The organism is Thalassolituus sp. UBA675 (assembly GCF_002297765.1).
Classification (GTDB): Bacteria; Pseudomonadota; Gammaproteobacteria; order Pseudomonadales; family Oceanobacteraceae; genus Thalassolituus.
Map to the genome: position 1 here is coordinate 1 of NZ_DBNJ01000022.1, position 57,135 is coordinate 57,135.

At 52.4% G+C, this 57,135-nt stretch carries 61 protein-coding genes, 1 tRNA gene and 1 pseudogene (1 of these 63 only partly in view); 29 read left to right on the plus strand and 34 right to left on the minus strand.

All coding sequences use genetic code 11. The annotated features are described in order from the left end of the window. Positions 1–103: 103 nt before the first annotated feature. Positions 104–1,510, minus strand: coding sequence for a glutamate--ammonia ligase (gene glnA / locus B3007_RS08870; protein ID WP_297531472.1), 1,407 nt, complete (start codon positions 1,508–1,510; stop codon positions 104–106). Between the two features lie 458 nt (positions 1,511–1,968). On the opposite strand from glnA, the gene typA reads away from it, so the two are divergent. Continuing rightward, positions 1,969–3,783, plus strand: coding sequence for a translational GTPase TypA (gene typA / locus B3007_RS08875; RefSeq protein WP_301387676.1), 1,815 nt, complete (start codon positions 1,969–1,971; stop codon positions 3,781–3,783). Between the two features lie 241 nt (positions 3,784–4,024). Here typA and B3007_RS08880 read toward each other — a convergent pair whose 3' ends face one another. The 4 genes from B3007_RS08880 to B3007_RS08895 all read right to left on the minus strand — a co-directional run bounded on the left by B3007_RS08880 (position 4,025) and on the right by B3007_RS08895 (position 8,679). Next, the gene (locus tag B3007_RS08880) at positions 4,025–5,287 is read right to left on the minus strand and encodes a malic enzyme-like NAD(P)-binding protein (RefSeq protein WP_297531466.1); all 1,263 of its coding nucleotides are present in this window, start codon (positions 5,285–5,287) and stop codon (positions 4,025–4,027) included. A 158-nt stretch (positions 5,288–5,445) separates the two neighbouring features. After that, entirely contained in the window at positions 5,446–6,786 is a 1,341-nt protein-coding gene (locus B3007_RS08885) for a HAMP domain-containing histidine kinase (protein WP_076514267.1), read from the minus strand. 52 nt (positions 6,787–6,838) lie between these two features. Next, the gene (locus B3007_RS08890; protein ID WP_273091850.1) at positions 6,839–7,531 is read right to left on the minus strand and encodes a response regulator; all 693 of its coding nucleotides are present in this window, start codon (positions 7,529–7,531) and stop codon (positions 6,839–6,841) included. Between the two features lie 128 nt (positions 7,532–7,659). Continuing rightward, the gene (locus tag B3007_RS08895) at positions 7,660–8,679 is read right to left on the minus strand and encodes an AI-2E family transporter (protein WP_301376790.1); all 1,020 of its coding nucleotides are present in this window, start codon (positions 8,677–8,679) and stop codon (positions 7,660–7,662) included. A gap of 107 nt (positions 8,680–8,786) precedes the next feature. Here B3007_RS08895 and B3007_RS08900 point away from each other — a divergent pair. From B3007_RS08900 to B3007_RS08915, 4 genes and pseudogenes are all read left to right on the plus strand, one after another. Then, a tRNA-Leu gene (locus B3007_RS08900) sits at positions 8,787–8,871 on the plus strand. A 236-nt stretch (positions 8,872–9,107) separates the two neighbouring features. Continuing rightward, positions 9,108–10,487 carry a hypothetical protein gene (locus tag B3007_RS08905; protein WP_301377237.1) on the plus strand — a complete coding sequence of 460 codons (1,380 nt, stop codon included), beginning with the start codon at positions 9,108–9,110 and terminating at the stop codon, positions 10,485–10,487. A 181-nt stretch (positions 10,488–10,668) separates the two neighbouring features. Beyond that, the gene (locus B3007_RS08910; protein ID WP_301377236.1) at positions 10,669–11,775 is read left to right on the plus strand and encodes a hypothetical protein; all 1,107 of its coding nucleotides are present in this window, start codon (positions 10,669–10,671) and stop codon (positions 11,773–11,775) included. A gap of 61 nt (positions 11,776–11,836) precedes the next feature. After that, positions 11,837–12,076 (plus strand): annotated as a pseudogene (locus B3007_RS08915) (RebB family R body protein); the annotation flags it as partial. A 628-nt stretch (positions 12,077–12,704) separates the two neighbouring features. On the opposite strand, the gene B3007_RS08920 reads toward B3007_RS08915, so the two are convergent. Further along, the gene (locus B3007_RS08920) at positions 12,705–13,127 is read right to left on the minus strand and encodes a hypothetical protein (RefSeq protein ID WP_076514270.1); all 423 of its coding nucleotides are present in this window, start codon (positions 13,125–13,127) and stop codon (positions 12,705–12,707) included. Positions 13,128–13,280: 153 nt separating this feature from the next. Here B3007_RS08920 and B3007_RS08925 point away from each other — a divergent pair, with 153 nt between their 5' ends. Genes B3007_RS08925 through B3007_RS08950 form a run of 6 tightly spaced genes read left to right on the plus strand, consistent with a single transcriptional unit; the run spans position 13,281 to position 15,871 of the window. After that, the gene (locus tag B3007_RS08925) at positions 13,281–13,523 is read left to right on the plus strand and encodes a CopG family ribbon-helix-helix protein (protein WP_273087009.1); all 243 of its coding nucleotides are present in this window, start codon (positions 13,281–13,283) and stop codon (positions 13,521–13,523) included. Positions 13,524–13,531: 8 nt separating this feature from the next. Further along, a complete protein-coding gene (locus tag B3007_RS08930) occupies positions 13,532–13,822 on the plus strand; it encodes a type II toxin-antitoxin system RelE/ParE family toxin (RefSeq protein ID WP_076514272.1) in 291 nt (96 codons plus the stop codon). A gap of 7 nt (positions 13,823–13,829) precedes the next feature. Next, positions 13,830–14,171 (plus strand): CidA/LrgA family protein, encoded by a 342-nt coding sequence (locus B3007_RS08935; protein WP_301377234.1) that lies wholly within the window; start codon positions 13,830–13,832, stop codon positions 14,169–14,171. Further along, the gene (locus tag B3007_RS08940; RefSeq protein WP_301377232.1) at positions 14,161–14,847 is read left to right on the plus strand and encodes an LrgB family protein; all 687 of its coding nucleotides are present in this window, start codon (positions 14,161–14,163) and stop codon (positions 14,845–14,847) included. The genes B3007_RS08935 and B3007_RS08940 overlap by 11 nt, the downstream gene beginning before the upstream one ends. A gap of 26 nt (positions 14,848–14,873) precedes the next feature. After that, positions 14,874–15,152 (plus strand): hypothetical protein, encoded by a 279-nt coding sequence (locus B3007_RS08945; protein ID WP_297531449.1) that lies wholly within the window; start codon positions 14,874–14,876, stop codon positions 15,150–15,152. A 2-nt stretch (positions 15,153–15,154) separates the two neighbouring features. Next, positions 15,155–15,871, plus strand: coding sequence for a pseudouridine synthase (locus tag B3007_RS08950; protein WP_273087020.1), 717 nt, complete (start codon positions 15,155–15,157; stop codon positions 15,869–15,871). A gap of 46 nt (positions 15,872–15,917) precedes the next feature. On the opposite strand, the gene B3007_RS08955 is transcribed toward B3007_RS08950, so the two are convergent. The 4 genes from B3007_RS08955 to nudE form a co-directional block, all read right to left on the minus strand. After that, positions 15,918–16,475: a hypothetical protein gene (locus tag B3007_RS08955; protein WP_273087022.1), complete on the minus strand. Its 558-nt coding sequence runs from the start codon at positions 16,473–16,475 to the stop codon at positions 15,918–15,920. 139 nt (positions 16,476–16,614) lie between these two features. After that, positions 16,615–17,964, minus strand: a complete 1,350-nt coding sequence (locus tag B3007_RS08960; protein WP_301377230.1) for an MATE family efflux transporter — start codon at positions 17,962–17,964, stop codon at positions 16,615–16,617. A gap of 76 nt (positions 17,965–18,040) precedes the next feature. Beyond that, positions 18,041–18,544: a hypothetical protein gene (locus B3007_RS08965; RefSeq protein WP_301377228.1), complete on the minus strand. Its 504-nt coding sequence runs from the start codon at positions 18,542–18,544 to the stop codon at positions 18,041–18,043. Positions 18,545–18,566: 22 nt separating this feature from the next. Then, on the minus strand, positions 18,567–19,130 hold the full coding sequence (nudE, locus tag B3007_RS08970; protein WP_301377227.1) for an ADP compounds hydrolase NudE: 564 nt from the start codon (positions 19,128–19,130) through the stop codon (positions 18,567–18,569). Positions 19,131–19,180: 50 nt separating this feature from the next. Between nudE and yrfG the strand changes: the two genes are divergently transcribed. From yrfG to gshA, 7 genes are all read left to right on the plus strand, one after another. After that, positions 19,181–19,837, plus strand: coding sequence for a GMP/IMP nucleotidase (yrfG, locus tag B3007_RS08975; RefSeq protein ID WP_068434814.1), 657 nt, complete (start codon positions 19,181–19,183; stop codon positions 19,835–19,837). Positions 19,838–19,995: 158 nt separating this feature from the next. Then, the gene (gene hslR / locus B3007_RS08980; RefSeq protein WP_076514283.1) at positions 19,996–20,394 is read left to right on the plus strand and encodes a ribosome-associated heat shock protein Hsp15; all 399 of its coding nucleotides are present in this window, start codon (positions 19,996–19,998) and stop codon (positions 20,392–20,394) included. A gap of 3 nt (positions 20,395–20,397) precedes the next feature. Continuing rightward, on the plus strand, positions 20,398–21,255 hold the full coding sequence (gene hslO, locus B3007_RS08985; RefSeq protein WP_301377224.1) for an Hsp33 family molecular chaperone HslO: 858 nt from the start codon (positions 20,398–20,400) through the stop codon (positions 21,253–21,255). A 207-nt stretch (positions 21,256–21,462) separates the two neighbouring features. Beyond that, positions 21,463–22,995 (plus strand): phosphoenolpyruvate carboxykinase, encoded by a 1,533-nt coding sequence (locus tag B3007_RS08990; protein WP_301377222.1) that lies wholly within the window; start codon positions 21,463–21,465, stop codon positions 22,993–22,995. A 129-nt stretch (positions 22,996–23,124) separates the two neighbouring features. Beyond that, positions 23,125–25,449 carry a Tex family protein gene (locus B3007_RS08995; RefSeq protein ID WP_348655060.1) on the plus strand — a complete coding sequence of 775 codons (2,325 nt, stop codon included), beginning with the start codon at positions 23,125–23,127 and terminating at the stop codon, positions 25,447–25,449. A gap of 81 nt (positions 25,450–25,530) precedes the next feature. After that, positions 25,531–27,672 (plus strand): TonB-dependent receptor plug domain-containing protein, encoded by a 2,142-nt coding sequence (locus B3007_RS09000; RefSeq protein ID WP_301377221.1) that lies wholly within the window; start codon positions 25,531–25,533, stop codon positions 27,670–27,672. A 144-nt stretch (positions 27,673–27,816) separates the two neighbouring features. After that, entirely contained in the window at positions 27,817–29,382 is a 1,566-nt protein-coding gene (gene gshA / locus B3007_RS09005; RefSeq protein WP_301377219.1) for a glutamate--cysteine ligase, read from the plus strand. A gap of 43 nt (positions 29,383–29,425) precedes the next feature. Here the strand turns inward: gshA and B3007_RS09010 are convergent, their stop codons facing one another. After that, positions 29,426–29,830 carry a flagellar basal body-associated FliL family protein gene (locus B3007_RS09010; RefSeq protein WP_068435799.1) on the minus strand — a complete coding sequence of 135 codons (405 nt, stop codon included), beginning with the start codon at positions 29,828–29,830 and terminating at the stop codon, positions 29,426–29,428. Positions 29,831–29,943: 113 nt separating this feature from the next. Between B3007_RS09010 and B3007_RS09015 the strand changes: the two genes are divergently transcribed. The 3 genes from B3007_RS09015 to B3007_RS09025 all read left to right on the plus strand — a co-directional run bounded on the left by B3007_RS09015 (position 29,944) and on the right by B3007_RS09025 (position 32,102). Next, positions 29,944–30,471, plus strand: a complete 528-nt coding sequence (locus B3007_RS09015; RefSeq protein ID WP_297531425.1) for a disulfide bond formation protein B — start codon at positions 29,944–29,946, stop codon at positions 30,469–30,471. A 124-nt stretch (positions 30,472–30,595) separates the two neighbouring features. Continuing rightward, entirely contained in the window at positions 30,596–31,069 is a 474-nt protein-coding gene (gene rsd / locus B3007_RS09020) for a sigma D regulator (RefSeq protein ID WP_068435795.1), read from the plus strand. A 76-nt stretch (positions 31,070–31,145) separates the two neighbouring features. Then, complete coding sequence (locus B3007_RS09025) at positions 31,146–32,102, plus strand: WD40 repeat domain-containing protein (RefSeq protein WP_068435793.1); 957 nt, start codon at positions 31,146–31,148, stop codon at positions 32,100–32,102. Positions 32,103–32,105: 3 nt separating this feature from the next. Here the strand turns inward: B3007_RS09025 and B3007_RS09030 are convergent, their stop codons facing one another. Continuing rightward, on the minus strand, positions 32,106–32,531 hold the full coding sequence (locus tag B3007_RS09030) for a DUF4124 domain-containing protein (RefSeq protein WP_068435791.1): 426 nt from the start codon (positions 32,529–32,531) through the stop codon (positions 32,106–32,108). A gap of 117 nt (positions 32,532–32,648) precedes the next feature. Between B3007_RS09030 and B3007_RS09035 the strand changes: the two genes are divergently transcribed. After that, on the plus strand, positions 32,649–33,377 hold the full coding sequence (locus B3007_RS09035) for a ParA family protein (protein ID WP_297531420.1): 729 nt from the start codon (positions 32,649–32,651) through the stop codon (positions 33,375–33,377). Positions 33,378–33,379: 2 nt separating this feature from the next. Here B3007_RS09035 and B3007_RS09040 read toward each other — a convergent pair whose 3' ends face one another. The 3 genes from B3007_RS09040 to B3007_RS09050 form a co-directional block, all read right to left on the minus strand. After that, entirely contained in the window at positions 33,380–33,571 is a 192-nt protein-coding gene (locus B3007_RS09040) for a hypothetical protein (RefSeq protein WP_297531418.1), read from the minus strand. A 92-nt stretch (positions 33,572–33,663) separates the two neighbouring features. Beyond that, positions 33,664–34,098: a hypothetical protein gene (locus B3007_RS09045; protein WP_297531417.1), complete on the minus strand. Its 435-nt coding sequence runs from the start codon at positions 34,096–34,098 to the stop codon at positions 33,664–33,666. Between the two features lie 35 nt (positions 34,099–34,133). Further along, on the minus strand, positions 34,134–34,601 hold the full coding sequence (locus B3007_RS09050; RefSeq protein WP_297531415.1) for a TIGR02444 family protein: 468 nt from the start codon (positions 34,599–34,601) through the stop codon (positions 34,134–34,136). 27 nt (positions 34,602–34,628) lie between these two features. Between B3007_RS09050 and B3007_RS09055 the strand changes: the two genes are divergently transcribed. Then, a complete protein-coding gene (locus tag B3007_RS09055) occupies positions 34,629–36,524 on the plus strand; it encodes an ATP-binding cassette domain-containing protein (RefSeq protein ID WP_301377214.1) in 1,896 nt (631 codons plus the stop codon). 16 nt (positions 36,525–36,540) lie between these two features. Here B3007_RS09055 and B3007_RS09060 read toward each other — a convergent pair whose 3' ends face one another. The 4 genes from B3007_RS09060 to B3007_RS09075 all read right to left on the minus strand — a co-directional run bounded on the left by B3007_RS09060 (position 36,541) and on the right by B3007_RS09075 (position 39,818). Beyond that, positions 36,541–38,358, minus strand: coding sequence for an ATP-binding response regulator (locus B3007_RS09060; protein WP_301377212.1), 1,818 nt, complete (start codon positions 38,356–38,358; stop codon positions 36,541–36,543). Next, positions 38,355–38,981 (minus strand): response regulator, encoded by a 627-nt coding sequence (locus B3007_RS09065; protein WP_301377210.1) that lies wholly within the window; start codon positions 38,979–38,981, stop codon positions 38,355–38,357. Before B3007_RS09065 ends, B3007_RS09060 begins: the two co-directional genes overlap by 4 nt. A gap of 165 nt (positions 38,982–39,146) precedes the next feature. Then, positions 39,147–39,572 carry a hotdog fold thioesterase gene (locus tag B3007_RS09070; protein ID WP_068435805.1) on the minus strand — a complete coding sequence of 142 codons (426 nt, stop codon included), beginning with the start codon at positions 39,570–39,572 and terminating at the stop codon, positions 39,147–39,149. Positions 39,573–39,599: 27 nt separating this feature from the next. Further along, positions 39,600–39,818 (minus strand): hypothetical protein, encoded by a 219-nt coding sequence (locus B3007_RS09075; RefSeq protein WP_297531405.1) that lies wholly within the window; start codon positions 39,816–39,818, stop codon positions 39,600–39,602. Here B3007_RS09075 and B3007_RS09080 point away from each other — a divergent pair. Next, positions 39,806–40,024, plus strand: a complete 219-nt coding sequence (locus B3007_RS09080; RefSeq protein WP_301377207.1) for a hypothetical protein — start codon at positions 39,806–39,808, stop codon at positions 40,022–40,024. The genes B3007_RS09075 and B3007_RS09080 overlap by 13 nt on opposite strands. Positions 40,025–40,034: 10 nt before the next feature. Here B3007_RS09080 and B3007_RS09085 read toward each other — a convergent pair whose 3' ends face one another. The 4 genes from B3007_RS09085 to B3007_RS09100 form a co-directional block, all read right to left on the minus strand. Next, positions 40,035–40,910, minus strand: a complete 876-nt coding sequence (locus tag B3007_RS09085) for a hypothetical protein (RefSeq protein ID WP_301377205.1) — start codon at positions 40,908–40,910, stop codon at positions 40,035–40,037. 39 nt (positions 40,911–40,949) lie between these two features. Beyond that, positions 40,950–41,237 (minus strand): PA4642 family protein, encoded by a 288-nt coding sequence (locus B3007_RS09090; protein WP_297531399.1) that lies wholly within the window; start codon positions 41,235–41,237, stop codon positions 40,950–40,952. A gap of 139 nt (positions 41,238–41,376) precedes the next feature. Beyond that, positions 41,377–42,087, minus strand: coding sequence for a tRNA (guanosine(46)-N7)-methyltransferase TrmB (trmB, locus tag B3007_RS09095; RefSeq protein ID WP_297531397.1), 711 nt, complete (start codon positions 42,085–42,087; stop codon positions 41,377–41,379). A gap of 5 nt (positions 42,088–42,092) precedes the next feature. Beyond that, complete coding sequence (locus B3007_RS09100) at positions 42,093–42,470, minus strand: DUF423 domain-containing protein (protein WP_245820033.1); 378 nt, start codon at positions 42,468–42,470, stop codon at positions 42,093–42,095. Positions 42,471–42,733: 263 nt separating this feature from the next. Here B3007_RS09100 and B3007_RS09105 point away from each other — a divergent pair, with 263 nt between their 5' ends. The 5 genes from B3007_RS09105 (at position 42,734) to B3007_RS09125 (ending at position 47,397) form a co-directional block, all read left to right on the plus strand. Continuing rightward, the gene (locus B3007_RS09105) at positions 42,734–42,859 is read left to right on the plus strand and encodes a hypothetical protein (RefSeq protein ID WP_297531395.1); all 126 of its coding nucleotides are present in this window, start codon (positions 42,734–42,736) and stop codon (positions 42,857–42,859) included. A gap of 81 nt (positions 42,860–42,940) precedes the next feature. After that, a complete protein-coding gene (locus B3007_RS09110; protein WP_301377239.1) occupies positions 42,941–43,456 on the plus strand; it encodes an Ig-like domain-containing protein in 516 nt (171 codons plus the stop codon). A 417-nt stretch (positions 43,457–43,873) separates the two neighbouring features. After that, positions 43,874–45,352 (plus strand): 4-hydroxy-3-polyprenylbenzoate decarboxylase, encoded by a 1,479-nt coding sequence (gene ubiD, locus B3007_RS09115; RefSeq protein WP_273089631.1) that lies wholly within the window; start codon positions 43,874–43,876, stop codon positions 45,350–45,352. Continuing rightward, a complete protein-coding gene (locus B3007_RS09120; RefSeq protein ID WP_068436910.1) occupies positions 45,349–46,431 on the plus strand; it encodes a 2Fe-2S iron-sulfur cluster-binding protein in 1,083 nt (360 codons plus the stop codon). The genes ubiD and B3007_RS09120 overlap by 4 nt, the downstream gene beginning before the upstream one ends. A gap of 138 nt (positions 46,432–46,569) precedes the next feature. After that, positions 46,570–47,397, plus strand: a complete 828-nt coding sequence (locus B3007_RS09125; protein ID WP_068436927.1) for a mechanosensitive ion channel family protein — start codon at positions 46,570–46,572, stop codon at positions 47,395–47,397. Between the two features lie 55 nt (positions 47,398–47,452). Here the strand turns inward: B3007_RS09125 and B3007_RS09130 are convergent, their stop codons facing one another. The 11 genes from B3007_RS09130 to B3007_RS09180 form a co-directional block, all read right to left on the minus strand. After that, on the minus strand, positions 47,453–49,363 hold the full coding sequence (locus B3007_RS09130; protein ID WP_301377201.1) for a putative bifunctional diguanylate cyclase/phosphodiesterase: 1,911 nt from the start codon (positions 49,361–49,363) through the stop codon (positions 47,453–47,455). After that, positions 49,360–49,959, minus strand: a complete 600-nt coding sequence (locus tag B3007_RS09135) for a heme NO-binding domain-containing protein (protein WP_297531385.1) — start codon at positions 49,957–49,959, stop codon at positions 49,360–49,362. The genes B3007_RS09130 and B3007_RS09135 overlap by 4 nt, the downstream gene beginning before the upstream one ends. Positions 49,960–50,140: 181 nt before the next feature. Further along, complete coding sequence (locus tag B3007_RS09140; protein ID WP_297531383.1) at positions 50,141–50,581, minus strand: hypothetical protein; 441 nt, start codon at positions 50,579–50,581, stop codon at positions 50,141–50,143. A gap of 1 nt (position 50,582) precedes the next feature. Then, on the minus strand, positions 50,583–51,134 hold the full coding sequence (locus tag B3007_RS09145) for a flavodoxin (protein WP_301377198.1): 552 nt from the start codon (positions 51,132–51,134) through the stop codon (positions 50,583–50,585). Between the two features lie 142 nt (positions 51,135–51,276). After that, entirely contained in the window at positions 51,277–51,723 is a 447-nt protein-coding gene (locus tag B3007_RS09150) for a hypothetical protein (RefSeq protein ID WP_076514317.1), read from the minus strand. Between the two features lie 84 nt (positions 51,724–51,807). Beyond that, positions 51,808–52,983: a heme biosynthesis protein HemY gene (locus B3007_RS09155; protein ID WP_297531378.1), complete on the minus strand. Its 1,176-nt coding sequence runs from the start codon at positions 52,981–52,983 to the stop codon at positions 51,808–51,810. Continuing rightward, complete coding sequence (locus tag B3007_RS09160) at positions 52,980–54,086, minus strand: uroporphyrinogen-III C-methyltransferase (RefSeq protein ID WP_301377196.1); 1,107 nt, start codon at positions 54,084–54,086, stop codon at positions 52,980–52,982. The genes B3007_RS09155 and B3007_RS09160 overlap by 4 nt, the downstream gene beginning before the upstream one ends. Before the next feature lie 39 nt (positions 54,087–54,125). Beyond that, positions 54,126–54,902: a uroporphyrinogen-III synthase gene (locus B3007_RS09165; RefSeq protein ID WP_301377194.1), complete on the minus strand. Its 777-nt coding sequence runs from the start codon at positions 54,900–54,902 to the stop codon at positions 54,126–54,128. Continuing rightward, positions 54,889–55,830, minus strand: coding sequence for a hydroxymethylbilane synthase (gene hemC, locus B3007_RS09170; RefSeq protein WP_068436896.1), 942 nt, complete (start codon positions 55,828–55,830; stop codon positions 54,889–54,891). Before hemC ends, B3007_RS09165 begins: the two co-directional genes overlap by 14 nt. A gap of 76 nt (positions 55,831–55,906) precedes the next feature. Continuing rightward, complete coding sequence (locus B3007_RS09175) at positions 55,907–56,623, minus strand: LytR/AlgR family response regulator transcription factor (protein ID WP_301377192.1); 717 nt, start codon at positions 56,621–56,623, stop codon at positions 55,907–55,909. After that, positions 56,620–57,135, minus strand: the 3' portion of a protein-coding gene (locus tag B3007_RS09180; RefSeq protein ID WP_301377191.1) for a sensor histidine kinase. The gene runs 534 nt beyond the window's last position; only the last 516 of its 1,050 coding nucleotides appear in the window; its start codon lies off the right edge, out of view; it ends in the stop codon at positions 56,620–56,622. Before B3007_RS09180 ends, B3007_RS09175 begins: the two co-directional genes overlap by 4 nt.

Consider the following 57,135-nt stretch of genomic DNA (forward strand, 5'->3'; position numbering starts at 1 on the left):
CGGGTCCATCTCATTTCCTACAAACACCCGCGAAATCGTATTTTCTACAGGCACAAAAAAGGGCCGCCGAAGCGACCCTCTTTCAACTCAGATAATCCGAAGATTACACAGAGTAGTACATGTCGAACTCTACTGGGTGAGTAGTGTGTTCTACACGGTGAACTTCTTCCATCTTCAGCTCGATGTAAGCTTCGATCATGTCTTCGGTGAACACGCCACCAGCAGTCAGGAAGTCTTTATCAGCTTCGAGGCTTTCCAGAGCTTCACGCAGTGAGCCACAAACCTGTGGAATCTGAGCAGCTTCTTCAGCTGGCAGGTCGTACAGGTCTTTGTCAGCTGCATCGCCAGGGTGGATCTTGTTCTTAACACCGTCCAGGCCAGCCATCAGCATAGCTGCGAACGCCAGGTATGGGTTAGCCGTTGGATCTGGGAAGCGAGCTTCAATACGCTTACCTTTAGGGCTTGCAACGTATGGGATACGGATAGAAGCAGAGCGGTTACGGGCAGAGTATGCCAGCATTACTGGAGCTTCAAAGCCTGGGATCAGACGCTTGTAAGAGTTAGTAGACGGGTTGGTAAACGCGTTCAGTGCTTTAGCGTGCTTGATGATACCGCCGATGTAGAACAGGGCAGTTTCAGACAGGCCAGCATAGCCGTCACCAGCGAACATGTTTTCGCCGTCTTTCCAGAAAGACTGGTGTACGTGCATACCAGAACCGTTATCGCCAACAACTGGCTTAGGCATGAAGGTAGCAGTTTTGCCGTAAGCAGCTGCAACGTTGTGTACAACGTACTTCAGCATCTGAACTTCGTCAGCTTTCTTAACCAGAGTGTTGAACTTAACGCCGATTTCGTTCTGACCAGCGTTTGCCACTTCGTGGTGGTGTACTTCTACGTCCTGACCGATTGCGATCAGTGTGTTACACATAGCAGCACGGATGTCGTGCAGGCTATCAACTGGTGGTACTGGGAAGTAACCGCCTTTAACACGTGGACGGTGGCCCAGGTTGCCGCCTTCTACTTTAGAAGCAGTTGCCCATGCGCCTTCGTCAGAGTTGATTTTGTAGAAGTTGCCCTGCATGTCAGAGCCCCAGGTTACGTCATCAAAGATGAAGAATTCTGGCTCTGGACCGAAGAATGCAGTGTCACCAAGACCAGTAGACTGCAGGTAAGCTTCAGCGCGCTTAGCAACAGAACGTGGGTCACGCTCGTAACCTTGCATAGTTGAAGGCTCGATGATGTCACAACGCAGGATCAGAGTAGCGTCTTCAGTGAACGGATCCATGTACGCAGTTTCGTCATCTGGCATCAGGATCATGTCAGATTCGTTGATGCCCTTCCAACCAGAAATAGAAGAACCATCGAACATCTGGCCAGTTTCGAAGAATTCTTCGTCAACATAAGAAGCCGGAATAGTAACGTGCTGTTCTTTACCCTTGGTGTCAGTGAAGCGCAGGTCTACCCACGTCACTTCATTCTCTTTGATCAGGTTCAGAGTGTTCTCTGACATTGTCTTTCTCCAGATGCTGGTTCTATTAAGTTCGGGGCTCGCCCCGGATTCCATGCTCACTGTTAGAGCAAGTAGTGTGCCATTTTGGACATCACTGCAAACCCACTACTTACGGGCTAGACCGGAATGTCGCACACTCTGAATGCACCTCTATGAATCACACATCTGGCAATGTGCACTATTTTGATGCAATTATTTCCTTCCATCGGTGTGCGATTTCAGGCCCGCACAGTATATGTTCACAGCCCCCCTGCCGTATATGCTCTTTGGTGCAAATCCACGCCTTTTTTATCCTGCCTTCTGGCGTACCGAAACCTCTTGTGTATTCCTGCGACACGGCATGAAAGAAATATCCCAGCTGTAATGTGTTTCAGGTATACTCCGCGCTCAAATTTTAACCTGCTCCTGACTCTGCTGACGCAGTGCCATCAGGGCTCACAATTCTGAAGGCTACTGTTGTGATTGAGAATCTCAGAAACATCGCCATCATCGCCCACGTTGACCACGGTAAAACTACTCTGGTCGACAAGCTCTTAGAGCAGTCCGGTACTCTGGACCGCAATCAGGGCGGTGAGCGCGTGATGGACTCCAACGATCAGGAGAAAGAACGCGGTATTACCATTCTGGCGAAGAACACCGCCATTAAATGGAACGACTACCGTATTAACATCGTCGACACCCCTGGACACGCCGACTTCGGTGGCGAAGTAGAACGTGTTATGTCGATGGTTGACTCAGTGTGTCTGCTGGTAGACGCGGTTGATGGCCCTATGCCTCAGACCCGTTTCGTAACTCAGAAAGCATTCGAGCGCGGCCTGCGTCCTATCGTTGTTATCAACAAAATTGACCGTCCGGGTGCACGTCCTGACTGGGTAATGGACGAAATCTTCGACCTGTTCGACCGCCTCGGCGCGACCGAAGAACAGCTCGATTTCCCTGTGATTTACGCTTCCGCCCTGAACGGTATTGCTGGCGATGATCCTGACAACATGGCTGACGACATGACGCCACTGTTCCAGATGATCGTTGACCACGTTGAAGCTCCAAAAGTTGAGCTCGATGGCCCGTTCCAGATGCAGGTTTCTGCACTCGACTACGACAGCTTCGTGGGCGTTATCGGTGTTGGCCGCATCACTCGCGGTAAGCTGAAGCCGGGTACTGACATCCAGCTGATCACTGCGGAAGGCAACACCCGCAAAGGTCGCATCCAGCAGGTAAAAGGCTTCCACGGCCTGAACCGTGTCGACGTTAATGAAGCTGCGGCCGGTGACATCGTTTGTATCTCGGGTATCGACGGCCTGAACATTTCTGACACCCTGTGTGCTGTCGGCAATGTTGAAGCTCTTCCGCCACTGACGGTTGATGAGCCTACCGTAAGCATGACCTTCCAGGTGAACGACTCGCCATTTGCTGGTAAAGAAGGTAAGTACGTTACCTCGCGTAATATTAAAGACCGTCTTGAACAGGAACTGATCCACAACGTGGCTCTGCGTGTTGAAGAAGGTGACAGCCCGGAGAAATTCAAAGTCTCTGGCCGTGGTGAACTGCACCTGTCGGTACTGATTGAAACCATGCGTCGCGAAGGCTTCGAAATGGCCATCGGTAAGCCGGAAGTGGTTCAGAAAGAAGTCGACGGTGAGCTGCAGGAGCCATACGAGCAGGTTGTTATCGACATCGAAGACGAGCACCAGGGTTCCATTATGGAAGAAATGGGCAACCGTCGCGCTGAAATGACCAACATGGTTCCTGATGGCAAAGGCCGTACGCGTCTTGAGTTCATCATGCCAGCACGTGGTCTGATCGGTTTCCGTAACCAGTTCCTGACCATGACGTCCGGTTCAGGCATCCTGACCAACGTGTTTGACCATTACGGTCCGGTTCAGACCGGTCTGGGCTCTACCCGCCACAACGGCGTACTGGTTTCTATGGTTGCTGGTAAGGTTCTGGGTTATGCCCTCTTCACTCTGCAGGAACGTGGTCGTCTGTTCGTATCACCAGCGACTGAAGTGTACGAAGGCATGATCGTGGGTCTGCACAGCCGTGATAATGACCTCGTGGTTAACCCAACCAAAGCAAAGCAGCTGACCAACGTCCGTGCATCCGGTACCGATGAAGCGATCAACCTGACACCACCAGTGAAACACACCCTGGAGCAGGCACTGGAATTCATCGAAGACGACGAACTGGTAGAGGTGACTCCTACCAGCATCCGTCTGCGTAAGAAACTGCTGACCGAAAACGAACGTAAGCGCGCCAAGCCTAAGAAGAGCTGATAGCAACGACGTTTGAATAAAAAAGCCCGGCCGAGAAATCTGCCGGGCTTTTTATTTGCTATCTGGTAGCGATTTATTTGGGATAAGAAATACGCGCGACCAGAATGACGTCTATCTCGCGCAAGCTTCGCGTTGCGCTCCTACAGTATTCCAGCCCCTGCCCGGCTGTGCTGAACAGGCGGGAGTCAGACACAAAAAAGGCCGCGAATAGCGGCCTTTTTATTACTCACTGAAATTCAGATCAGATGTCTGAAATAGACTTCAGTGGGTAGTTTGCTGGCAGTGGGCCATCAGCCGCACCAGTATCAATCGCAGCCTGTGCAACTGCAGTCGACACAACACCCAGCAGACGGCTATCAACCGCTTTAGGGATGATGTACTCAGGGCCGAATTCCAGAGAATCCAGACCGTATGCATCCAGAACTTCCTGAGTCACTGGCTCTTTCGCCAGACCCGCCAGCGCTTTAGCAGCAGCCAGCTTCATTTCTTCGTTGATGCGACGAGCACGTACGTCCAGAGCACCACGGAAGATGAATGGGAAGCCAAGTACGTTGTTTACCTGGTTCGGGAAGTCAGAACGACCCGTCGCCATGATGGCGTCGTCACGTGCTGCTGCTACTTCTTCAGGCATAATTTCTGGGACAGGGTTCGCACAAGCGAAGATGATTGGGTTAGCCGCCATCGTCTTGATCTGCTCACCAGTCACCATGTTAGGACCAGACAGACCGAGGAAGATGTCAGAACCGTTCAGAGCGTCGTCAACAGTGCGCTTGTCAGTGTCGATAGCGAAGCCAGCTTTGTACTGGTTCAGGTCGTCACGGCCAGAGTGAATCACGCCTTTACGGTCACACATAAAGATGTTTTCTGGCTTCATGCCTGCCAGGATCAGCAGCTTGGAGCAAGAGATTGCTGCCGCGCCTGCACCCAGTACAGTCATTTTAACGTCAGCGATGTCTTTACCAACGATTTCCAGAGCGTTCAGTACACCAGCAACCGTTACGATCGCAGTACCGTGCTGGTCGTCATGGAATACAGGGATTTCACACTGCTCGATCAGAGTACGTTCGATTTCAAAGCACTCAGGGGCTTTGATGTCTTCGAGGTTGATACCACCGAAAGTATTAGCAATACGACGAACTGTATCGATGAAGGCCTGTGGGCTTTCAGATTCAACTTCAATGTCGATTGAATCTACACCGGCAAAACGCTTGAACAGCAGGCTCTTACCTTCCATAACTGGCTTAGACGCCAACGGGCCGAGGTTACCCAGACCAAGAATGGCAGAACCGTCAGTGATTACTGCAACCAGGTTGCCTTTGGCGGTATAGCGGTAAGCGTTTTCAGGATCAGCAGCGATTTCTTTCACAGGCTCAGCCACACCCGGGCTGTATGCCAATGACAGGTCGCGTGAGGTTTGTGCTGGCGTGGTCAGCTCAACGCTGATCTTACCCGGCTTTGGAAACTCGTGGTAATCCAATGCCGCTTGTTTGAAATCTTCTGACATAGTCGGTGTCCAGTTTCGTCGCTGTTTGTGTAATTTCGCCTCTTACACCGCTTCTTCCGGAGGTGCTGGGGCAAAAGGGCCGTATTTAATACCAAAAACAGCTGGGAAACTCCAGAAGAAAAGGGGGAATCTGGATGATTTATGAACATTTCATGATGTCAGGCGGATTTTTTATCAGATACCGGCATAGAAAGCGTTACCCGCAGGCCCGGCGACTGGTTTTCGGCGACTACTGTGCCATTGTGTAGCTCGGTGATGCGACTCACCAGAGCAAGGCCGATACCATAGCCACCAGAGGCGTGATCACGGGCAGAGTCCACCTGCGCAAACGCATCGAAAATACGTGACAACTCTTCTTCCGGAACACCGGGGCCAGAATCACGCACGGACAAAGCCACGACTCCGCTGCGCTCGTGACAGCGGATGACTAACTCACCTCCTTCAGGCGAGAAACGGATGGCGTTGCGCAGAATATTATCGAAGGCCCGCTCAACCAGCAGCCAGTCCCAGTCAGCCTTGATGGGTTTTGAATCGATGTCACAGCGGATGCTCAGCTTATGGTCGTTACTCTCGATTTCAGCATCATCCAGCCACTCCTGTAAGCGCTCCTGCACAATGTCTTCTTCGCGCAGCAACTCTGCCTGATCCTGTTGTTGCAGACGTGCCAGATCAAGCATTTGACCGATCAGGTTATCTACCTGACCGACAGCGCGTTCAATACGATCATGCTCTGCGATCAATTTACTGCCTTCGTCTTTTTTGCGGGCAATCGCTAAAGCAATCTGAAGGCGGGTTAGTGGCGAGCGGAGTTCATGTGATACATCGCGAAGCAATTGCTGATGACTATGCAGCAGGCGCTGCAAAGCATCCGCCATATCGATGACTTCCTGTGTCAGTGCACCGATTTCGTCGTGGCGTCGATAAGTCTTACTGAGGGCAGACATATCAAAATCGCCTTTCGCCAGACGTTTCACAGCGCCTTGCAGGCGTCGGACCGGACGTGTCATGGACCAGGCCAGTAGCGAACACATAAGTGTAACTACCAGAACCACAGTCACGGGGATCAACCAGCGGTTCTCGTCTTCGAGCACGCCCTGCCAGCCACTCCGTGCAACAGCGACATAAAGGTAATTACCGCGACTCACAGGGCCGATCATCTGCCAGCCGTCGTCCTGCCCCCAGAGGATCTGAGAACGCTCTGCCGCTTCGTCGGCGAACTCTTCAATGTCGTGTGGAAGCTGACTGATGTTATCGAGGGGGGTGATGACCAGGTTCCAGCCCGGCCGCAAACGGCGCCAAAAGCGACGCTCTTCAGCAAGAATCGGACGCTGAGTTTCTACAATGGTGCGCAACAAGCGGATTTCCTGCGTGTTGGCTTCGCGGTAGTAGTCATCTTCCAGCCAGACGATGACACCAATCGCCACCGTCATGGAGAAAAACACCATCAACCAGAACCAGAGGAAGATGCGCAGAAACAGAGAGCGGTACCAGCGCACCATCAGCGGCTCACCACTACCCAGAGAGTAATAAAGCTAGTCAGCAAAACAGACCTTACACCCGCACCAGCATGTAGCCACGGCTGCGGACGGTCTTGATCCAATCTGAATCGTCGTCACGCTTACCGAGTTTTTTACGCAGGTTACTGACGTGCATATCAATCGAGCGGTCGTAGGCCATCAGTTGGCGACCCAGTGCCGCCATCGACAGACTATCTTTATCCACAAGATCCCCGACGTTTTCCATCAGGCACTGCAGCACACCGAATTCTGCGCCCGTCAGGGGCAGTTCTTCGCCACTGCGCGTGGCAGTGCGGGTCGCTGGATTCAGCTCAAGCTCACCAACCTTAAGCTCATTTGAGGTCGATTCAGGCTCTTCCGCTGACATTTCGATACGACGGAACAGCGCTTTGATACGCGCCATCAGCTCGTGGTGGTGGTAAGGCTTGGGAATATAGTCATCGGCACCGTGTTCGAGCCCCAGAACACGATCAACGCTTTCGCCACGGGCAGTCAGCATAATGACCGGAATAGAAGACTTCTGGCGCAGCTCACGCAGAACTTCAAAACCATTTTTCTTGGGCAACATTACGTCGAGCAGCACCAGGCTGTAATCACCCGACAGCGCCTGCTGTAAGCCAGTTTCACCATCGTGCACTGCAGTCAGTTCGAACCCTTCCATCGAAAGGTATTCCTTGAGCAGTTCACCGAGCTCAACATCATCATCAATCAACAGTACAGATTTCATAGCTTACCCTTAATCTTTACATTCAGAGTAACCCCGCGCTGTAACTGCGCCCACACGGTTTTACCCTTATTTACGCTTACCGATTTACGCTGACTGATCGGCCTTGGCTATATACTCTGATCGCCCGGTCACTGATCCAGCAAAGTGGCGACCCAGCGAGTGCGATCGTTAACCTCGAACGCGATCTTCACAACCATGGTGAGCGGAATAGACAACAGCATACCTACCGGGCCAAGCACCCATCCCCAGAACACCAGAGATAAGAACACTACCAGAGTCGAGAGACCTAACGTCCGCCCCATCATCTTGGGTTCAACGATGTTGCCAAAGAAAGTATTGGCAATAACGTATACAAGCGCCGTCAGCGCGGCTTCACCAACACTCAGTTGAATCAGCGCCACCAGCACAGCTGGCACCGCCGCAATAATAGAGCCGATATTCGGGATGTAGTTCAGGAGAAATGCGACCAACGCCCACATAGCAGCGTAATCAACACCAATAACCCAGAGCGCGATACCAATACTGGCCCCCGTCATTAAGCTCACAAGAGTCTTAATCACCAGGTACTTCTGAACCAGCTGAGAGAAACGGGCAAAGTGCTGAACCGCCTGAGTTTTGTCACCCAAGGCTTTTCTCAGTTTTGCCGGGAAGCCCGCCGCCTCCAGCAGAATAAAGATCACCGTAAAAAGGATCAGGAAGGTATTCGCTAAAACGCCGCCCAGGCCATTGAAAACGTTGGCGACCATTTTCATTACGGCGCCCGGATTAACGTACTCTCGTAGCACATTATCAGAGACGTCCACACCGTTGGCCTGCAACCAGGCAACCGACTGATCGACTAGCGCCTGCAACTTACTCTCGTACAGTGGCATATCCTGGTAGAACGCATTAATCGTTCGACCAACAAAGGTGGCCAGAATCGTCCCGAACAGCAGAAATCCCACAAGAATCAGAATCACAGCGACGATTTCGGGTACGCGGTGATGCGTCAGCCAGCGCATCACGGGAGCACTCAGAATCGCAATGAAGATCGACAACAAAAACGGGATCAGAATACTCGCAGCGCTTTTAACACCCGCGATCACAATCACAAAAGCAGCAGCTACGAGCAGAATATTGGTGTTCAGGCGGGTATCGCTTGGGTTCATAGAGAACTTCCTGTTGTCAGATGCCAGTACGATACCGCAGACACCAGAACGCGCCAAGATAGGCTTGCAATAACCGCAATAATCAGTAGAATCGCCACCTCTTCTTTGCGGAAGTGGTGAAATTGGTAGACACGCCAGATTTAGGTTCTGGTGCCGTAAGGTGTGAGAGTTCGAGTCTCTCCTTCCGCACCACTTACTCTCTCTGAGTAGGTGATTTTCAATAGTAACTCCACGCAGTACCCGTCTCGCTTTCCTTAGCTGGCCTATTCACGCCAATCGACAGACATCAGCAGCACAAGCCATTCGTTACGGTAGCAAGCCTCTTTAAACCGCAGTATTGTTAAAGAAAAAATCTCTCACCGATTCCAAAGCGCATGCAGTGCCTGGCAAGACGATCAGGGGTGCACGTCACCAAAAGGAGTTTGATCATGCAAACCGACAGCAAATACCTCAAGCTGAACAAATCTGAATTTCTCTATCTGGTCGTCGAGGACCTTGCACCCTCCGTCTCACAGATGATTACGCTGAGGCTTGCGACGGTGCACTCTGAGGAGGAAATCCGATCCGCCTTCAGGCACATAATGGATCTCTATCCGAAACTCAGAACAATTGTAGAACCGACGCTTTTCTCGCAGCGCCTGAAAGTTATCTCTGATGAAATTCATATCAACGCTTTATTCGATGACGCCTTCAAGATAAAGAGAGATCTTCCTTTTGATTCACAGGCTTTCAAGGATTACCAGAATGAGTTTCTCAACGAGTCATTCACTCTTCAGCAGGCACTGCCGATTAAAATCCGCTTCCTGCCCGAAGAAAACATCCTGCTGATATCAGTTCACCACATGACCTGTGACGGTGTTGGCTGGATTAATATGGTCTCGTCATTGATGGCGCACCTGAATGGCAAAGAAACCATAGCGCAAGCCCTTGAAGACCCATCAATGGTGCCGGGCGTATTCCAGAAACCCTACATCACCGCACCCATCCAGGTATTTAAGTCCTGGAAATTACTCTCAGCCGAAAATAAAAAAACGGCTCACGACAAAATCATCAGCCCGGCAGAAACAAAAACAGACTTTATCGGCTCTGTTTCTATGAAGCACCGGTACCTCCAGAATGAACTGGCCGACCTGAAGCCGAAAGCCAAATCAATGGGCTACAGCCTTAATATTTACTTCCTCACTGCGCTTGCACGAAGTTTCTTTGAGCGATACGGCGAAGAGCACGGCGATACTGTATCCATCCGCCTCTCATACGATCTGCGCACTTATTTCGAAAAAGATGCGCCTGTATTTGGTAATTACGTTACTACTTCCATACTCAGGGCGTACCGTAAAGATATGGAATCCCCGCAGCGCATGATGGAAAACCTGCAAAGCCAACTCACTACCGCAATCGACAGACTGAAGCACAAAAAGCTTTCTTACCCCTGGCTTCTTGATAAAGCATTCACTCTCGTCGGTAAGAAGCTTTACTCTCTGGGGATATTGGCAGGCAAAAGAAAAGGAACGATCCCAGTACCGACCATCCATTTTTCTACGGTTGGTAGTCTCGACTTTCTGAACAAAGCCGGCGAAGCAGCGAGGGTAAAAGATGTTATCGCTACAGTGCCGACCTTCGGGATGTTTATGACGCTCTGCAACATTGATGGCGTTTTCAATGTGAACCTGTCATACCCCTCGGCTGAATTTTCCGATGACAAAATGGAAAGCTTTATTGGCGAATTCGACCAGGAGCTGGGAAGTCTTGCGTCCATGGAGTCTGGGACAGTAACTGAAACTACTGAGCGGGAAGCAACAACCGCCTGAACGGTGAAGTAACGCTTACAATTCGCAAGCACTCACTAACCTCCTGCATTGCAATCACCGCTGTGCAGGAGAATATTCCCAAACAGTCATATCATTCCTGCCAAGTGTCCCAAGATGCCATCTGAAATTTGTCTCTATCTGTCTCATAATGTCGTCATAGAACAAAGATAAGCAGGGGATCATGATGATACGCAAAGGCACGCCAGCCGGCCGCATTGGCCTTGGAATAGCAACCACAGTTCTTGGGGCAGCACTGCCTCTCAGTAGTCACGCTCTCGATAAACAGTTTGTCGCCTACAAACAAACCCAGGTCACACCGTTTGGCGACGAGGACTCAGTCGTCTTCCCTGGCGACAGTGTTACCTTCGACTCAACCACCTTTACCGAGCTGACCTACTCCAGCCCAACCAGTAAAAAGTTCTCCGTAGAGGTATCTGCACTACTTGATGCCGACAAGGAGATCGATCAGTTGAAAGCGATATTCAACTGGGGCGGGATCATGCTGGTGACTAGCCAGGGCTCGATCAAAGGGCGCTTTTCAGAAACTGACGAAGCAAGATTTCCCGGTAATCAGGACCCTGATGAATTGTTTCAGACACTCCTCCCGGAAGATCCCGAATTCGACGGTAAGTCTCAGTTTCTTGCCGTGGGTGTCCAGCGCTACGGCGACCGCTACGTCGGTATTGGTTACGAGAAAAGCGTATTTCCTGTCCTCCTCGATGTAGACACAAATCAGAATCCCGAATTTGGCTTTAACTCCCGTACCGGCGAATTTGAAAGATACAACGAAGAAGGTAACTATCCGTATCAGGCGATTGATGCTGAGGGCACCATTGAAACGATTGGCCTATGGCTTCGGGTTGATTCACTCAAAAACAGTTTCGATCAAGTAGCAAGCACGGGAAAGCGGGACATAGGCCTGTTCCTGGATCTTGATATCCTTATGGGGTTCTCAACCTACACACCCGGTGATCAAGTAGAAATAGACTACGAAATCGCGACGGAGCAAGTTGCCGCAGACACAGGCAATCCTGGTGAGGGCACGGCACTGAACGTATCCGGAGCCTCTTCACTGTTTTCAATAAGTAGTACTTATGGTGTTGGCTTTCAAGCCGTCGCTCCCGTTGCCGACTACATCATTGGTGCCAGCCTTGGTGTCGAAGGCACTCTCAACACCTACACCTTCGAGTCCGACTACGATATCGGCCCGGGTGTTGAAGCAGAGTACGGATCTGAGAGTTTTTTCGCCACCTACGGGATATTCTTCCGTGTAGCTGGCGCATTCTGACTTTACTCTGAAACAGAGATCGCTTTACTGTGGGGTTAACCGTCTTTAAAGGATTAACCCCATGGCCTTCCCTACCGCAGTTAATGATCAGATCACTGATTCCATCACCCAAAGCAATGTAAAAGTTCTGGCCGACGCCCCTGCAATGGCCATGGGGAATTTGTATCAGGCGACCGCTCAGGCGCTTTCAAACGCAGCGCATAATGCCACTAGCGCCCAGCAGCAGGCAGGAATCATCGCACAAGCCGCACTGACCCAGGGCATATCGACGCTGTATAGCATCGACACGGCAAGTACCGCGGCTCAATTCAAAAAGACCAACCCTACAGAAGAGAAAGCAACATCGCCGGTTAATGCCAGCAACGCGTCTAAAGAAGTACCACTGGCGCAGAGGAGCACGGATAAGAATACCCTCAGCGACAGCGCTCAGAGCGCTGAGATAGAAAACGTAGCTGAGCAACAGATCGAGGCTCTGAAAACACAGTCAGAAGAAGCGCAGCAAAACATCAAAGAAAACCTGAATAAAACCATCGAAGAAGCCGTGAAATTCGCACTCGAATGTAATTTGGGCTCAGCCGACCGTTTTAACCATGCCGTGCGTGAAGTCATGGGTGCCTTCATAAGCTCACTGCAGGCAATCGCAGAGAGTGAACACAAAAGCGCGATGAATACGGTAAAAATGGCAGCAACAATTCAGACCCTGCAAGCGATGCTGGTGTTTCCTGATAAGCATGAGCAGTACGCGAAAATACTGGAGACTGTGCAGGGGCTGTAGCTCCTGCATCACTCATATAGATGGAAGTAGCACCACGCTATATCATTCGCACTTCTTGGGTAAATACCCGCGACTGATAGGAATCTCAAATCAGCGAACTCTGCAACAACCATCAACCGTGACTATTGCTATGGTCGCCCACTTCATAATCAGGTCAAGCAGGCTTCTTTATGTACCAACGCTTGTACAAAACCAGGCTTAAAACGACAACCGGCAGAATAAATGGCAGAAAAATAGTTGAGTTCTCCAGATCAATATCTTCCTTAAAGACTACTTTAAATTGCAGGGTGGAGACTGTTGCCGTGGATAAAAGTGCAGCCAGAAAATGTTTTTTGAACTCAGAAAGCTTTAGCCTCTGAAGAAGAAAATAGAAAACACACCAGAAGAAGGGGCCGCTGAATCCAAATAAGACGAGACCAAAAACCCAAATCATACCGGCGACACCAAGAGCGGGTAATAAATCCGCCAATTCACCGTCGTCGTACCAAACAATTAGTGAAAATAAGCCGCTCAACAACAAAGCAAAAGAAGTTAACGCGGTCAGCACCGACACGAATACTCTTATAAACAATTCCATTTCAACAATCCTTTGACGCCTGGGAAGTTCTCACGCTGGTGCCCATGTTTTTCCTATTACCCACAAGAGTCAACCTGCATGGCGAACTATCCACTTCCGATCAAACCGTGCTACATTGTGTACACTTGAACACAGCATAGTGAGGCGTGCCCTATGTCCACAACCATGACTATACGGCTAGAACCTGAGCTCAAAGAACGGCTGGATAAGCTAGCAACTGCTACACATCGCTCTAAATCGTTTCTGGCGAGCGAGGCATTGCGTGAGTTCGTTGAGCTGAATGAATGGCAGATTCAGGAAACTCTCGATGCCCTCACGGAGGCGGATGCTGGTGACTTTGCTTCAGAAACCGAGGTGACAGACGCGCTTAGCAAATGGCAGACGCCAAAGAAGTGACCCCATAGATGGAAATCAAGTGGCTACGCAAAGCGCTCAGCAATCTGACGCAGGAAGCAGATTACATCGCTGAGACAGATCCAGGCGCAGCGATGAGAGTCGTAGAAAGCACAACCTCTGCCATTGGCCTTCTGGCAGATAACCCTGCACTAGGACACCCCGGCCGGATTCCCGGAACACGCGAGCTGATAGTTCCTGCCACACGATACATCGTGCCCTACCGCGTTAACGCGAGGCTCAAACGCGTCGAGATACTTCGCGTTTTTCATTCATCCCGTAAGCTGCCTGAGTCATGGTGATTGTCAGATGACTGGTCTTTTAATTCTTCTTTTCTTTCTTGTCACAGGCAACCTGCTCCAGTCCCAACTGGATTCGCCTGTCCCCGGCTCTATCATCGGTATGCTGCTGTTGCTAGTGTTCCTGATGATTCGTGGGCGTGCGCCTGAGTCGCTGTCGCAGATCAGTAAGACGCTGTCGCCGCTGTTGCCTCTGTTTATTATCCCGGTGAGTGTGGGCCTCGTGACTCAGAAGGAGCTGCTGGCAGAGAACGGCGTTGCCTTGCTGGTGATTATGGCGGTTAGTATTGTGCCCGGCGCGATTGTCTGTGCGGCCATTATGAGGTTCCGGAGGAAGTCTGATGCTGAATGAGCTTCTGCATATGCCGCTGTTCTGGGCGATGCTGACCATTGCGGCATTTACTGTGGGTCAGCACATCTATCGCCTGTTAGGTAATACGGCGTTTCTGCCGCCGATTCTGACGGGCATCATTTTGGTCTCTGTGGCGCTTGAGGTCACCGGCATCAGTTTTGATACCTACATGGAGGGCGGGCAGTACCTGCACTTGATGCTTGGACCAGTGGTGGTGATGCTGGCTGTGCCTCTTTATCAGTTTATTCATGTGATGAAGAAGGAGTGGCTGCGCATCTCGCTGGCGATCAGTCTGGGCAGCGGTACCACGGTGGCCGTTGCGGTGGCGATGGCGCATTTCTGGATCGGCAATGACACGATCACAGTTACGATGTCGACCAAGTCGGTGACCACGCCGGTAGCGGTCACGGTCAGTGAGCAACTGGGCGGTATTGGTGCGCTGGCATCTGCGTTTGTCATCATTACCGGCGTGTTCGGTGCGTTGATGATTCCGCCTTTGCTTAAATCCGTTAAACTCGATGACCCCAAAGCCATGGGACTTACGCTGGGTGTCTGTGCTCATGCCATTGGTACCAGCCGTGCGATTGAGCTGGGAAATCAGCAAGCGGCTTATTCCGCGATGGCGATGACTCTGACCGCAACCTTGCACGCGGTTCTGTTACCGCTAGTGATGTAAAAAGCCACAATAAAAAAGTATTTACTATGAAAAACGCTCTAAGAAAACTCTTTGCTCCGATCCTGAATATTTTTGAAAACAGCGAAGATGAATACGTTTATAAAGAATCTCACCGAACCATTCTGATTGCCGTAGGAAGTTTGTTTCTCGTGCTGTCGGGTGCCGGCGGTTGGGTTGCTGTTCAGGCAGGTCAGGCGGGCGGCGCATTCCCGGCGATTATTTTCGGGCTGATCGGTCTGGTTTGTTTAATTGTTGGCTTTCTAGGCAATGATAAGGCGGTCGCCAACATCTGGAAAAATCGCTGAACATGGCGACCGCGAAGCGTTATCGCCTGGATCGGTTTTTAAGTGTTACCACAGGCACACCGAAGCGCTCGGTTCGCTCGCTCTTAGCGCAGAACCGCGTCACGGTAGACGGACGGGTAGCGACCGACATCAATCAACCGGTTGATCACTTCTCGCGTATTACTCTGGATGGCAAAGAGCTACAGAATCGCACTCGCCGTTATGTCCTGCTGCATAAACCGGTTGGTGTCGTCAGTGCCACAATAGACGATATTCATCCAACCGTCATTGATGTGCTCCGTGATGCAGGGTTCCCTGAAGCTGAACTTTGCGATATGCATATTGCCGGGCGACTGGATCTGAACTCCTCCGGCTTACTGCTTCTGACTAACGACAGCGACTGGTCTGAGGCGCTCATGGCACCCGATAGAAAAGTCGCAAAGGTGTACGAAGTGACACTGGAGAACCCAATAAGCGACGAGTGTGTGAAGGCCTTTAAAGAAGGCATCTATTTTTCGTTCGAAGGTATTACTACTAAGCCAGCAACCCTTGAGCGACTGACTCCCTATACTGGAACAGTGACGTTAACTGAAGGCAAGTACCACCAGATAAAACGTATGTTCGGGCACTTTAGAAATCCGGTATTGAGGTTACATCGTGTAGCGATTGGAGACATCCGGCTGGACGCCTCCCTGAAGTGCGGGGAATATCGAGCTATATCTAATATCAGTCAAAGATAGTTAGCCCTGGATTCAGCATTGTTAAAGCCGGCGCGCCTACCAATGTCTAAATAAATTGGACTGCTGCAATACCCGCAGCCAGTTTTTCTGGCGAATCTGCTCGCAAGCCGATACAAGGTTTATCGTAGTTTTTGCTCTTCTCTACTACGCCAATCTCACCCCATGCAGAGATGGTTTCTTCCGAAACTCCGTGATCCTCGCGACAGGAAATCCAGCAGTCATTAGCTGTACTTTTAAGTCCAGCAAAAAAGTGTTTCCCATATAAATAAATTCTGATCTGAGTCTTGAGTATCGTCATGTCCGATATACCAGGAACCTTCGACAAGCTCATCGCAATAGCCTCTAACCTGGCTAAGTTTCCTCCATCACGCCCCCCACGGCTGATCTTATAATCGCCTTTGTCGATGATAACTTCTCGATCAGTCTTTCTGTTTTTATCAACTGGCATATGCTCAAGCGCATACTCAATGGCGGCGAGAAGTTTGTTTTTTCCTTCCTCTCCCCAAGTTCTGGCGCGAATAGCATTTAATTTCAGTTTCAACAGTTCCTCTCGCGTATATTCATACGACTCAATTTTTCCGAGGATATCGTCTATCTTAGACATCTTAACTCCTTGTATATTGGCAATATCACCTGACTATACGTTTACATTCTGAAAACGGAACTATCGAGCAATATATTTCGACTGAATTCATTTAAAAGCTTAAATTTTTACCAACCATCGTCCCGGAAACAGTATGAAATTATGCCCGCAACCAACGATCATCCAGTAACGCACGACCAAGGATGATAGCCACTAAGCCACCGACCAGGTTAGCAATAAGCTCTGCGGCATAAATCGAACGCGACTCAAGCACCAGACTCAAGCCAACCGCCACAGGTACCATAATCAAAGCAACACGAACAACCGATTGCCCCAGCGCCCAGTAAGCACGATCAATTGCGTTAAACGCACCATTCACAACGATCAGGGCACCAAAGCCGGCATACCCCCAGACAGAGATCATTAGATACGTTGAAATAGCATCAATTACTGCTGGGCTATCAGTAAATACTGTCGCCAGAGACTCACGCCAGGTTACCAGCAAAGCGCCCGCCGTCAGGCTGTACACCACACAAAAGCCAATGGCCATCCACAACGCCCGACGAGCCCGGTCGCCATAGCCTGCCCCCCAGTTCTGACCAACGATTCCGCCAATCGAACTCGAGAGCGCCAACAAAGGTACGACGGCAAGCGCCTGCAAGCGACCACCGGCGCCAAACCCCGCGACTGCGGCATCGCCGTACTTCGCCAGTAATGCCGTCATGATAGACAGGCCGACGGGGTTTACGGAATTAGATACTGCCGCCGGGGCACCCACCCTCAACAGAGCACGAATATCCTCACCCGGATGCGCCTCTTTCAGGCGAGAGAAGTTCAGGCCGACAGGGCTTCGCGCAATCAGCACCAGTGCCAGAATGGATGCCAGCGTCCAACCCGCCACCGTGGCGTAAGCCGCGCCTTTAATACCGAAACCTTCGAAGCTACCAATACCGGCAATCAGGATAGGGTCGAGTATCAGGTTGACCAGTGCCATCATCATCAGAATGAGGGACGCCTTACCCGCCATGCCCTGAGCACGCAGAGCACCATTACCGCCCATATTAATCAACAACATTGGGAAGCCGAACGCAAAGGGGGTCATATAGGAATCGATTAATGGCAACAGGTCTGGAGAAGCATTCATCACTTCAAACAATGGGCGTTTGAAGAGCAACAGGAGCACCGTGATAACAATGCCAAAAATACCCGCTGCCACAATTCCCAGAGCCACCAGACTCTGCGCCTTGTGCTTCTGCCCTGAACCTAACGCCCGCGAAACAACAGAAGCAATGGCAGCGATCACTCCGACACCAAGCGAGGACAGAGCAAACACCACCGGGAAGATAAAGCTAACGGCCGTCAGAGGGTCCTTGCCTAAATTACCAATAAAATAAGCATCCAGAAGCCCGACCGACATCAGTGCCAGAATGCCTATCACCATAGGCAACGTCTGGTGATACAGGTGGCGCCCCACAGAGCCGCTGGTAAGTAATGCGCCTTCGACGCTCATAAAACCCCAGAATTAATAAAAGATGACCGGCTGCACAGTACCACAGTCTTAACAGGCGGCGCGCGGGATAGTCTGTTCAGGCCAGTTGCAGGATGCCAGATTTGCCATGCATGTCGCCAAGTATCCAGATCTGCTCAAACGGGTGAGATGCGGGCACCTGAATTTTATTGATGAATTGAATGATCTTGCGCGCATTCCATTGCGGGTGTGCGTTGCGGATAAGTAGCCAGGCACGCTGGCTCTGATAGGTTTTCTCCGCTTTCTGGCGCAGTATCCGGTTCAGTGCACTGACCAGGCGTTGATCGGTATTGTGCTCCAGCTCCTGTTCCGCCAAAGCCGACTGTGTCTCAGCACTCAGCGACCGACCCAGAATTTTCATGGCCTCGGCCTCGCTGCCGTATAAATGAGCAACTTCAATGTCGAGCTTATCTCCTTCAAGCAGACAGGACACATCGGGCTTGGTCGGAAGGTTGTGCCACAAATGCCGTATTTTATGGCCGGTTTCTTTCTCGTACGACCGCATAAACAGCTTGGCCGCTTCATGCTCAAGACGGAGCTTCTCGTCTTCGCTGCTCGACATCAGAAGTTACACCCAAATTCCGCTAGAGCGGCGTGCCCTCAAAGCGGCCATTCAGATATTCAACAGCAACCGCTAAGGCACCGATTGCACGACCTTCGTTAAAGTCATCGCGGCCGTAAAGCTCGGTCAGATCCTTGAGCTTCCACTCAACCAGCTCCAGTGGCTCTGGCTCATCGCCTTCCAGCTTTGACGGATACAAGTCACGGGCAAGCACCACATCGATGCCCCCTCGCATGTAGCTTGGCGACAGGCTCATTTTCTTCAGATAAACGAACTCGCGCGCAGCAAAACCGATTTCTTCCTGCAGTTCGCGGTTGCAGGCATCACGCATCGATTCGCCCAGGTCCACCGCACCTTTTGGCAGGGTAAGGGTGTAATCTTCAACACCGCCCCCATATTCACGTATCAGGGCAACCGTTTCATCATCCAGCAGAGCGACCATCATGACGGCGCCGCTGCCACCGGGCACCAGCCGTTCGTAAGTTCGTTCAACGCCGTTACTGAACCTGAGGTCAATGGATTCCACCCGGAACAGGCGGCTTTCTGCGACCATGTGGCGATTCAGGATTTCGGGTTTTTTATGCATGACAGCCCTGTTTAAATAGTCGGTGAACACTTTTCGTAAGGTATTAGCGCATGACGATGCCAGACTGGCAAGAGATAGACACGGTTCTGTTAGATATGGACGGCACCCTGCTCGATCTGCATTTCGACAATTACTTCTGGCTGGAGCACGTGCCGAGTAAATACGCCGAGCATCACGGCCTCTCAGAAGAAGAAGCTCTCGCAGAGCTGAACAAAAGTTTTGTCGGCCTGCGTGGCACGCTCAACTGGTATTGTCTGGATCACTGGAGTGACCTTACGGGCCTGCCCATCGCTGAGCTTAAGCGCGATGTGCAGGACAAAATTGGTTTTCGCCCGCATGTGGAAGACTTCCTCGATACCATGAAGAAGCTTGGCAAGCGCACGGTGATCGTCACTAATGCACACCGCGACAGTGTGGACCTGAAAATGGAGCGTACCGGGCTCGATAAACTCGTCGATCACGTCATCAGCTCGCATGACTATAAAGAACCGAAAGAAAGTCAGGCGTTCTGGGACCATCTGCAACGCGAAGAACCCTTTGATAAAGAGCGTTCCCTACTGATTGACGACAGCCAGGCTGTGTTAGAATCGGCAGAGAAATGGGGTATCCGCTGGCTGCTGACGATCTTTCATCCAGACAGCCAGAAAGCGCCGAATACCGACAGTCGCTTTCCGGGTATCCACCACTTCGATGAATTCAAATTTTAGTGAGTCAGGTTGTCTGCGAAAGCGGGCATCTGCGCCAGGGATGGCGCAGCTTGAGCTTACATAGACGTACTTGCAGCGACCCGCGATGTAGAAACCTGATGAATAAAGGGCTTGGCGGAAAAGCCGGGACAGATACAGCGTACTCCTGATCAGGAATTATGAGCGAACAGACACACAAAATCCGACTCGATAAATGGCTCTGGGCCGCGCGTTTTTTCAAGACACGCGCGCTGGCAAAAGGCGCAATTGAAGGCGGCAAGGTGCATTACGAAGGCCAGCGCTGCAAAGTCAGTAAAACCGTCGACGTGGGCGCCAAACTGACGATCCGGCAGGGCTTCGACGAGAAAATTGTCATGATTAAAGCGTTGTCGGAACAACGCCGCGGCGCCCCGGAAGCACGTCTGCTCTATGAGGAAACTCCCGAGAGCATCAAAGCGCGGATGGACAAAGCGGAGTACCGCAAGGTCGTCAAAGCCTCACAAGCGGCACCCGACCATAAACCAAACAAGAAAGAGCGTCGTGACATGCGCCGCTTTGAGCACAATCAGGACTACTGAAGAATGTCTGACACTCCAAATAGCGCTGACAGCCTGCAACGCTTCAGCTTCGACAATACCAATATCCGCGGCGAGCTGGCTCACGTAAATGCGAGCTACCGCGAAGTACTGAAGCGTCATCAGTATCCCACGCGGATCGCTAAAGCCGTCGGTGAACTGATGGCCGCTACCGCCTTGCTGAGTGCCAACCTCAAATTTACAGGGCGCCTGACCTTACAGATTCGTCTGCCGGGCAACATCAGCCTGCTACAAGCCGAAACCAGCGACCAAGGTCAGCTGCGAGCCATCGCCCGTTATGAAGAAGGTACCGAAGAAAGCGAACTGAGTTTCGACGACGGCCAGATGATCATCACTGTCGAGCCTGAAGTGGGCCAGCGTTATCAGGGCATCACTCTGATCAAAGGCGGTAATGTCGCTGGCGCGCTGGAAGACTACTTTGAGCAGTCAGAGCAGCTGGGTTCACGCTTCTGGCTGGCCTGCGATGGCCAGAATGCTGCCGGTTTCATGCTACAGCAGATGCCATCAGAGCAGAGCGATGATCCGGATGCGTGGGATCGTCTCACTCATCTGGCCAGCACCATCAAAGAAGAGGAGCTGATCAACCTCAACAATGATGTCCTGCTTCACCGCCTTTACCACGAAGAGCAGGTACGTACTTACCCGGCAAGCGAGCTGAGCTTTTTCTGCACCTGCTCGAAGGACAGAATCGGCAATGCTCTGCACCAGCTCGGTATAGACGAGCTGATGCAAATCATTGAAGAACAAGGAAAAATCAGCATCAACTGCGATTTCTGTAAGCAGGCATACAGTTTCGATAAAGAGCAGGTTAACGAACTCTTCCCGGAGCAGAATCTCCAGTAAAACCAGATAAAACAACAACTTAGCTCTGCTGCGAATAATTATCGGTCAAAAAGCGACCAGTAGGGCTTAGCGCGCAATGAATTTTCTGGCATAATTGCGCGCCTTAAACTTTTGGGCTCGCCCGGGCACCCTTCAGGGCGGATTATTGAGATACAAAGTATGGCCACAAGCCGTACTGAATTTACGAGGACCCTGCGGGGCATCGATATGACTGTTTACACCGATTTATCTACTCCTCTCCTGGTAGAACAAGCCATCGCCCGCGGCGAAGGTGAACTGCAGGATAACGGCGCTCTGGTTATCAAAACCGGTAAGCGCACAGGTCGCTCTCCGATGGACAAATTCATCGTTGAAGAGCCAAGCAGCAAAGACGCGATTGAGTGGGGCAACATCAACCGCCCGTTCGACGCGGACAAGTTTGATGCCCTGTGGGAGCGTGTAGAAGAATATCTGGCCCAGCACGACAGCTTCGTATCTCAGGTACACGTGGGTTCTGATCCACAGCACTACCTGCCAGTAAAAATGACCACTCAGACTGCATGGCAGAACCTGTTTGGCCGTAACCTCTTCATCCTGCCAGAAAGCTACAACCCTTCTGATAAGGAAGAGTGGCAGATCCTGAACGTTGCTGGTTTCGAATGTGTTCCAGAGCGTGACGGCACTAACTCTGACGGCGCAGTGATCGTTAACTTCGCACAGCGCAAAGTACTGCTGGCTGGCATGCGTTACGCGGGCGAAATGAAGAAAGCGATGTTCGGTGTACAGAACTTCCTGCTGCCAGAAAAAGACGTACTGCCAATGCACTGCTCTGCCAACGTTGGCGAAGATGGCGACACCTGCCTGTTCTTCGGTCTGTCTGGTACCGGTAAAACCACCCTGTCTGCTGACCCTGAGCGTTACCTGATCGGTGATGACGAGCACGGTTGGGGCAAAGGTACTGTCTTCAACATCGAAGGCGGCTGCTACGCAAAAACAATCGATCTGTCTCAGAAGAACGAACCTATCATCTGGGACGCGATCAAGTTCGGTGCGATCGTTGAGAACGTCACCATCGACGAAAACACTCGCGTTGCTGACTACAGCAACACTGAGCTGACTGAAAACGGTCGTTGTGCATACCCGCTGACTCACGTTGAGAAGCGCGTTGAAGAGAACATGGCTGGCGAACCAAAAGCTGTGATCTTCCTGACCTGTGACATGACTGGCGTTCTGCCTCCAGTGTCTATCCTGAGCAAAGAACAGGCGGCTTACCACTTCCTGTCTGGTTACACCGCTCTGGTAGGTTCTACTGAAATGGGTGGTTCTAAAGGCCTGAAGTCTACCTTCTCTACCTGCTTCGGTGCTCCGTTCTTCCCACGTCCAGCAGGCGTTTACGCTGAACTGCTGATGAAGCGTGTGACTGAATTCGGTTCTCAGGTATACCTGGTTAACACTGGCTGGACTGGCGGTCCTAACGGTGGCGGCGGTGAGCGTTTCAGCATCCCGACGACCCGTGCTGTCATCGCTGCAATTCAGTCTGGTGCTCTGCGTGATGCGGACACTGAAGAACTGCCAATCTTCGGCCTGCAAGTTCCAACCACTCTGGAAGGTGTTGATGCGACTCTGCTTAACCCAACCAAAGCCTGGGCTAACAGCTCAGACTGGGAAGGTGCTGCGAAGAACCTGGCGGCTCAGTTCGTTGAGAACTTCAAGAAGTACGACGTATCTGACGCTATCGTAAACGCAGGCCCTCAGCTTTAAGCTGAACCTGTTTTACGAGCATGAAAAGGGGCGCTACGGCGCCCTTTTTTGCGTCTGATTATCGGGTGATATTCACCTCGCCATGTCACAGGTATACTCACGCCCTCGTGAATAATGTACTTATGAGTTATGACCCTGCCTTCGATCACCCAACGCCTCGCTACTGAACTGAATATCCGCCCACAACAGGTAGACGCCACCGTCGCCCTTCTTGATGAAGGTGCTACTGTTCCCTTCATCGCTCGCTACCGGAAAGAAGTCACGGGGGCGCTGGACGACAGCCAGCTGCGTACTCTTGAAGAGCGTCTGGGCTATTTACGCGACATGGAAGATCGTCGTGCGTCTGTGATCAAAAGCATCGAAGACCAGGGCAAACTCACCGATGAGTTGAAACAGGCGCTGTTGACGGCGGATACCAAAACCCGCATCGAAGATCTGTACCTGCCCTATAAGAAAAAGCGCCGCACTAAAGGTCAGATGGCCATTGAAGCAGGCCTTGAGCCATTGGCCGATGCCCTGTTCAACGAACCGAACCTGACGCCTGAACAAGAAGCGGAGAAGTACCTCAACGCCGAGCACAGCATTGGCGACACCAAAGCCGCTTTAGATGGCGCTAAATACATTCTGATGGAGCGCTTTGCCGAAAACGCCGACTTACTCGCCGCGCTGCGCCGCTTCCTGAAGCAAGAAGCCACGCTCTCTGTCCGCGTGGTGCCGGGCAAAGAGAAAGAAGGTGAAAAATTCGCTGACTATTTTGAACACGACGAGCCTCTGAAGTCGGTACCGGGCCACCGTGCGCTTGCAATTCTGCGTGGCCGCAACGAAGGCGTATTGTCTTTTTCACTGGTCACCGGGGACCCAGATGACAAGCTCGCAGCCAGCCCGTGCGAGGCCATTATTGCCGAGCACTCAGGCATAAAAAATGAAGGTCGCGCAGCCGACCGCTGGCTGGCCGAAGTCGTAAAGTGGACCTGGCGTATCAAGCTGCTGACCAGCCTCGAGACCGAGCTGATTGGCCAGCTGCGTGAACAGGCCGAAGATGGCGCGATTAAAGTCTTTGCCGATAACCTGAAAGACCTGTTGTTGGCCGCGCCGGCAGGGCCAAAAGCCACCATCGGGTTGGACCCCGGCCTGCGTACCGGGGTGAAAGTCGCGGTCGTCGATAAAACCGGCAAAGTCCTCGATCACTGCGCCATCTTCCCAACACCGCCGCAAAATCGCATCGCCGAATCCGAAGCCGTACTGCTGGCATTGATTCAGAAGCACAATGCCGAGCTGATCGCGATTGGTAACGGTACTGCTTCGCGCGAAACCGATAAGTTTGTTGGCGATCTGCTGAAAAAACACAAAGACCTGAACGTGCAGAAAATCATGGTCAACGAGGCTGGTGCATCGGTGTACTCAGCTTCCGAGCTGGCGGCCAAAGAATTTCCGGATCTCGATGTGACCATTCGAGGCGCAGTTTCTATTGCGCGCCGCCTGCAGGACCCATTGGCAGAACTGGTGAAAATCGAACCCAAGTCCATCGGTGTTGGCCAGTATCAGCATGATGTTAATCAGAGCCAGTTAGCACGTACGCTGGATGCTGTGGTGGAAGACTGTGTGAACTCGGTGGGCGTCGATCTGAATACCGCCTCCGCGCCACTGCTGACACGAGTGTCCGGGCTGAACGCAACACTGGCCAATAACATCGTCGCTTTCCGCGATGTGAACGGTGCCTTCACCTCACGTGAAGACCTGGCAAAAGTGCCGCGTCTGGGTGACAAAACCTTTGAGCAGGCAGCCGGCTTCCTACGCATTATGGACGGTAAAAACCCTCTGGACGCCTCCGGCGTTCACCCTGAGTCTTACCCTGTGGTGGAGCGTATCGCCCACGAGTTCTCGCGCGATGTAAGCAGCTTGATCGGCGACAGTGCCTTTCTGAAATCTGTCAACGCGGGCCAGTTTACCGACGAGAGTGCGGGTGAGCTAACCTTAAAAGATATCCTCTCAGAGCTGGAGAAACCCGGTCGCGACCCTCGTCCTGAATTCCGCTTTGCGGAATACAAAGAGGGCGTCGAAGACATCAAGGACCTGAAGCCCGGCATGATTCTCGAAGGCGCGATCACTAATGTCGCCGCCTTTGGTGCCTTTGTGGATATCGGTGTACACCAGGATGGTCTGGTACACATTTCAGCGCTGGCCGATCATTTCGTGAAAGATCCGCGCGACGTTGTGAAAGCCGGCGACATCGTAAAAGTGAAGGTAATGGAGGTCGATGTGTCGCGTAAGCGCATTGGTTTATCCATGCGACTGGGGGATGATATCAACGCCTCGGGCGACACCGGAAGCCGACCTGCTAAAGACAGACCTCAGCGCCAGCCGCGTGGTTCAAAACCGACGCAGCAACCTGCCGGAAACGGTGCTATGGCGGGGGCCTTCGCAGCCGCGTTTGCAAACGCCAGAAAGAAATAAAGCGAATAATGAGAAGTTATCGTGCAAAAAAAAGGACCTCTACTCATCATACTCACGTGTGCCGCGAACCTTTGCCAGCCTTTGCACGTTACAGCAGATGATAACCCGGATAACTTCTCTTCCCTCTCGTGGGATGCCTCAAGCTGGGATGCCTCAGCAGCCGATATCCCGCATGTACTGACACCAGCGCGACTGCATCAGGCCACCGCAGAGGTGCCAGGCAGTGTGACGGTTCTGGATGCTGATTTTATAAAACGCACGGGCGTCAAACGTATTTCTCAGCTTCTGCGTTACGTTCCTGGAATGCTGGTCGCTCACGACATCCGGGATAATAGCGACGCGGTGGTCTATCACGGTGGGCCATCCATCCTGCCCAAGAGCTTTCAGGTCCTCATAGACGGACGGGCACAATACCTCGCCGGGTTGGCCGCGGTGTCATGGGAAGACTTACCTGTTGCGGTCGAGGATATTCAGCGGATCGAAGTCGTTCGCGGCCCTGCGGCCACCAGCTTTGGCACCAACGCTTATCAGGCTGTAATCAATATCATCACGAATTACCCACAGGATGCCTTCGACGACCAAATCGGTGTCCAGCAAGGTAATAATCGGGATACTTATCTCTACGCACGAACGACCGGCGATCAGGGGATTCATCACTGGCGCTTGTCGGCCAAGGCCTATTCCACAGAACACCTGCGCGACAGTGATGACACCAGCATAGGCTGTACAACCCCTTGTGACGACAACCGTGATTTCGCGGCAGTTATGCTAAATACCAGCCATCAACTGAGTGATGCTCAGAGCCTGAACACTGCCTTCACGATGACTAACGCTTACCGGGACGTGCCTGATTACGAGTTTACGAGTAATCACGTTGAGTCCAACCAGTTTGAAGCCAGCGTCGTTTATGATCATGACCTGTCGGATCTACATGAGTTGAAAGTGTCGGTTCACGCAACCCGTTTTGAGCGTCGCCAGCATGGTGTGCTGGAAAGTGGACCTTCCGGTTTCTTTGATCCGCTTCTGAGACAACTGGATGAGGTAAACCCGGAAGCCGCCGATCAGTTTGTTCAGGGCGAATCTCTCACCGCACTGGATACCACCAACCCGGAAGAGCTGACACTGGCTCAACAGCTCCTCACTCGCTACGGAGCCGACCCGGCTGCTTTCTTCATACCGATCAGCGGTGATGTGCACGCTGATACGAACGAACGACGTATCGACCTGGAAATACAGGATACGGTCGCCTTCGCAGACAACCTGATCATGATCAGCGGTCTCGGATATCGCAGAGAACAGATTTACTCGAAGCCATTCTATGGCGGCTACATAGACTCAGATCAACTCCGCGGGTTCGGCAACATCAACTGGAGAGCCAGCAACCGCTGGGCCCTGCATTCAGGTGTTATGTATGAATATGAAGAGGACGGTACTGACGTCTGGTCTGGAAAACTGGCGGCCAACTACCTGATCAGCCCAGTCGAATCGGTCAGGCTGGTGTTCAGTCGTGCCGGGCGTACGCCGGACATACTCGAACAAAGAGCAGACTGGATATACGTCGTTGATAATGCCGAAACAGAATCGCGATACGCGGGTGTCGAGTATTACGATGGATTCAAAGGACCGGGTAACCTCAAACCCCAGATCATCCACTCAGTCGAGTTAGGGTATTTCGCCAGCAAACCGTTCTGGAAAGGCAATATAGAGTGGGACGTTAAGCTGTTCCGGGAAGAGCTGAATAATGTCATCTATCACTACCCATCCATTCGTCTCGATACGGTCAATGATGGGAATGAAATTGTCTACACCGGCGCTGAAGGGCAGTTAACGTTCACGACGCGAAGCACCGCAGAGTTCCGCCTGACCAGCGCATGGCTGCGCGCAGAGGTAGATCCAACAGAGGATCTCAGCGACAGCGATCTGGTCGCCCTGTATTCGCCACGCTCGCACTCTGCCTCGTGGTTCCAGCCATGGCCAGCGCAGATTTTCACTCATCTCAGTGCGTTTGTTATTGAAGACGGACGCCGGGTGAACCGTGGCGATGACGGCGATGATCTGCATACACTGGAACTGAATATATACCGTGACTTTGCCTCGGCAGAGACAACAACCCGGTTAGGTTTCAGAGCACAGAGAGACTTTACGTCAAATACCTTCAAGCCGGACTCAGAACCCTACGAGCAGGCTGTACGCGTTCAGTTAAGTGCCAGTGTTGCATTCTGATAATCGATCTGACGAACAATTAGTAGGCCTATACACAACACTGTTCATTATGAGCGAATAATCTGAGACCAATTTCTGATACAAGCATGTATAAGATCCTGTCGATTCCTCCTATAATCCGCTGACTTCCAACCTGATGCAGAGGTGCTCTTGGCTTCCTACAATTCACTGCTGGCGCTACTGGCCGACTCCCGGCACCTACCCATGCTTTCCCGACTGCAACGGGGAATTGAGAAGGAAGGCCTGCGCTGCGGCAATGACGGACTAATCGCTCAGACACCTCACCCTAAGGGAATGGGCTCTGCGCTGACGCACCCGGCTATTACGACCGACTACTCCGAAGCCTTACTTGAGTTCATTACGCCGGTTTTTACCAGCGCCCATGAGGCGTCGGCTTACCTCGAAACCGCCCATCGCTTTGCCTACCAGCAAATGGAAGGAGAGCTGATCTGGCCAGCGTCGATGCCCTGTATCCTGAAAGGCGAAATGAGCATCCCTATTGCCGAGTATGGCAGCTCCAATATCGGACGTCTGAAGCATGCCTATCGCCATGGCCTCTGGCACCGCTACGGTCGTGTGATGCAGGCAATTTCAGGTATCCACTATAACTTCTCGCTGCCAGATGAATTGCTGCAATTGCTGGCGGAGCAGGAAGGTCAGAAAGCAGACAAAGACTTCGTATCCCGCCGCTATCTCGGCATGATCCGTAACTTCCGCCGCTATGGCTGGCTGCTGATGTATCTGTTCGGGGCATCACCGGCGGTATGCAGCACATTTCTTGATGGCCGTAAGCACTCTTTGCAGAAGCTTCACAAGCACACCTTATACGCCCCGTACGCGACCTCGCTGCGGATGAGTGATCTGGGTTACCAGAATAATGCTCAATCGGGCTTAGTGATCTGTCACAATTCCCTTGAGTCGTACATCGACACGCTGAGTAAAGCGCTGACCATTCCTGTCGCTGAATACGAAGCCATTGGTATGCAGGAAGAGAACGGCCAGTATAAGCAGCTCAATACCAACCTGCTTCAGATCGAGAACGAGTACTACAGCAATATCCGTCCTAAGCGGGTAGGCGAGTCCGGCGAGAAGCCGCTGGAGTCATTGGCTCGTGCCGGTATTCAGTATATTGAAGTCCGCAGCACGGATGTGAATCCGTTCCTGCCACTGGGTATCGACGTTCCACAGATGCACTTTATGGATATATTCCTGACCTGGTGTGCTCTGCAGGACAGTGGTGAGATTGATGATGCCGAATACGAACGTATTCAGCGCAACTTCAGTAAAGTGGTTTACGAAGGTCGTCGCCCGGGATTAATGCTCGAAAGCGCCAGCGGCGAAACCACTCTGGCAGACTGGGCAAGCGAACTTCTCGACAGCATGCAGCCCGTGGCAGCCTTGCTCGACGAAGCCAACCATCACAGCTTCCACATAGATACTCTTGGTCAGCAACGCCTTAAGATCGCTGACGCCAGTCATACGCCATCCGCGAAAGTGCTGAGAATTCTGGAAGACGAGAAGATTGAATTTGCTGAACTGACATTACGTCAGGCGCAGGCACATCGTAAGTTCCTGAGTGAACCCTTGTCAGCAGACGTCCGCGCCGAGTGGAAGGCAACAGCCGAAGAAAGCCTCAAAGCACAGGCCGAACTCGAAGCAAACGATGTTCAGCCCTTTGACGAGTTTCTGCATGACTATATGACTCGCTGAATGACCCACTGACAGGCGATTGCGCTCTGCCTGCTCTCGGCCATTAGTTCTGTACGACGAAGTTATTAAAGTACAGGTCATCCACTGACGGAGCCCCTTCCAGCTGAGTCATCACTGCACGGACTTCTTCCAAAGCAATCTGGCGAAGTTCCTCACGCCCCTGAGTCGAATTCATGATCTCTGATTCCTGTGCACTGAACAGCATCACCAGGCTGTTGCGCAGGTAGGGCTTATGGTGAGCGACCGCCGCTCCAGCCTCAGTGGTACTGACCTTAAGCGCAACATCCGTACGCAGATACTTAATCCGGCCGGTACTGCCATAATTAACAACAAATGCAGGTTCAAAGTAGATGTACTGAACCTGAGGCCCAGCAAGGGCCGCTTCGTCTTCTGCAAAAGCCATCACTGGCAACGTCACCAGCAGAGTAAAAAAAAGGCGCTTCAGCATTCCGCGTCTCCGTCACAATGTAGATTATGGTCAAGCTTAGCAGCTGACGCGGATTCCGCTGGGTGCGCGTGATAGACTCCTGACAACTAATTCACGAGTTCACGTAACGACTTATGATGCTGCAACGTCTATTTCCCGCCCCGCTGGTTGCCGGTGGCTATCTGGCCGGTTTTCTTATCTGTGTCCTGCTGCTGGCTTCAGCGTACTACTTTGAATACCAGATGTTCCTCGATCCCTGCCCGCTCTGTATTGTTCAGCGTATTGCCACACTAGGCATCGGCATTGGCTGTCTGCTCGCATTTATTGCCCGCAACACCCGCTGGCCGCATCGCATTGCTCTGATATTCACACTGGCATCGTCCATATTTGGTGTCTGGGTCGCTAACCGTCATGTCTGGCTACAGGGCCTGCCTGCCGACGAAGTGCCTGAATGTGGCCCGAGTGTTGAATACATGGCGGAAGTTCTGCCATTCACCGAACTGGTTACCTTCATGCTTCAGGCCAGTGGCAGCTGTGCGGATATCTCATGGGAATTCATGGCGTTGAGTATGCCGGAGTGGACCCGTGTCATATTCGTTGCATTTACTCTTGTCAGCCTTCTGGGTCTGGCTCGCGCCTGGAGCGCCGACAAGCAGAGTTGATGCACATAACCGCGGTATTGCAAGAAAAAAAACTGAAAAAAGTTGCTTGAAATGCCGCTTTCCACGCGCCTATATTGGTGACACTAAGGCATAAGCAGCACCGTTTTCACAGAGGAATTTTGACATGCTGGAACAATGTAAAAACGCACAGGAACGCTGGGGCGGTGTTCACCAACTGATCGACAAATGGTTGAATGAGCGCCAGAGCCTGATCGTCCTGTTCTGCAACCTCAGCGCCAGCAAGCCGCTGTCTGAAGAGGAACCACTGGCAGAGAACCTGCAGCGTTTCTGTGAAGTTATGATGGATTACTGCTCAGCAGGGCACTTCGAAATTTACGAGCAGCTGATGAATGAAGCCCGTGAATTCGACGATGGCACCATCGACCTGGCAAATGAACACATGCCACGCCTGGAAGCCCTTACCGGCGAATGCGTTGACTTCAACGATACCTACGACAAACACTGCACTCTGGACCAGCTGGCGAAGCTCCCTGCTGACCTGTCGGCCATCGGCGAAGTGCTCGAAGAGCGTTTTCAGATTGAAGACAACCTCATCGAAAAAATGCACAACGTGCATCGTGAGGCGGTTGCCAGCTAAGACAGGAATTCTGTTCTACACTGACAACAGGACGCGCACTTCGCGCGTCCACTGACCGCTCACGGAACAGGTTGTCATGATCCCGCGTTTTATTCTTTTTCTGCTTTCCCTGACTCTTCTCTCTGCCTGTGACAACGCAGCTGAGCCTGAGAAATTCTCTGAGGTCGCGACACAGGGCGTCTACAGCATTCGTATCAATCACTCTGGCACCGCCGCCTTTATCGGCAGTCTGCACCACGGTGGCAGCTACTGGACACTCGATCCTGCTGAGCGTCATTTCGACTGGAACCACACCAGCGACGGTTACAGCAACCTGACCAGTGGTGCCTTTTCGCCCGATGATGCTTACGTTGCCAGCGCCGACAACCGCACGATAGTGCTCTGGGAAGTGGCTACCGGGAAAGCCATCTGGTTCTGGAACGCACCCGGCGACATCGAAGATATTGCTCTGACAGAGAACGGCAACCTCGCCCTTCTCGGAATGCAGGACTACACCGCAACCCTGTTCGATATCCGAAATGGCGGCATCCGCCAGCGCCTGGCCCACGACGGCATTGTTTACGACGTCAGCCTGAGCGCCGATGGTCTGCTTGGCGCCTCTGCCAGTGACGACCTGACGGCCATTGTCTGGAATCTCAATGACGGCTCAGCCATCTCCACACTGAAACACAACAATCAGGTCAAAACCGCCGAGCTATCGCCCAGTGGCCGCCTGATTTTCACCTCAGCCCTACGCGAGGCCGGTCGCATCTGGGATGCGGCCAGTGGGCAGCAATTGATTGAGCTTCCCGGTGGACGCGGACATTTCAGTACGGCACGGTTCGACGCATCAGAACAACAACTCCTGACGGGTAATACATCCGGGCAGATACAGCTCTGGGACGTTCAGACAGGGGCCGAACTTAAACGTTGGCGTGCGACCCCGGGAGATCACTGGGTTGGAAACAACGTTGCCCTGGAAGACGTTGCCTTCACGGACACCGGCGTTGTGGCAGCCGCCGCTAATGGGCGCGTTTATCACATGCAGCGGTGATGACTACCGCTGCTCTTCGGTTGAGTATCGCGACTCCAGCATAGATTTTACCTGCTTCGCCTGATCAATCAGCTCCAGCGCCTGCCCGGGCATAACGATTGGCGAGTCAGGCACCCTAGGCTCGGGAGTGATCAGTTCGTTGTCGGATGTGTCTTCCTTTTTCGTTGCGACCGGCGCCAGAATATTTGCCGCGGTATCGATATTAACTTCTTTGGAAGTAACACCTTCCGGCGCTTCGTTGCCGAAATGCCACTGGCCATTCGCGTCCTGCCATTTATAAAACGTCTGTCGTGTCTGCTCTGTAGAGGCGGGTGGTGTGTAGGCCGAAACCCCGGACGACGAATCGCTGTTCACTTTTTTCATAATGTATGGCGTGCCAATCGCCACAGCGAGGACGCTGAGAAGAAACAGGATCACGGTGAATTTCATAGCAACTCCTTTTGTCGACTCTATTCCGGCAGAACCCGGATTTTTGCAGTATGCTAAAGATTATCCAATAGAGAATTCTATTTTATCACCCATCGCTGAAAGGAAACGATGTCATCTATGACTGCAGGGGTTATCAGTCAACAGCCCAGGGTTTTTACCTACGCCAAAGCGATGCGGGTTCTGGTCGCTAACGCCAAGGGAGGCTGTGGTAAAACCACTCTGGCCACTAACCTGGCCTGTCAGTTTGCCCGTGAAGGTAAGACGACAACGCTTATTGATCACGACCCTCAGGCGTCCGCAACCGACTGGCTGAAGCTGCGTAGTGCCAGGTTTCCAATTATCAATGGTATTGAGGCCGTCAGAGAGCGTCACCGCACGGGTTCGACGCTCAGTTGGCGCATGCGCATCCCCCTGGCGACAGAACGCGTGGTTATTGACACACCAGCCGGCCTGCATGGCAATGCACTGTCTGACCTGATTGCTCAGTCGGATATTGTCATTATCCCGGTCATTCCATCGGCCATTGATATGCGTGCAGCGACGGAGTTTATTGAAGAGCTGCGTAAGACGCAGGCCTACCGTCAAAAAGCCTGTGCCATAGCTGTGGTCGCCAACCGGGTGAAACGTAATACCTTGAGCTTCAGCTCACTGAAATCCTTCCTCGACGACCTGCAGATTCCTTTTGTGACCGCACTGCGCGATACGCAGTTCTACGTAAAGGCCGGAGAGCATGGTTTTGGTGTTGTCGATTTTGACCGACAACACCCCAAAGAACAGGAAGAGTGGCAACCACTTATGGGTTGGTTGAATAAAACGATGCAGGAAATCCAGCAAAACCGAGAATGATGTCAGGCTTCTTCCTCGTAGCCGTACAGATGACGCACTTCAGCCCTGACAGCCGCTTTGGCCCCCATCCTCAACACCTGTCCATGCGCCCCTACCAACGCATCGAAATCAAGCTGTACCAGACGCTCAAAATCATGCTGTAACGAACCCCCTTTGGGCGTCACGCGTTTAAGCCATGGCCCACCTATATTCATCCCTCGATGAAACCCAAGCAGCTTGAATACGACCCGCGTAAAGCCTGAAAAGTGTCGCCAGTCGCGGTGATATTGGAGACTGTCAGTGGTGATCAGCAGTCTGTGTTTTTCACTAACAACGCGGCCTCTGGGTAGACTGCATTGCGGTAAACAAAAAACTGGCTGTCTCGGGTAGGGCCGGGCGATGCTTCGTCCACCAACACGTCTATTTCGGGTGAGCTATACGTGCTCTGGCCCGACTGAGCCCAGAAAAGGCATTGATAGCGATCGACATAATACTGATCATCCAGCCCGTGAAAGTCACCAAGCCGGACAACGCGGGCGACCTGCCCCAACGCATCAAGTTCGCGCAGCGCTTCGTCCTGAAGCCTCACAGGATTGACCAACGTGAGCTCTTTGCCTTCTCGTAGAATGATCATGTTGCGGTTAAGGCGCATTCCAGGGCCAACACGTATACTGCCGTGTACCCAGAACACATCAGAGAACAGTTGCTCGATTGGGTCGTGCGGATAGGCGGGTGCGTACATGTTTCCTCCTGAAACTGTGTGTACAGATGTCCGGTTCAGCCCCGCACAAGATCAGCGAGGGCTTTGCATTCCTTTTCATTATTGCAGATTAGCATAAGGTCTGAGGATACGCAGCGGCCCTTATCCGCCGGATTGTCTTTATTTCTGGCCCATAAGATCCCAAGGCCGTAGCGCTCAGCTTCGAGTTCCGCTTTTTTAAGTAATTCGTAGAGATCCCCATGCTCCAGGCGATCAGACTGCCGCCGACGCTGGCGCAATGGCTCGATCATTTCCTGCTTCCAGCTCACGTAATCGCTGTCGGAAAGAGATGCCTCGTCCACTTCAAGACCCTGCTCCGATAACCAGAGCACCGTCAGCAACTGCAGAATATCGGCACCGTGTTCATCCTGCATCTTCAGCAGAAGGGCCTCGACGCCGGACCGTGCATAGACACGTAAAGCATAACGCCACAGAGCGTTATCCATTGGTCCGTCACCCGCTTCTGTGGCAAACTGCGCCGCCATTACCAGCCCCTTTTCTGTGTGTTTTCTATGATCGAGTTTAATCAGGTTTCGTTGCAGCGTGGTACTAACTTTCTGTTAGAGAAAGCCAGCCTGCGCATTCACGACGGCCAGAAACTGGCCCTTATCGGCCCGAATGGTGCCGGTAAGTCCAGCCTGTTTGCTCTTCTCAACGGAGAACTGACCGTCGACGGCGGCGACCTGAACATGCCAGCGAAGTGGCGTATCGCTCATATGAAGCAGGAAGTCGAAGCCAGTGAACGCTGTGCGCTGGATTATGCCATTGATGGTGACGCACGCTACCGTGAAATTGAAGCCGGTATGGCCAATGCCAGTGACGATAATGAGCTGACCCGCTGGATGGATGCCATGGACGAACATCAGGGCTATCAGATTCCGGTGAAAGCAGAACAGTTGCTTCATGGTCTCGGCTTTTCACAGACCGACCTGAAGCGCTCAGTCAAAGACTTCTCCGGTGGCTGGCGTATCCGCCTGAATCTGGCTCAGGCACTGATGATGCCGTCGGATCTTCTGCTCCTCGATGAACCAACTAACCACTTAGACCTTGAAGCCACTCTGTGGCTCGAAGGCTGGCTGAAAAAGTATCCCGGAACCCTGCTGTTTATCTCGCACGACCGGGATTTTATTGATTCGGTGGCAGACCATATTGTTCACCTGCATAACCGTGAACTGGTGGTGTATCCGGGCAACTACAGCGCCTACGAACGCATCCGTGCGGAAAAGCTGGCCCAGCAACAAACTGTATATGAGAAGCAACAGGAACGTGTTGCTGAAATCGAAAAATTTGTCGCTCGCTTCCGCGCCAAAGCCAGTAAAGCTAAACAGGCACAAAGCCGCTTAAAAGAGCTGCAGCGCATGGAGCTGATTGCTCCGGCGCATGTGGATTCACCGTTCCGCTTTGAATTTCCGTGCTACGAAAAAATGTCGACGCCGTTATTGGCTATCGACAACGCCGATCTGGGCTATGCCGACAAAACGATCCTGCCCCAGGTAAAAATATCCATCGTACCTGGGCACCGTATTGGTTTACTCGGCCCCAATGGTGCGGGTAAATCGACGCTGCTAAAAACGCTTTGCGAAGAAGTCCCTTTGCTCGCAGGCGAGCGCAGTACTGGCGAACACTGTCATATTGGTTATTTTGCACAGCACCAGCTTGAGTCTCTCGATGTAAAAGCAACAGGTGCCCTTATTCTGCAACGCCTGCGCCCGACAGCCAGCGAACAGGAAATCCGTAATTTTCTCGGCGGATTTGGCTTCCATGGTGATAAAGCTTTAGAAGTTATTGAGCCATTTTCTGGTGGCGAAAAAGCCCGAATGGCACTGGCCTGTGTTGCCTGGATGAAACCCAACCTGTTAATTCTCGATGAGCCGACCAACCATCTGGATATTGAAATGCGTGAGGCGTTGGCACTCGCTTTACAGAATTTCGAAGGCGCGATTCTAATCGTCAGCCACGACCGTCACCTGCTGAAATCTACCGTTGACGAATACTGGCTGGTAGATCATGGAAAAGTGCAGAGTTTCGATGGCGACCTTGATGACTATCACGATTACCTTAATAAGCGTGAAGCGAACACGCCTACCGCAGAAGGCACTGCTCCTGCCACAACCGAGGTGAAGCAACCCGCTGTAGACCGGAAAGAACAGAAACGCATCGAAGCCGAAAAACGCCAACGTCTGGCACCGATACGCAAGCAGCAACAGGTGGCCGAGAAAAAGATGGAAAAGCTCCAGTCTGAGCTGGCGAACATTGAAGAAACAATGGGCGACAGCGGTCTGTATGACGCCAGCCGCAAAGATGAATTAAACACATTAATTCAGCAGCAGGGGAAGTTAAAAACCGAGCTTGAAGAGATTGAGATGGAGTGGATGGATTTAACCGAGCAATTGGAAGCAGCGGAATAAAACACTCCACGGACACTCAGACAGCGATTAACGCCTGACGCATGGCATTGCGCAGAAAGCCGGGCTTCACTGGTTTATGTAATACCACAATACCGTCATCCGCCAGAGTTTTAATACGCTCAGGCGCGGTATCACCGGTAATCATAAGAGCGGGCAAATTGGAGGAGAGCTGTGTTTGTATGTGCCGGATCAAATCCTGGCCATCCATGGCTCCTGGCAGACGATAATCACTGATCAGAATGTCTGCCCAGTGTGGCTCGGCTTCAAACATAGCCAGGCCCGCCTGGGCATCAGCATAAGCTCTCACTTCACACCCCCAACCCGCAAGCAGTTGCTCGGTACTCTCTCGCACCATGGCATCATCTTCGACGAGTAATACGTTCACGCCGGCAAATATCGCATCTGCAGATACTTGCGGTTTTAAGCCAGAGGGAGCGCCAGAATAAACATCGGAGGTGTCACTTACCATGTCAGCAGGTGTATCGGCTGATACCTCATGCGCGATTGCTACAGTAAGGGTGAATTCAGATCCTTTGCCGGGTTCTGATCTCACCTGCAACTCATGCCCGAGCAGGTTGGCAAGTCGCCGGCATACGGACAAGCCAAGGCCGAGCCCTTTCTGCCGGTCACGCTCAGGATTGTTCAGCTGTACAAATTCCTGAAATATTTTTTCCTGCTGATCCTTCGGGATTCCCATTCCGGTATCAGATACCCGGACAAGTAAACGAGCTGGCTGAGCGACTTCGGTCGAGATGACGACCTCACCCGACTCAGTATACTTAATGGCATTGGTGATCAGGTTTCTCAGGATATTCCCCAGCAGAACAGGGTCGCTGCGAACAGCATATCGGCAAGGTTTGATACTCAGTTTCAGTCCCTTTGCCTCTGCCACGGGTCTGGCTTCAATAATCAGGCTATTGAGCAGTGCATCGAGAGGGAAGTCAGTGACTTCGGCATGTACGTCGCCCGCATCCAGGCGCGATATATCAAGTAATTTCCCTAAGAGGTCGTCTATCGAGGTGACCGCAGAGCGGATATGAGTCGCAAGCTGTTGACCGCGATCGCTGGAGACTTCCTGCCGAAGCCCTTCAGAGAGCAACGACAGTGAATGCACAGGCTGGCGGAGGTCATGACTTGCGGATGCCAGAAACTGAGTTTTCGCCCGGCTGGCAGCGTCGGTAATCTCATACTGCTCGCGCAAAGTCTCGGCCAGGCGCATATTTTTTAACGTCAGTGCCATCATGTCTTTGTAAGTAATACTGCCCGAACGAGCGACTGAATAAGCGACACCAATGTAGGCAAGGAATGCCATACCCATCCCTTTGTACTGAGGGTCAGGTTGAATCAGACACATAATAATCATCGGCATGGTGCTGATAATGAGATAAGCCGTATGACTCAGTAACCAGATAGCATTGGTACTGACCGAGGAAACGGTAACCCCGATGATCAGAACAAATAACAGCGTCTGCTCAGAAAATTCCGCGGGATTAAAAAACAGAACACCGGCACTTCCCCACAGAGATGCCAGCACGAGGACGCCTGACATATACATGCCGCGCCAGAACGAAAGAGAACGGCGCTCATAGTAATTCCGGTAGCACCACAGCAGCCCCGTACCGAACACTTCAAGTCCGACACAGGCGGCATACCATAGGTATCCATAAACAGCACCGGCCGGTGGGCTCTGATTAACAATCAACACCGTTGTTAATATCAGAGTGCCAATCGTGATGGTGCTGATGCGGTCGTAAAGATCATCCGTTGCCCGGCGACGGCGAAACGCATTTATTTCATCATCGCTGAGCTGAATATCGTCTATCGGGCTGGTCATTCAGGCAGTAGTCCCAACCTGCGCACGGCATTCAGACACGCCGTCCGGTTTGTCACGCGGAACAGCCGGAAGACATCACGCAGGTGACCTTTGATCGTGTTCTCTGAGATATCCAGTTCACTGGCGATCACTTTGTTCGACATTCCCTGAGCCAGCAGGTGAAGAATTTCCTGTTGTCGTGGCGTCAGGCGTATATCCGGCAGCGCCTGCTTCTGGCTCTCAATCAGCTCCTGCCAGCCTTCTGGTAAGTATGTGCCGCCATTCAGGACTTCCTGAATGGCTTTGATCAACACCTCTGGCGGTGACGACTTGGGTAAATACCCCAGTGCCCCATGCTCCAACGCTTTGCCAGCGTCCGCTAATGATTCAGACGCAGAGATCATCATGACAGGTGAAAAAACTGACATTTGTTGCAGGCGCCGGATAAGCGTCAGGCCGCTGATACCCGGCAGATTCAGATCCATCAGTATGAGATCGGGTTGATCATCCATCTCATTCAGTACTTGCTCTGCCTCTTCGGCGGTACGGACCTGTGTTGTATTGCACGGCGCTAAAGACTGTTTCAGCAGCCCCGCCAGGCCTCCGGCAAAGAGTAAATGATCATCAACGATGAGGTAGTGCATCCATTCTCCTGCGACATCCGGGGGAACGCCTGCCTGCATTGACAGGACTGTCAGTTAGCGACACCCCACACTAAAGTATGGGATAAATGTACCGCAAAAGAAGGCTACGGTTCAGCAGGAAAATATCAGCAAGATAAAGAAGAAGTAGATTAAAGTGCCCCCTGATTATTGCGCCGGAATCACCGCCATCGTCAGACGCGAAATGCAGCTGAGCTTTTCTTCGTCGTTATAAATCCGGATTTCCCAGACCTGAGAGGTACGGCCACGATGGACAATTTTTGCGACTCCAGTGAGAGTGCCGGAGCGAACGCCACGTAGGTGGTTGGCATTAATCTCCTGACCCACCGCATATTCTTTGCTGTTATCGAGGCACATATTCGCTGCCATACTTCCCAGCGTTTCAGCGAACAGAACATTGGCGCCACCGTGCACTAACCCAATCGGTTGAAACGTTCGGGGGTCAGCCGGCATTGTGCCCTTCACCCAATCATCGCCAACCTCGGTAATCTCAATGCCCAGATTGGAGCAGGCGGTATTTTCCATCGCTTTGTTCGCTGCCGGGATATCTGGGGTGGAGAACCATATAGTCATTGCTTGCACTCTGAAGGAATAAAGCAGTTAGACTATGACAATCTGAGCCACGAAACCAGAGGTTCCACTGCGACGAAGTGTTTCAGCTACGCCTCCAAACAAGACGCTCCCTTTTGCGCCAAACCAGACGCAATCGGCCATCGATATCATCAGTGCCTGATCTTTACGGCATGGATGTGCGAGCGTACGCCAAGTTTCCTGCGTGCCATTGCCAGCACTGGCACTGACGTTCAGTGTGTCAGCCACACCCGAGGGACTGCCTGCTGACCACCATCCCAGCGCATAACTATCGCCTGTTCGGTCGCACCAGTACGATCAATGGCAAACCCGGGCCAACCACAGATGCCGGCGGTGTCGAAGCACCGAATTCTGGCGTGATGGTACCCGCAGAGGGCAATGGTTTCGATCGCGAAGCCGCCCAGAAGCGTAAAGGGCGGGTTTTTTATTTTTAAACATTAATGTTTAAAAAGTAACTTCAACAGAGACGTTACCTACCACAGTATCGTTATTCGAATCACTGCGCTGGATATTGAATGCAGCATCGTAGCCGTACACATCCTGTCCTGTAATAGTAATACCAATATCATCAGACGAATCGGCAGATTCATGTGAAAGGTTATTTACTGCATCGAAGAAATAAATATCCCGTTCAGTAAAAGAGTAGGTCTCTGTACTCAGATCGAGAATAGTATCCCCATCGTCTTCGTTGGTAGTCGCTACAGACAACTTGGTTTCTGAGTCTTCGAGGTTGTGCAATCCGGCACAGAAAACATCTTCGCCGGTGACAATCTGGTCAGGGCCCCAATTCCAGCCCATTGAGCCTACCCGACCGGTGCTCTCTTTCAGGCGGATAAATTCACTGCTGGAATACAGGCTGACACCCGGCGCGACGGCAGCTTCGACTTCCAAAGTCAGTACGTTATTCGCCGAACGACTGTACGTTCCAGCGCCCACCGTAGCCACGGCCGTCGATGTCACGCTGCGAATTTCAACGAAGCCACCAGCATTGCAGGAGGCAAATTCAAAGCCACTCTCATACTCTGCACTCTCCCGAATAACGAGAAATTCAAGACGACTCTCATAACGCTTGAAGTCAGGACCGCTGGTATTAGCGTCCGTGTAGGTATTATTACGTACACCAACCCAGGTACCTGTAATTTCATTATCGCCTCTGAACTGCAGCAACTCTGCTGTCGAGCGATAATCGTCCAGCGTAAAATAGGTCAGATCTGTCGGAAAGTTATCCTCATCTGAACTGCTTGAGCCAGAACCACCACCACCGCAGCCCACCATGGCAAGAGTGATGAGTGAAAGTGGTAATATTTTTATTTTTTTCATAAGCCCTCCGGCTTAATCGGTATTTTTTACAACCTGAGATCAGGCTGCGGCACGAATAATTTCTGCGTACTCTTTGCCCTGTGCATGAGATTCGATGGTCTCAAGCAAAGTTACACCGTCAGCATTTTTTGCATCCAGATTGTGACCTTCGGCTGCAAACAGTTTAATAAAATCTGCAAAAGTGCCCGGCACCATGTGGCGGTAAGCGCGAATGACGGCGATGTAGTCTGCGTCTGAACCGTCGTAGCTTTCGGCAACCAGAAATTCACGCAGTTGCGCTTCCGACCATTCACCACCAAATACTTTTTCTTTATCTTTCTTCTGCATTTTCTCTCTCCTAAATACATTTCGTGTAGATAGCCTGATGGGTTTCGCTGGCCCTCTGTGCCATGGATGGCACAGCGGAGCCCCCATGGATGGGTTTACGGCGAGCCAGAGAAACCCATCAGACTATCTGCACATAATCTCAAACTTTCCGGAACATCAGATCCCAGACACCGTGCCCTTTGTTCTCGCCACGCTTTTCAAACCTGGTGTACGGGCGATGTTCCGGGCGCGGTACATATTCATTTTTACCGGCAACGTTTTCGTAGCCTTCCTGCGCTTCCATGACTTCCATCATGTGCTCTGCGTAGTTCTCCCAGTCAGTCGCCATATGGAACACGCCACCTGGCTTCAGGATACGTCGCAAGGTCTGCGCGAATTCTGGCTGTACGATACGGCGCTTATGGTGCTTTTTCTTGTGCCATGGGTCCGGAAAAAACAACTGAACCGTATCAATGCTGTTATCAGGGATCAGCTTCAGCACTTCAATCGCATCGTCTTTGTATGTTCGCAGGTTTGTGACACCGGCTTCTTCCGCCAGGTTCAACAGTGAGCCGACCCCGGGCAAGTGTACTTCAACACCGATAAAGTCTTTTTCTGGCGCCGCAGCGGCCATCTGTACGAGAGACTGACCCATACCGTAACCAATCTCGAGCACAACATGCGCATCACGACCAAAGACCGCAGGCGGGTCAATTTCGCCCTGCTCAAGCTCCAGCCCCATGATCGGCCACTGGCGATCCAGGCCACCCTGCTGACCTTTGGTAAGACGGCCAGCCCGGATAACAAAACTTTTTATGCCACGGCGATATTGTGGCTTGTCGGCATCGCCAACCTGATTAGTGTCAGACACTCGCTTTACTCGCTGTCAGAAGGGGATTGGGGAAGGCGGAATGCCGCCAGAATCAGAAATGCCCAGGCAATCAACCAGCTAACGCCTCCGAACGGTGTAATAACACCCAAAAAACGCTGTCCTGTCATGGCCATGGCATAAAGACTACCGCTAAACAGAATCAACCCCAGAGTCATCATAATCGCGCTACGACGAATCCAGGACGCCGGACGCACGTACAACCATGCCGACATTGCCAGCAGGACAACCGCATGCATCAGGTGGTACAACACCCCGGTTTCATACGCTGCCATCAACTCTGGCTCAATGACTCCCTTGAGTCCATGAGCGCCAAACGCACCGAATGCAACCCCAGTAAATCCAGCCACGGCGGCTGTATTCAAGCAGGCTCTGGCTCGCATTGTCTCTCCCCGGAAAAAAGCTCGATTATAAAGCAGACAGAGACTCAGGTCACAGTATTGACCACCATCGGACAGGTTTTTACACCGCGGCGCACTATGTCCGCGCAAGACCTTGATCATGTACCCCTGTCGGCCAGTGTGTTACGGATCTCTGTTCACCCCCGGACACAGCCTCTATCGTCCTTCTCACACTGCGTTTCAATCGCAGTCATAACAATAAAAAAACGACTCATCGGGTAGACCAAATGACGATAACAACAAAAGCTCGCAGGCTGGCGATGGCCCTGACCTGTGGCGCGGGGTTAATAACGACCGCTACAGGTGTATCTGCCAGCGTAGAAGGTTACGCAACCAAGAACGGCGATGCCTGACAGGGTAGCCTTGAACAGGTACTGAAGCTTCAGTTCGTTGCCGATTTCATTGGCAACCGTGGCAATGTAGAACCATTTCTGATTCCCCAGGCAAAGTCGTACTCCATGACGACTTTCCGCAATCAGAGTATCACCATCGACTTTCGGGCAAAGCATCTGACGCCAGAAGGCGAGCCAGACAATAATCTCAGCTGGAGCATCGTAGAGGCACCACTTCATGGCCGTCTCGAAGGCACGCCACCTAACGTGCGTTACATCCCGGATGCCGAGTACACGGGCTACGACCGCATTGTATTTAACGTCAGTGACAACCTCGATGGTGACACCAACGGTACCATCGATATTAAGGTGCAGGGTTCTTACACCAACTTTGAATCCGGACAGGTTCGTCCACTGGTTCTGAACTCGGACAACACTCGCCTGTATGCGCTGAATACACCCGACGGCAAAATGGAAGTCTTTGATGTCAGTGGCGAAACACCTGAGCTGCTGCACAGCGTGCCGGTCGGCCTTGAACCAGTTGCAATCGCTCTGCGCAACGACAACGAAGCCTGGGTCGTAAACCACCTGTCGGACAACGTCAGTTCAGTCTCCTGATCCGGATGCAGAACCGGTACAGGTTGAGCGCGCTGATGGTGCTTTCTGGCGCGAAGAATCGCAGAAGAACAGCGGCATTTTCCCGGATTTCGACCACTTCTGGGCGTTTGATTTCTTTAATTAACCCCGCCACTCCCTTCTCGAGAGAGGGAGCGGATGGGCCAGTACAAAAATGATTGGGGTACAGCGAGGTAAGCGTATGCGCCAGACCGGGGCTGTTCCATACAGCCCCCGGCATTTCCGCCATCCTTGGCGGTCAGATAGCGCATCCGAGCGTACAGGGATGTATTTACCGTGTCTTACCGAGCTTTATCCCAATCACTTAAATTCGCCCCTGCTCCTGACTAACCCCACCTCTACTTCCCTCAATCGAAGCTGTTAGAATGCTCCCCCTGATTCAAACAGTGAGAGCTTCTCGTGAAATACGCAGACCTGCGCGACTTCATCAAGAAACTGGAAAAACGCGGTGAACTGGTTCGTATCAAAGAGCCTGTTGACCCACACCTCGAAATGACCGAACTGGCCGACCGCGTACTCCGCGCTAAAGGCCCCGCTCTGCTGTTTGAAAACCCCAAAGGTTATGACATGCCCGTACTGGCAAACCTGTTTGGCACACCCGAACGTGTGGCGATGGGGATGGGTGAAGATTCCGTTGAGGCGCTGCGCGAAATCGGCAAGCTGCTCGCTTTCCTGAAAGAACCCGAGCCACCCAAAGGCCTGAAAGATGCTTGGTCGAAGCTGCCGATTTTCAAGAAAGTGCTGGCCATGGGCCCGAAAGAAGTGAAAAAAGCGGCATGTCAGGAAATTGTGATTGAAGGCGACGACGTCGATCTGTCAAAGATTCCGGTTCAGCACTGCTGGCCTGGCGACGCAGGCCCGCTAATTACCTGGCCGTTAGTGATTACCAAAGGCCCGCACAAAGAGCGCCATAATCTAGGTATCTACCGCCAACAGGTCATCGGTAAAAATCGCGTGATCATGCGCTGGTTGAGCCATCGTGGTGGCGCGCTTGATTTCCGTGAATGGCAGCAGGAGCACCCGGGTAAACCCTTCCCGGTAACCGTGGCTCTGGGGGCAGATCCAGCGACGATTCTGGGCGCGGTCACTCCAGTGCCCGATACCCTGAGCGAATACGCCTTTGCTGGCCTGCTGCGTGATTCACGCACGGAACTGGTGAAGAGTATCGGCAACAACCTGATGGTTCCGGCGTCGGCTGAAATCGTGCTGGAGGGTGTGATCCACCCAGACGACATGGCCCCTGAAGGTCCGTTTGGGGACCACACAGGGTATTACAACGAAGTGGATCACTTCCCGGTCTTTACGGTTGAGCGTATTACTCACCGCAAAGACCCGATCTATCACAGTACCTACACCGGCCGTCCACCAGACGAACCCGCGATTCTGGGTGTTGCTCTGAACGAAGTCTTCGTGCCGATTCTGCAAAAGCAGTTTCCGGAAATCGTCGACTTCTATCTGCCGCCAGAAGGTTGTTCCTATCGCATGGCGGTGGTCAGCATGAAGAAACAGTACCCCGGCCACGCCAAGCGCGTAATGATGGGGGTCTGGTCATTCCTGCGACAGTTTATGTACACCAAGTTTGTGATCGTGGTCGACGATGACGTCGACACCCGCAACTGGGAAGACGTGATCTGGGCCATTACCACCCGCATGGACCCCGCACGCGACACCACCATGATTGAAAATACGCCCATCGATTACCTCGACTTTGCGTCGCCGGTGTCCGGGCTCGGCTCGAAAATGGGTTTAGACGCGACCAATAAAATGCCGGGGGAAACCAACCGTGAATGGGGTGTACCGATTGTGATGGACGACGACGTCAAAGACAGCGTCGACCAACTGGTCAGGAAAATCGGTAAAGACATTGGTCTGAAATGAGTGATCCGGCCAACCCGAAGGGTGGCAGAACGCACCGGATCACTTTTCAGCCGAACGGTGTCACGATTCGCTGCCGCTCTGATCAGACCATTGCCGATGCGGCCCTCGAACAACGTGTCATTCTGCCCGTAAGTTGCGAGAACGGTATTTGTCATGTGTGCATGGGCGAACGACTGTCCGGTGAACTAGGCTTTCGTAATGAGCTGGGCAACCCAATACTTGAGCAGGATAATCAGGTATTATGCTGCGTAGCTTTTCCCAAATCTGACGTTGAGATTGTTATGACCGATGTATTCGCTCCGGACCACAAACAGCCCGCCACACTTGCCTGTCAGGTACAGTCGGTCGAGCTGCTGGCGGATGACGTTTACCGGGTAATCCTTCTCGCACCTGCCGGCAAGGCTCCGGACTTCTGGGCCGGGCAGTATCTGATGCTGCACATCGGAAACGACGCAAACGAGGAACAGCTACCGTACTCCATCGCTTCTGCTCCCGGCGCCCTCACAGGCAAAGAGTCGCGGGAAATTGAGCTCCATATTGCGGCCAACAGCGACAAGGCAAATGAGGTAGTGAACTTCCTGCAGCAAGCCGTCATCGCCCGTGTCACCGTTCCTGCCGGCGACTGCTACATAAACCAGCATTTTCTTGATCAACGCAAAGGGCAACCGTTACTTATGGTGGCTGCTGGTTCCGGGTTCTCACAAATCAAAGCTTTGATAGAAGCGACCCTCGCGCTCGACCCTGAGCGCGAGATTCACCTTTATTGGTCGAACCGTGCAGCAGTCGGCTTCTACCTGCCAGAGTTGCCACAAAGCTGGCAGAACGATTTTTCCAATTTTCATTACCATCCTATTATTCAGCAGCACGCCGATGACTGGAACGGCCGCGCCGGCTGGATTTACGAAGTTATCCACGAAGATTTTGACAACCTGACAAACGTTGATATGTTCGCCTGCGGCTCACCTAACATGGTGTTCGGTACCCTCGATCAATTGGAACCTTTAGGCCTGAAAGAGTCCAATATGCATTCCGACGTGTTTGCCTACGCCAACCGGGCGGATTTTTCAGCGAACAGCTAAGCCGCAATAAATCTGTCTGATTTGAGCCCCAAAATGTCAGGGTTCGCTTGCACCAGAATGATTTTGGCGCAATGATCTGGCGAACAAAAAGACTTTCATACTCAATACCTCCTCCGGAGTAAGGATTTATTTGTGAATATCAATTGGGAACAACTGAACCTTGATCCACAGCTACTGTGGGCCGACTACATTCTTCCTTGGGGCACCCAGATCGTATTAGCTATTCTGGTGTTCTTTATCGGCCGCATCATCGCCCGTACCGTCACTAACGGAACGCGTAAGGTTATGGAGAAAGCCAGCCTTGAGCCTATGCTGGTGAACTTCCTCGCGAATATCATCGGCAGCGTCCTCCTCCTTCTTGTCATCGTCTTCTCACTATCGCAGTTAGGCGTTGATACAACCTCACTGGTCGCCCTGCTTGGTGCCGCTGGTCTTGCTGTTGGTCTGGCACTGAAGGATTCCCTCTCCCACTTCGCAGCCGGCGTAATGCTGATACTGTTCCGTCCATTCAAAGTAGGCGACTTCTGCGAACTCGATGGCGAAATGGGTACCGTTGAGCAGATCACCATTCTGCATACCCGACTGAAAACCCCGGACAACAAAGTTATTACGATTCCTAACGGTAATGTTTTCTCCAGCACTATGACCAACTTCTCAGAGCAGCCAACCCGCCGCGTCGACATGGTGTTTGGTATTGGCTACGGTTCGGACCTTCTTAAAGCGAAGAAAATCCTGGAAGAAATGTGTGCCGCCGACGAGCGTATTCTGGCCGACCCAGCACCTAAAATTGCCGTCCATGAACTGGCTGATTCGTCTGTGAATATTATCTGCCGCCCATGGGTAAACGCTGCGGACTTGTGGCCAGTACACTGGGACATGATGGAAAAAGTGAAACTTCGTTTCGATGAAGAAGGCATTGAAATTCCATTCCCACAGGTATCTGTGCATATGGAAAAAGACGACTGATTTATTATCACACTAAAGAAGACCGGCGAATGCGCCGGTTTTTTTATGGCCGCACCTAAACGCGGGCAGGAAGGTTCACAACTCTGCGGCTGTTCAGATTGTGTTCGATCAATGGTCCCAGCTCGTACTCAGGCAGAGCCCGGCTGAAATAGAATCCTTGAATTGACATCGCACTGATGGCGTTGAGAGCCGCCAGCTCGGCTTCGGTTTCAACCCCCTCTGCCACCACATCCAGCTCCAGCAATCTTGCCAGGCTGACAATGGTTTCAACAATTGCAGCTTTGCTATCCTGCTGCTCAAGGTCTGTAATAAAACTACGGTCAATTTTTAACACATCAATCGGTAAATGGCGCAGATAGCTTAGCGATGAGTATCCGGTTCCAAAATCATCCAATGCGATCTTGATACCGGCGTTACGTAGTTTACTTAGCTCAGTTTTGGCGATATCTATGTTGCCAACAAATACCGACTCGGTGACTTCAAGACGCAGAAACTCCGGGCTGAGCTGATGCTCGTTAAGAAGTCTGAAGACCGTCGATGCAAAACCTTCCGACAGTAACTGCATCGCTGACACGTTCACGCCGATATAAAAGGGCTCGCCGCGCAGCACACCGGCGGTCAGTGACTTCGCCATAGCAATACTCTGCGACAGAATGCATTCTCCCAACTCCCCCATCAAGCCACTCTGCTCTGCTGCGGGAATAAACTCGGCTGGGGATACAGTCCCAACACCGGGACAATCCATACGTGCCAGAGCTTCAAAGCCCACCAGTGCTTTAGTGCGCCCTGCAAATATTGGTTGAAACCAGGGCGCAATGCCTCCGTCGCGAATACCGCTGCGAATTTTCTGCTCAATCAACACACGACGAGCACTGACATCCCGGTGCTGCTGATCATAAAAGCAGATTTCGCCTCGCTTCTTGGCGTAGCGCAATGCTGACCAGGCTGCATTGATCATTTCTTCAGCACTGGTGTTGGCCAACTCAGTGCTTTCCAACGCGCCAATCGCAGTGTTCATCACGTGATCGCCATATGACTGGATTCGGAAAGGCTCAGAAAAACTCGTTGCTATGGCATCGCACTCGGCTTCCATTAGCTGGGTAGGGTCGTCATTGCCACGTACCTGGCCAAAAACAGCGAACGTATTACCGGAAATCTTAGCCACCACAGAACGGACATCGACCGTACCTATGAGCCGACGGGACACGTCGTCCTGCAATGTACTCAAGCCAGAATGATCCAGCGACTCGCTGAGTGAATCTAACTGGTGAAAAGCAATCAGAATCAGATAAAAACTGGCGCCTTTATCCATCACATCTTCCATACGCTCACGCAGGAAATGCTCATTAGGAAGCCCCGTGCGCTGGTCTACAAGACGCATACTGGTAATGTCTGTCTGGGTGCCTGCCAACAGGGTAGGCTCTCCATTTTCATCGCGCTGACAGGCTCCGCGACACAGCATCCAGCGGTAGCCGCCCGAAGCATGGCGTATACGATACTCTGCGGTAAGATTATTCTCCCGACCTTCAAGCAAGGCCTTAATCGCCCCCTGAAGGTCAGCACGATCACGAGGATGAACCCGTTGCAGCCAGTGATTCAGATCCTGAGATTCATCGGTCACTGGCTCGCCAACCATTGCATGCCACTTGGGCGAAAACTCAACACGATCCTGATTAAAAAACCAGATCCAGACACCGTCGTCTGAACCAGAAATCACCAGATCGAGCAATTCCGTTCGTTCTTTTACTTTGTGCTCGAGACGATTATTTAATTGCTCAAGCTGGCTCATGTTTCTGCGTACATTTTCCAGCAGAAAATTCACCAGTAGCGATAACTTCTGCCCTTGCACATCGTCGCTGTCGATCGATACGTGCATGTCGAACTTATTATCAACTGTGTCGCAAAGTTGATCCGCAATACTGGCTATTAACGACTGTAATTCGCTGTCACTCCCGGAATAACTCATACCGGAGCTACCGCCATACCTGAAGAGTGTACAGACCTGGGCGTTTGCCAGTTAATCGCGAAACGGCACTCTGCATCACCGCGCTTCATGCAATGCTCACAACTGATCTGTAGTTTTTCTCCATATAAAGATGCCACTTCGTGTGCCAACGCTTTATACAGCTCGCATAGTTTATTCGCCGAACGATAGCTGACCCGAACAAACCCCGATCGGACCTGTTCGGCAGAGAATTTATCCGTCACGGCTTTTCTGTCTTCACTGGTCTTGAGACCTGAGGCCATCACCGCGTGGATGGTTGCCTGGCGAAGTAAAAATTCTTCTGACGATGACGACATCTCAAAGAAACGTGGGAATAACTCACGGGCACGGGTAAGAAATGCTTTGGCATAAAGAACACACAATTCACTTTCGGACAGCCCTGTCGCCTCACCACTCGCCTGCAGCAAGCGATGAAATTCGTCATCTGAATAATTCTGATCTATCCGGAAGGTAACATTCTCAGGGACTTCAGCTCGTTTCAGGACTGCGCCCAGTAATGGCTTTCCGCCGGTTTCTTCCAGCAGGTCAAGCAGTACTTTCTGAATAATACCGATCATGCAGGCTCCACAAGAGACTGGAGCCAGAAAAGCCCCGGGATTAAATTGATATAAATTTCAATGTAGTCACCGGTTCTCTGTAAGCAACTGCAAACAAAGACTCATAACAGGAAATTACAAGCGGCAACAAAGCCTTTGCGTAAATCGACGGTACTTCTCCTCGCCGTCCCGTTCAGATCACTCAGTGGAGGCTTGCACGTCGCTCTTTCGTTGAAGCTAACTTCTGCCACATTGATTTCTCTGCATCCCTGCTGTCTCCGAATGTGAATTCTTTGAGAATTCCCAGGCTCTCCTCGCAAAAATCCCGCATAGATAGTTGCTCTAACAACTCCAGCACTCTGCTGAACAAAAAGCGGCAGCTTCGCTGGTCGCCGAGACGACGAAAGGCAGCCATCATCTGAGCTGCTGCTTCAAGATAGCGCTGTTGTGCCGCACGATCAGGGTTTCTTGCCAGCTCCAGCTCCGCCACTTCAACGGCATTACCGAAACATATAGCTGCTCTCTGCCAGTGCTCGCCGAGCATCGCCTCACAGCCCATGGACGTTGCCCGCTGCCAGCTCGGTGTCAGCTCAGAAGGATTATCGATCAGCCACTGACGATGGCCGTTACACATGTATCTCATATCAGGCCGCCGCCAGCGAATTGTATTCACTGATGATCTGAGATACCCACTGCTCAACACGAGCATCAGTCAGTTCAAACTGCTGATCCTCATCGATGGCCAGACCACAAAACAGTGTCTTATCGTCATTTACGGCACGCGAAGCTTCGAACTCATACCCTTCCGTTGGCCAGTAACCGATAAAACGCGCACCAGCTTTTTGCAGATGTTCCTGTAACCAGCCCATGGCATCGACAAAAAAGTCACCGTAGCCAAACTGATCTCCCAGGCCATAGAGGGCAACCGTTTTCCCGGACATATCCAGGGCCTGAATCATTTCCTCCACGTCTTCCCAGTCAACCTGAATGCCTCCAAAGTCCCACGTTGGTATGCCCATAATGGCCAGGTCATAACCCTGGATTTGCTCCGGCTCGGCATCTGTGATGTTAACCAGTTCCGCAACAATACCAGCCCCCTGTAGCTGCTCAGATATCTTCTCCGCAACATCCTCGGTGTTCCCGGTATCCGTTCCGAAGATGATCCCGACAGATGCCTGACTCAATGCTGAACTCATAGCTGACTCGCCTCTGAATAAATATTAATGCGAATAATTATCGTTATATTATAAAGAAAGGCAATACTCTTCTGCGCAGAGATCCCTCAGAAGAGTAAAGACTACTGAAGTAGTAAGGTGGAGCAGGTAGTGATGGAGAGCCTTAACGGCGGGGCTTTGGTTTGAAAGCCGACATGATGGCCAGAGGAATGGTCAATGCCAGCCAGATGACAAGCGAAGTGATAAAATATGAGATCTGTAATTCAGCAAACAGATTCGACTGGAGCACGATCTGAAAGACCCCGTATAACGCCATACCACCAAAATAGAAAAGGCCAAAAACCAACCAACCGGGCAGGCCGCTGGTGCCGGTTCTGACGATCTTACCTGCGATTTTCACAGAGAGATCCATAAAGAAGTACAGCCCCATCACAGTCAGCGTAATCGCAATAGCATGTCGCAGAGGACCATCCCAATAGGTTTCGGTATCCGCCGCCGCAGAGACATCACCACCGGCGTAGAGTGAGTAGGCTCCACTCAGGATGGTAAACAGACCCGTCAGTATGGTGAGGTAGTCGGCAAGCGCCGAGCGATGTGGCATATCATTCATAACATCCCCCTGATACCAATCCGGCGGCTCAAGGCCGCCGGTTGTTATTATTTTATGTACTGGTGTCGCGCAGCTTGCGTGGGATCAGTGACCCAGAGCCAGCTGGAAGTGTTCACAGGCCAGCGTCTCATCGCCTTCGGCCAGCATGACCTTACCCATTTCAGCGTGCAGTTCGGCCAGGCCTCTGATACTCAAGCCGGTCTGCAGATATTCGCGGGCTTTTTCCAGATCATTCACACGCAGCGCCAGACGACCCAGAGTGAGCAGCAGGAGCGGGTCATTAGGACGCTCTTTCAGCTGCTGCTCAGCAAACAGCAGCTGCTTGTTGGCATCTTTACCTTTCAGACGACCGTAGATTTCTACCAGCTCGTCGTGCCATACATGCTTAAGGCCTTCACGCAGCGCTTCTTCTGCTTTCTCTTCCTGCTCAGTTTCGAGCAGCAGGTCAACGTATGACTTCATCACATCGCTGGTGTAACGCACGTCGCGGCCGAGACCATCAAACGTTGCTGTCAGGCCCTGTCCACCATTTGCATGACGGGCGCGGTCGAGCAGTTGCAGAGCAACGTTGCGCTCCAGCTTACGCAACTCTTCATCCGGGATTTTGGTCGCTTTGCGCAGGGTTGGCAGAAGCTCATTCAACGCTACCCAGTCTTCGAGATCCTGCAGCGTTTTTACCAGCAGTTTCAGCAGATAGGCATGACGGGGATGCTTTTCACGCAGGCTGATCAGCACGGCCAGCGCCTGCTCGTTCTGGTGACGCGATTGCAGCAGCTGTACCTGAGTAATACCCACCGCCAGGTCTGAGCCTTTGGTGCTCAGGCTTGCCTGCTTGAGCCATTCGTCCGTTGCTTCTGACTTATCCTGCTCGTAAGCAGCACGGGCAGCCGCCAGGTAGTTGATCAAAGGCTGATCAGAATCTTTAGCGCTGCTTGTCAGGTTGCGTTCGGCACGGCGCCACTGACCCTGCGCCAAAGCAAGCAGGCCTCGCGTGGTCTGACGACGGGCACGTAAGCTGCGACGACGCTGACGCCACTCATTGAAGCGGCGGTCGCTACCAAACAACACCAGCAACGCACGCAATGCTATATACACAGCCAGCAGGGCGATGGCGCCCAATACCAGAAACATCCAGAGGCTGGTCTCTACCGTGTAGTTTTCCCAGCTGAGCATGACATAGCCAGCATCGATATAAACGAATGCGCCAACGGCCAGCGCTCCCGCAGCAATCAGGATCAGAAAAAGAACGATCAGTCTCATGCGTCGTCCTCCGTACCGGCCTCTTCAGCCTCATCCGCATTTGCTTCTGTTGGCTGTACAGTGCCATTGCGGCGCTGCTCTTCAACCAGTTTCTGCAACATCAGGAGTGACGCAGTAATGTCAGGGCGCTCCGGAGCCACTTCCCAGGCCTGCAGTTCAGACAAGGCAGCGCGGGCCGCACGAGTGCGTGCATCTTCAATAACCAGATAGGCATCTAACCACTCTGAGACGCGCTGAAGGCTGTGCTCATACAGTTCGGTCTGTTCGCGCAGGAGTGCAATCTGAGCCTGTTCCAGCATCAGGTGCATGTTCTGCTGCAGGTAATACTGCTGATCGGGCGTCAGTGGCGCCGCGATTGGCTCGTCACGCTCACGGATACGCACCATACGGATCACGTTATCTCTGACGGTGTACCAGAGGTTCCAGTACCAGGTCTGCTCTTCCAGCGTGAGAGGTTCTTCTTCAGCAACAGGTTCTGCAATCAGTTTTTCTGGCATCCATGGCAGCGCTGTTACCTGCTCCTGCAGAGCCTGCAGGCGGAAGATGGCACCCACACGATCAACGGCAGGCACGGCACGCAGAGCCATCAGCTCACGGGCAATCTGAGCACGGACTTTATCAAAACGGGGGTTACGCGTTTCAATGATGACGTTGTCTGCTGCGGTCAGCATGCTGATCGCACCTTCCCAGTCACGCTCAAGCTCAAGGCGCTGACTGGCAAGGCGCAGCAGGTATTCTGCTTCAGCCAGTAGCCAATCCTGACGCTCTGCACCCGGCAGCTTACCCAGACGCTCTGTGTTGTGAGCCACCTGAGCGGCAAGGTTCTGAGACGCTGTATTCAGTGCTTCTGCGCGCTGCATCAATGTTGTTTCACGCGCGTTGCTCGCTTCAATTTTCTGCAGTGCAGTATTGAGGCGATCAGTCAGGACCGCAGTTTCAGCGGTTGCAGCCTGTTGCTGCTGCCAGCCGAAAAAGCCTGCCGCGCCCGCCAGAGCAAACAGGATGATGATCAGGAGCAGGTTAAACCAGGAAAGCACATTGGAACTGCGCTTTTCTTTCTGTCCCTTATCAGCCGGGGCGTTAGTCTGTTGTTCGTTGCTCACGGTGAATTTCCTTCTGAAATTGGCCTTAACGGCGAAATCTTAACGGCCTGCGGCAAACCGCGCGCGCAGGCTGTGCAAAGTATCTTCATTACGGGCACTGGCCGCAACCACCACGTCAGTACAGCCTTGCTGCCTGGCGTAAGTAGCCACTCGCTCACTTGGCACTATGATGGTACTTACCCGGGTCGCGATATCAGGTATTTGTTGTTGTGCAATATCGAGCGCCTGCCCACTGCTTAGCAGCAATACTGGCGCGCCCTGCAAAGTTTTTTCCCAGTCGGCTTCCGCCCATTCAATCTGCCGGCGCTCATAGAGCTCGGCGTAGTCGACACGGGCACCACGCTCACGCAGAACCGATGCCAGGGTTTCCCGACCGCCGACTCCGCGCCAGATGAGTATTTTCTCACCCTCGACCTGCTGTAACGATGGCAGCGCGAGTACTCCCTCACTGTCGTATCGGTCAACCGGCATTTCTGCGTCGATATCGTACTCGCGATAAACCGCTGCCGTTGTCGGGCCGACAGCGTACCAACGCAGGCCCACTGGCATCTGCGGCCAGTAATCGTCCATCCATCCGAAACCCGCCTCAGCGGCATTCTGGCTGATTGCGATGACAGCGTCATAATGGTCTATATCGAGGATTTTCTGACGACAGGCACGCGACGCTGCACTGCCGTCATCGTCGAAGCGACAAATCTCTATCAAAGGGTGATGGCGAACCTCAAAGCCGAGCTCCGCCACAGAGCTGATCAATTCACTCGCTTTGTCCGCGGGTCGCGTCACTACGACCGGGGGTAATGCTTCAGTGAACGTCATGACCATACACGGCACGCAGGATATCACCCGCTCCCTGCGCCAACAGGTCTTCTGCTGCCTTTATACCCAGTGCTTCGGCGTCTTCTGGCGAGCCCCGGTATTCGGTACGCAGCATTTGCTGGCCGTCTTCGCTACCCACCAGACCACGGAGCCACAATTCATCACCATCAATGATGGCGTAACAAGCGATGGGGACCTGACAGCCCCCTTGCAGGCGGCGGTTCATGGCACGTTCTGCCAATACACATTGTGCGGTTACTTCGTGGTGCAGCGGCGCGAGCAAGGCATGAATGTCTTTATCAGCACTGCGCCACTCAATACCAAGGGCACCCTGCCCACCCGCCGGCAGTGATTCTTCTGCCGGCATGAATGCGGCAATGCGCTCATCCATTTCCATACGCAGCAGACCTGCAGAGGCAAGAATGATGGCATCGTATTCGCCAGCGTCCATCTTACCCAGACGCGTTTGTACGTTGCCGCGCAGACTCTTCACTTCAAGATCAGGGCGTCGCTCTTTGGCCTGACAGCCACGGCGCAGACTGGATGTACCGAGCACTGAGCCCTCTGGCATCTCGGCCAGAGCCTTGTATTTGTTCGAGACGAACGCATCCAGAGGGTTTTCGCGATCGCAGATCACACCGAGCTCAAGCCCTTCCGGAAACTCCATCGGCACGTCTTTCATTGAATGCACAGCGATATCCGCCCGCCCGTCGAGCATGGCGCTTTCCAGCTCTTTGACAAACAACCCTTTGCCACCGATTTTCGCCAGAGGCACATCCAGAATTTTGTCTCCCTGAGTGGTAAATGTAACCAGCTCAACCTCAAGCCCCGGATGCAACGCTTCCAGGCGGGCCTTAATGTGTTCGGCCTGCCACATGGCCAGTGGGCTTTTGCGGGTCGCAATGCGGAGTAGGGATGGTGTCGGCATGATGTCCTCGAACCTGAAACTGTGCATTTATCAAGCGCGGATGATAACAGGATTGGGGGGCGATTGCTGCGCGGCCTCAGCCGCCGCGCAGATGCTTCTTCACACCGGGCGCGTGGCGCCGGCTCACTGGCAGAGGTTGATCACAATCCCGCAGCCACAAAACAACACCGTCATCGGTGTTTTCGAGGCGCTGAACCCGGTCGGACGCAACAAGGTAGCTGCGGTGAATCCGCATAAAGCGTTGCGGAAATTCTTCTTCCAATTGCTTCAGCGAATCGTCTATCAGGGTCTCTCCGTCAGCATGGTGCATACTGACGTATTTCTGGTCTGCGCTGAAAAACAGCACATCATCTACCGGGGTCAGCACTAAGCCTTGCGACGTTCGCGCACTGATGTGTGTACGCGCAGCCGGACCGGACACCTGCCGACTCAGACGTTCTGCCGCCCGGCTCAACGCCCGGGTGAGATCTTCTTTGCGGATCGGTTTCAGCAGGTAATCTGCAGCATCCACATCGAAAGCCGCCAGAGCGTGATCGTCAAAGGCGGTACAGAAGACGATGACAGGGGCACTTGGCAGCGTCCTGATTTTCTCTGCGGCCTGCAAACCATCCAGACCGGGCATCTGGATATCGAGCAGAACAAGATCCGCTCTGAACTGCGACAACCAATCCACTGCCGCCTGCCCATCTCCGGCTTCAGCGACACACGTAAAGTCTTTGTGCTCCTCAAGCAGGCGTTTCAGACGCTGCCGTGCGAGGGGCTCATCATCCACCACCAGAACACGGTAATTCATACTTTCTCCCCGCTGCTCGGAATCAGGATACGTGCTTCGTAGCGATGTCCCTCATCCTCTACATTAAGTGTGGCACCTTCACCGAAAAGCGCCTCCAGACGTGCGCGGATATTCTGATGGGCTATGCGGTTGCCACTGGACTCGACGGACTCACTGCTTTTGCTGTTACTGATCTGCAGCAACCAACCTTTATCCATCTGCGCCAGCGACACCCTGATGTCTCCCTGCGCCACAACAGGCTGGATACCGTGATAAACAGCATTCTCAAGCAAAGGCTGCAAAATTAATTGTGGCACCCGTATATCTGGCAGAACGTGAGGAAGTTCCCATTCCACCAGCATCCGGTCGCCTAAACGGGTCTGTTCAATATCAAGATACCCCTGCCCAAGTTTGATCTCTTCTGCCAAAGAAGTCGTTTCTTCGGTTCCACGTAAAACCGCGCGGAAAAGCTGAGCCAGCTCAAGCAGCATCTGCTCCGCTTTTTCAGGGTCTATGACGATTAGAGAAGCAAC

Coding starts and splice junctions, on each gene's coding strand:
- glnA (WP_297531472.1), bottom strand. CDS start 1,510: ATGTCAGAGAACACTCTGAACCTGATCAAAGAGAATGAAGTGACGTGG.
- B3007_RS08880 (WP_297531466.1), bottom strand. CDS start 5,287: ATGTCAGAAGATTTCAAACAAGCGGCATTGGATTACCACGAGTTTCCA.
- B3007_RS08885 (WP_076514267.1), bottom strand. CDS start 6,786: ATGGTGCGCTGGTACCGCTCTCTGTTTCTGCGCATCTTCCTCTGGTTC.
- B3007_RS08890 (WP_273091850.1), bottom strand. CDS start 7,531: ATGAAATCTGTACTGTTGATTGATGATGATGTTGAGCTCGGTGAACTG.
- B3007_RS08895 (WP_301376790.1), bottom strand. CDS start 8,679: ATGAACCCAAGCGATACCCGCCTGAACACCAATATTCTGCTCGTAGCT.
- B3007_RS08905 (WP_301377237.1), top strand. CDS start 9,108: ATGCAAACCGACAGCAAATACCTCAAGCTGAACAAATCTGAATTTCTC.
- B3007_RS08910 (WP_301377236.1), top strand. CDS start 10,669: ATGATGATACGCAAAGGCACGCCAGCCGGCCGCATTGGCCTTGGAATA.
- B3007_RS08920 (WP_076514270.1), bottom strand. CDS start 13,127: ATGGAATTGTTTATAAGAGTATTCGTGTCGGTGCTGACCGCGTTAACT.
- B3007_RS08925 (WP_273087009.1), top strand. CDS start 13,281: ATGTCCACAACCATGACTATACGGCTAGAACCTGAGCTCAAAGAACGG.
- B3007_RS08930 (WP_076514272.1), top strand. CDS start 13,532: ATGGAAATCAAGTGGCTACGCAAAGCGCTCAGCAATCTGACGCAGGAA.
- B3007_RS08935 (WP_301377234.1), top strand. CDS start 13,830: ATGACTGGTCTTTTAATTCTTCTTTTCTTTCTTGTCACAGGCAACCTG.
- B3007_RS08940 (WP_301377232.1), top strand. CDS start 14,161: ATGCTGAATGAGCTTCTGCATATGCCGCTGTTCTGGGCGATGCTGACC.
- B3007_RS08945 (WP_297531449.1), top strand. CDS start 14,874: ATGAAAAACGCTCTAAGAAAACTCTTTGCTCCGATCCTGAATATTTTT.
- B3007_RS08950 (WP_273087020.1), top strand. CDS start 15,155: ATGGCGACCGCGAAGCGTTATCGCCTGGATCGGTTTTTAAGTGTTACC.
- B3007_RS08955 (WP_273087022.1), bottom strand. CDS start 16,475: ATGTCTAAGATAGACGATATCCTCGGAAAAATTGAGTCGTATGAATAT.
- B3007_RS08960 (WP_301377230.1), bottom strand. CDS start 17,964: ATGAGCGTCGAAGGCGCATTACTTACCAGCGGCTCTGTGGGGCGCCAC.
- B3007_RS08965 (WP_301377228.1), bottom strand. CDS start 18,544: ATGTCGAGCAGCGAAGACGAGAAGCTCCGTCTTGAGCATGAAGCGGCC.
- nudE (WP_301377227.1), bottom strand. CDS start 19,130: ATGCATAAAAAACCCGAAATCCTGAATCGCCACATGGTCGCAGAAAGC.
- yrfG (WP_068434814.1), top strand. CDS start 19,181: ATGACGATGCCAGACTGGCAAGAGATAGACACGGTTCTGTTAGATATG.
- hslR (WP_076514283.1), top strand. CDS start 19,996: ATGAGCGAACAGACACACAAAATCCGACTCGATAAATGGCTCTGGGCC.
- hslO (WP_301377224.1), top strand. CDS start 20,398: ATGTCTGACACTCCAAATAGCGCTGACAGCCTGCAACGCTTCAGCTTC.
- B3007_RS08990 (WP_301377222.1), top strand. CDS start 21,463: ATGACTGTTTACACCGATTTATCTACTCCTCTCCTGGTAGAACAAGCC.
- B3007_RS08995 (WP_348655060.1), top strand. CDS start 23,125: ATGACCCTGCCTTCGATCACCCAACGCCTCGCTACTGAACTGAATATC.
- B3007_RS09010 (WP_068435799.1), bottom strand. CDS start 29,830: ATGCTGAAGCGCCTTTTTTTTACTCTGCTGGTGACGTTGCCAGTGATG.
- B3007_RS09015 (WP_297531425.1), top strand. CDS start 29,944: ATGATGCTGCAACGTCTATTTCCCGCCCCGCTGGTTGCCGGTGGCTAT.
- rsd (WP_068435795.1), top strand. CDS start 30,596: ATGCTGGAACAATGTAAAAACGCACAGGAACGCTGGGGCGGTGTTCAC.
- B3007_RS09025 (WP_068435793.1), top strand. CDS start 31,146: ATGATCCCGCGTTTTATTCTTTTTCTGCTTTCCCTGACTCTTCTCTCT.
- B3007_RS09030 (WP_068435791.1), bottom strand. CDS start 32,531: ATGAAATTCACCGTGATCCTGTTTCTTCTCAGCGTCCTCGCTGTGGCG.
- B3007_RS09035 (WP_297531420.1), top strand. CDS start 32,649: ATGACTGCAGGGGTTATCAGTCAACAGCCCAGGGTTTTTACCTACGCC.
- B3007_RS09040 (WP_297531418.1), bottom strand. CDS start 33,571: ATGAATATAGGTGGGCCATGGCTTAAACGCGTGACGCCCAAAGGGGGT.
- B3007_RS09045 (WP_297531417.1), bottom strand. CDS start 34,098: ATGTACGCACCCGCCTATCCGCACGACCCAATCGAGCAACTGTTCTCT.
- B3007_RS09050 (WP_297531415.1), bottom strand. CDS start 34,601: ATGGCGGCGCAGTTTGCCACAGAAGCGGGTGACGGACCAATGGATAAC.
- B3007_RS09055 (WP_301377214.1), top strand. CDS start 34,629: ATGATCGAGTTTAATCAGGTTTCGTTGCAGCGTGGTACTAACTTTCTG.
- B3007_RS09060 (WP_301377212.1), bottom strand. CDS start 38,358: ATGACCAGCCCGATAGACGATATTCAGCTCAGCGATGATGAAATAAAT.
- B3007_RS09065 (WP_301377210.1), bottom strand. CDS start 38,981: ATGCACTACCTCATCGTTGATGATCATTTACTCTTTGCCGGAGGCCTG.
- B3007_RS09070 (WP_068435805.1), bottom strand. CDS start 39,572: ATGACTATATGGTTCTCCACCCCAGATATCCCGGCAGCGAACAAAGCG.
- B3007_RS09085 (WP_301377205.1), bottom strand. CDS start 40,910: ATGAAAAAAATAAAAATATTACCACTTTCACTCATCACTCTTGCCATG.
- B3007_RS09090 (WP_297531399.1), bottom strand. CDS start 41,237: ATGCAGAAGAAAGATAAAGAAAAAGTATTTGGTGGTGAATGGTCGGAA.
- B3007_RS09105 (WP_297531395.1), top strand. CDS start 42,734: ATGACGATAACAACAAAAGCTCGCAGGCTGGCGATGGCCCTGACCTGT.
- B3007_RS09120 (WP_068436910.1), top strand. CDS start 45,349: ATGAGTGATCCGGCCAACCCGAAGGGTGGCAGAACGCACCGGATCACT.
- B3007_RS09130 (WP_301377201.1), bottom strand. CDS start 49,363: ATGAGTTATTCCGGGAGTGACAGCGAATTACAGTCGTTAATAGCCAGT.
- B3007_RS09135 (WP_297531385.1), bottom strand. CDS start 49,959: ATGATCGGTATTATTCAGAAAGTACTGCTTGACCTGCTGGAAGAAACC.
- B3007_RS09140 (WP_297531383.1), bottom strand. CDS start 50,581: ATGAGATACATGTGTAACGGCCATCGTCAGTGGCTGATCGATAATCCT.
- B3007_RS09145 (WP_301377198.1), bottom strand. CDS start 51,134: ATGAGTTCAGCATTGAGTCAGGCATCTGTCGGGATCATCTTCGGAACG.
- B3007_RS09150 (WP_076514317.1), bottom strand. CDS start 51,723: ATGAATGATATGCCACATCGCTCGGCGCTTGCCGACTACCTCACCATA.
- B3007_RS09155 (WP_297531378.1), bottom strand. CDS start 52,983: ATGAGACTGATCGTTCTTTTTCTGATCCTGATTGCTGCGGGAGCGCTG.
- B3007_RS09165 (WP_301377194.1), bottom strand. CDS start 54,902: ATGACGTTCACTGAAGCATTACCCCCGGTCGTAGTGACGCGACCCGCG.
- hemC (WP_068436896.1), bottom strand. CDS start 55,830: ATGCCGACACCATCCCTACTCCGCATTGCGACCCGCAAAAGCCCACTG.
- B3007_RS09175 (WP_301377192.1), bottom strand. CDS start 56,623: ATGAATTACCGTGTTCTGGTGGTGGATGATGAGCCCCTCGCACGGCAG.